At 52.6% G+C, this 42,875-nt stretch carries 35 protein-coding genes; 18 read left to right on the top strand and 17 right to left on the bottom strand.

Features of this window, described 5'->3' with window-relative positions:
• Positions 1-254: 254 nt before the first annotated feature.
• Positions 255-785, bottom strand: coding sequence for a hypothetical protein (locus tag B3P58_RS01230; protein ID WP_286715458.1), 531 nt, complete (start codon positions 783-785; stop codon positions 255-257).
• A 595-nt stretch (positions 786-1,380) separates the two neighbouring features.
• Positions 1,381-2,520 carry a PLP-dependent aminotransferase family protein gene (locus B3P58_RS01225; RefSeq protein WP_286715455.1) on the bottom strand — a complete coding sequence of 380 codons (1,140 nt, stop codon included), beginning with the start codon at positions 2,518-2,520 and terminating at the stop codon, positions 1,381-1,383.
• 123 nt (positions 2,521-2,643) lie between these two features.
• Here B3P58_RS01225 and B3P58_RS01220 point away from each other — a divergent pair, with 123 nt between their 5' ends.
• Positions 2,644-3,546 carry an AraC family transcriptional regulator gene (locus B3P58_RS01220; RefSeq protein WP_286715452.1) on the top strand — a complete coding sequence of 301 codons (903 nt, stop codon included), beginning with the start codon at positions 2,644-2,646 and terminating at the stop codon, positions 3,544-3,546.
• Between the two features lie 196 nt (positions 3,547-3,742).
• On the opposite strand, the gene B3P58_RS01215 is transcribed toward B3P58_RS01220, so the two are convergent.
• A complete protein-coding gene (locus B3P58_RS01215; RefSeq protein ID WP_286715449.1) occupies positions 3,743-4,342 on the bottom strand; it encodes a hypothetical protein in 600 nt (199 codons plus the stop codon).
• 784 nt (positions 4,343-5,126) lie between these two features.
• Here B3P58_RS01215 and B3P58_RS01210 point away from each other — a divergent pair.
• The 5 genes from B3P58_RS01210 (at position 5,127) to B3P58_RS01190 (ending at position 10,276) form a co-directional block, all read left to right on the top strand.
• A complete protein-coding gene (locus B3P58_RS01210; protein ID WP_225692389.1) occupies positions 5,127-6,986 on the top strand; it encodes a Na/Pi cotransporter family protein in 1,860 nt (619 codons plus the stop codon).
• Positions 6,983-7,246, top strand: coding sequence for a hypothetical protein (locus tag B3P58_RS01205; protein ID WP_145470672.1), 264 nt, complete (start codon positions 6,983-6,985; stop codon positions 7,244-7,246). The genes B3P58_RS01210 and B3P58_RS01205 overlap by 4 nt, the downstream gene beginning before the upstream one ends.
• A gap of 116 nt (positions 7,247-7,362) precedes the next feature.
• The gene (locus B3P58_RS01200) at positions 7,363-8,037 is read left to right on the top strand and encodes a hypothetical protein (protein ID WP_286715445.1); all 675 of its coding nucleotides are present in this window, start codon (positions 7,363-7,365) and stop codon (positions 8,035-8,037) included.
• Positions 8,038-8,039: 2 nt separating this feature from the next.
• A complete protein-coding gene (locus tag B3P58_RS01195) occupies positions 8,040-8,669 on the top strand; it encodes a hypothetical protein (protein WP_145470668.1) in 630 nt (209 codons plus the stop codon).
• 56 nt (positions 8,670-8,725) lie between these two features.
• Positions 8,726-10,276 carry a Dyp-type peroxidase gene (locus tag B3P58_RS01190; RefSeq protein ID WP_286715443.1) on the top strand — a complete coding sequence of 517 codons (1,551 nt, stop codon included), beginning with the start codon at positions 8,726-8,728 and terminating at the stop codon, positions 10,274-10,276.
• A 332-nt stretch (positions 10,277-10,608) separates the two neighbouring features.
• Here the strand turns inward: B3P58_RS01190 and B3P58_RS01185 are convergent, their stop codons facing one another.
• Both B3P58_RS01185 and B3P58_RS01180 read right to left on the bottom strand, forming a co-directional pair.
• Complete coding sequence (locus B3P58_RS01185) at positions 10,609-10,827, bottom strand: DUF6500 family protein (RefSeq protein ID WP_225692383.1); 219 nt, start codon at positions 10,825-10,827, stop codon at positions 10,609-10,611.
• Between the two features lie 19 nt (positions 10,828-10,846).
• On the bottom strand, positions 10,847-11,443 hold the full coding sequence (locus tag B3P58_RS01180) for a TetR/AcrR family transcriptional regulator (protein WP_286715439.1): 597 nt from the start codon (positions 11,441-11,443) through the stop codon (positions 10,847-10,849).
• Positions 11,444-11,590: 147 nt separating this feature from the next.
• On the opposite strand from B3P58_RS01180, the gene B3P58_RS01175 reads away from it, so the two are divergent.
• From B3P58_RS01175 to B3P58_RS01125, 11 genes are all read left to right on the top strand, one after another.
• On the top strand, positions 11,591-13,399 hold the full coding sequence (locus B3P58_RS01175) for an acyclic terpene utilization AtuA family protein (RefSeq protein ID WP_286715437.1): 1,809 nt from the start codon (positions 11,591-11,593) through the stop codon (positions 13,397-13,399).
• A gap of 9 nt (positions 13,400-13,408) precedes the next feature.
• A complete protein-coding gene (locus tag B3P58_RS01170; RefSeq protein WP_286715435.1) occupies positions 13,409-15,025 on the top strand; it encodes an acyl-CoA carboxylase subunit beta in 1,617 nt (538 codons plus the stop codon).
• A 24-nt stretch (positions 15,026-15,049) separates the two neighbouring features.
• Complete coding sequence (locus B3P58_RS01165) at positions 15,050-16,210, top strand: acyl-CoA dehydrogenase family protein (RefSeq protein ID WP_145470655.1); 1,161 nt, start codon at positions 15,050-15,052, stop codon at positions 16,208-16,210.
• Positions 16,211-16,221: 11 nt separating this feature from the next.
• Positions 16,222-17,028, top strand: a complete 807-nt coding sequence (locus tag B3P58_RS01160) for an enoyl-CoA hydratase/isomerase family protein (protein WP_286715432.1) — start codon at positions 16,222-16,224, stop codon at positions 17,026-17,028.
• Positions 17,025-18,974 (top strand): acetyl/propionyl/methylcrotonyl-CoA carboxylase subunit alpha, encoded by a 1,950-nt coding sequence (locus B3P58_RS01155; RefSeq protein ID WP_286715430.1) that lies wholly within the window; start codon positions 17,025-17,027, stop codon positions 18,972-18,974. The genes B3P58_RS01160 and B3P58_RS01155 overlap by 4 nt, the downstream gene beginning before the upstream one ends.
• 33 nt (positions 18,975-19,007) lie before the next feature.
• Positions 19,008-19,892, top strand: coding sequence for an SDR family oxidoreductase (locus B3P58_RS01150; RefSeq protein ID WP_286715428.1), 885 nt, complete (start codon positions 19,008-19,010; stop codon positions 19,890-19,892).
• A 14-nt stretch (positions 19,893-19,906) separates the two neighbouring features.
• Positions 19,907-20,626, top strand: coding sequence for an enoyl-CoA hydratase/isomerase family protein (locus B3P58_RS01145; protein ID WP_286715426.1), 720 nt, complete (start codon positions 19,907-19,909; stop codon positions 20,624-20,626).
• A gap of 242 nt (positions 20,627-20,868) precedes the next feature.
• Complete coding sequence (locus B3P58_RS01140) at positions 20,869-22,584, top strand: peptidase inhibitor family I36 protein (RefSeq protein ID WP_230330736.1); 1,716 nt, start codon at positions 20,869-20,871, stop codon at positions 22,582-22,584.
• Between the two features lie 512 nt (positions 22,585-23,096).
• A complete protein-coding gene (locus tag B3P58_RS01135; RefSeq protein ID WP_286715422.1) occupies positions 23,097-23,957 on the top strand; it encodes a CLCA_X family protein in 861 nt (286 codons plus the stop codon).
• A 172-nt stretch (positions 23,958-24,129) separates the two neighbouring features.
• Positions 24,130-25,491 carry a sensor histidine kinase gene (locus B3P58_RS01130; protein WP_286715420.1) on the top strand — a complete coding sequence of 454 codons (1,362 nt, stop codon included), beginning with the start codon at positions 24,130-24,132 and terminating at the stop codon, positions 25,489-25,491.
• On the top strand, positions 25,491-26,264 hold the full coding sequence (locus B3P58_RS01125; protein WP_286715418.1) for a response regulator transcription factor: 774 nt from the start codon (positions 25,491-25,493) through the stop codon (positions 26,262-26,264). The genes B3P58_RS01130 and B3P58_RS01125 overlap by 1 nt, the downstream gene beginning before the upstream one ends.
• A 20-nt stretch (positions 26,265-26,284) precedes the next feature.
• On the opposite strand, the gene B3P58_RS01120 is transcribed toward B3P58_RS01125, so the two are convergent.
• The 7 genes from B3P58_RS01120 to B3P58_RS01090 form a co-directional block, all read right to left on the bottom strand.
• Complete coding sequence (locus B3P58_RS01120) at positions 26,285-26,965, bottom strand: DNA-3-methyladenine glycosylase I (RefSeq protein ID WP_145470641.1); 681 nt, start codon at positions 26,963-26,965, stop codon at positions 26,285-26,287.
• Positions 26,966-27,344: 379 nt separating this feature from the next.
• The gene (locus B3P58_RS01115; protein ID WP_286715416.1) at positions 27,345-28,094 is read right to left on the bottom strand and encodes a 3'-5' exonuclease; all 750 of its coding nucleotides are present in this window, start codon (positions 28,092-28,094) and stop codon (positions 27,345-27,347) included.
• Positions 28,095-28,097: 3 nt separating this feature from the next.
• The gene (locus B3P58_RS01110; RefSeq protein ID WP_286715415.1) at positions 28,098-29,978 is read right to left on the bottom strand and encodes a DUF294 nucleotidyltransferase-like domain-containing protein; all 1,881 of its coding nucleotides are present in this window, start codon (positions 29,976-29,978) and stop codon (positions 28,098-28,100) included.
• Between the two features lie 71 nt (positions 29,979-30,049).
• Entirely contained in the window at positions 30,050-31,681 is a 1,632-nt protein-coding gene (locus B3P58_RS01105) for a BCCT family transporter (protein ID WP_286715413.1), read from the bottom strand.
• A gap of 288 nt (positions 31,682-31,969) precedes the next feature.
• Positions 31,970-32,833 (bottom strand): alpha/beta fold hydrolase, encoded by an 864-nt coding sequence (locus B3P58_RS01100; protein WP_286715411.1) that lies wholly within the window; start codon positions 32,831-32,833, stop codon positions 31,970-31,972.
• Positions 32,834-32,882: 49 nt separating this feature from the next.
• A complete protein-coding gene (locus B3P58_RS01095; RefSeq protein ID WP_286715409.1) occupies positions 32,883-34,874 on the bottom strand; it encodes a RecQ family ATP-dependent DNA helicase in 1,992 nt (663 codons plus the stop codon).
• 6 nt (positions 34,875-34,880) lie between these two features.
• On the bottom strand, positions 34,881-35,924 hold the full coding sequence (locus B3P58_RS01090; RefSeq protein WP_286715407.1) for an AraC family transcriptional regulator: 1,044 nt from the start codon (positions 35,922-35,924) through the stop codon (positions 34,881-34,883).
• Positions 35,925-36,013: 89 nt separating this feature from the next.
• Between B3P58_RS01090 and B3P58_RS01085 the strand changes: the two genes are divergently transcribed.
• A complete protein-coding gene (locus B3P58_RS01085) occupies positions 36,014-36,874 on the top strand; it encodes a sterol desaturase family protein (RefSeq protein ID WP_286715405.1) in 861 nt (286 codons plus the stop codon).
• 111 nt (positions 36,875-36,985) lie between these two features.
• Here B3P58_RS01085 and B3P58_RS01080 read toward each other — a convergent pair whose 3' ends face one another.
• From B3P58_RS01080 to argS, 5 genes are all read right to left on the bottom strand, one after another.
• Positions 36,986-38,065, bottom strand: a complete 1,080-nt coding sequence (locus B3P58_RS01080; protein ID WP_286715403.1) for a hypothetical protein — start codon at positions 38,063-38,065, stop codon at positions 36,986-36,988.
• A 371-nt stretch (positions 38,066-38,436) separates the two neighbouring features.
• Entirely contained in the window at positions 38,437-39,024 is a 588-nt protein-coding gene (locus tag B3P58_RS01075) for a hypothetical protein (RefSeq protein WP_286715401.1), read from the bottom strand.
• A gap of 228 nt (positions 39,025-39,252) precedes the next feature.
• The gene (locus B3P58_RS01070; RefSeq protein WP_286715399.1) at positions 39,253-40,062 is read right to left on the bottom strand and encodes a DUF817 domain-containing protein; all 810 of its coding nucleotides are present in this window, start codon (positions 40,060-40,062) and stop codon (positions 39,253-39,255) included.
• Positions 40,063-40,065: 3 nt separating this feature from the next.
• Positions 40,066-40,602: an SPOR domain-containing protein gene (locus tag B3P58_RS01065; RefSeq protein ID WP_145470616.1), complete on the bottom strand. Its 537-nt coding sequence runs from the start codon at positions 40,600-40,602 to the stop codon at positions 40,066-40,068.
• A gap of 229 nt (positions 40,603-40,831) precedes the next feature.
• Positions 40,832-42,517, bottom strand: coding sequence for an arginine--tRNA ligase (argS, locus tag B3P58_RS01060; RefSeq protein ID WP_286715395.1), 1,686 nt, complete (start codon positions 42,515-42,517; stop codon positions 40,832-40,834).
• Positions 42,518-42,875 lie beyond the last annotated feature (358 nt).

Genomic DNA, 42,875 nt, shown 5'->3' with positions numbered 1-42,875 from the left:
TAACCCAGATGTAACCTGACAGGCACCAGCTTAAAACGGGCGACTTTCAGATCGGGTCTGAACTACTGCACCTTAGAGCTTGCTATCAGTGAATCAAGCATTTACCGAATCACGTCCAAACGGTCGTAATTACTTACCTTTGCCTGATCCACCTTTACTGCCTTTATTGCCCTTATCGGTGCTATTACCGATTACCACACCTCTCTTGACATTAGTCGTCGTGGGAGGTGTCCCGGGTTTATTACCTTGTTCACTCATCCTAACCACCTAATCACTATGAGTATTAGTAAGATCGCTGACGCCCATGCACCGCAAACCAGCTCCTCATAGGCGAATGTAATATTGGTCGACTTCATATCAACATCTTTAATGAGTAATTCTATAGTATCCCGATAACACCTGTACATATAGTCCTCTAGATCCTCAAGAGGCGCCGACTTCATATATTCAAAAGTTACCGTTTCTCGCGCCAAGTTCGCTGAACCTGCGACTTTAATCACCAAAAGAGAGTGTCCCCAAGAGCAAGCAAGAAGAAAGAAGACTAGACAAAAGGAAATAACAATCGCCCAGTCCAGAGCACTAACTGGAGTAAAGTTGCTAGCAATTGCACTTTTCACAATAAAAACAAGAGCCCCCATGATGACCGTCAGGTAAGTCATCAAACGAGAACTTTTACCCTCAAAATGAGTAAAACGACCCAACTCTTCCTCATAACGATCCTTCATATAATCCATTACTCGCTGTTCCATCGCGTCAATATACCTCATCAATAAGACCGGGCTCATACTACCTCCCGAAAGCCTATATGGTACACTTTTGGCACACATTTCCATCAACCACGATGGTCTGAAGGGCTGCCAGCCCGCATGATGCGTGGGTTCTGTGATAGCTGTGCCCTGTCCGCCTCTGGGCACCACGAATATTAAAGAGCCCGCATAGCAATATGCGGGCTTTTTTATTGCCTGAAATCCGGCGTCATCTCAGGTTCGATTCATCAGAGCCATCTATGGCTCTACTCCTGCGGACAGTCTGCCGCTGTGCAAATCTGTTCCCGGCCGATTTGTTCACCTCTGGGCACCCCCCTTTCTAAGAGCACTTGCTAGTACGCAACTTCTTAATACCCGCCTTTCAGCTTGTCACACATATGGTACACATTTGTGACACTCTCTCTGATCTGGCTCGATTCCTTTTCTACTTCAATCGCCGATTGCACGGCAAGCGCCCCTGCTTCTCTCAGAGAGTCACAGAGAACAGGCAAACAGGACGAATAAAAAACGACTGCCGGTTTGATAGTCCGTTGGTTGATAATGATTTACTGCCGCCCATATTAGTGTGCACGATATCCTTATAATAAGATCTACGTCACTCCATCGTGAGTAGCTAAAAAACCCTTGCTAATAACTGAATTGCTGCGTTTAAATCTTCTGGCTTGCAATAGCTAAAGTTAAGTCTGATAGCCGGAAATTTAATGTCATCAGCACTATAAAAAACATCTCCTGGCACAACAGCTACGCCTTTCTCCAAAGCCTTTTTTGCAATTTCCATTGGGTCTCCCTGAGCAAGCCTCAGCCAGAGAAACATTCCACCCTCAACTTCCGCATATGATACTTCTGGCGGAAGATGCTGATTAATTGCCTGAGCCAGCGCCAGGTAACGCTGGCGATAGTGGATTCGAACATTACGGAGATGCGCTTCAAATTCAGGGTGAGTGAAAACTTCCAGCAAAACAGCCTGCATCGGTAAACTGCTATGCAAATCAGATGTCTGTTTAACTCTTATCAGGTGAGTAATCCATTCTTCGGGCCCGGTTACAGAGCCAAGCCGTAAACCCGGCGCTGATATTTTTGATGATGACCGTAACGCCATGGCATTTTCAGGGCAGAAAGATGATACGAGGGGAAGATCTTCACCTGAAAATCTAAGGTCCCGGTAAGGGGCATCTTCAATCAGCGTAACATTAAAAGCCTGACACAGATTTGCTACCTTTTTGCGAGTTTGCAATGACCAGCTGATGCCGGTTGGATTATGAAAATCCGGTACGGCATAAAACAGTTTGACTGGCCTTGATGTAAATAATTGTTCCAGCGCCATGAGATCCGGGCCATTTGGCGTCTGTACTACGGTATTGATGTTTGCCTGTGCCAGGGTAAATACCTGCAAAGCACCAAGATAACTCGGAGCTTCCAGAACAATGTGATCCCCTGGATTAATGTACGTTCTGGCAATAAGGTCTAATCCCTGCTGAGACCCGGTTGTCACCAGCGTGCCGTGCGATCCCTTCAGATCACAGGTTACCCTCAGGTGCTCCAGCAGCGGTGCATAACCCCGCGTCTCGCCATACTGAAAAACCTGTTTATTACCTGCCACCTTAATCATCGCTTCCTGCAGCAAGGCATGGGGAAATAAATCCACCGCAGGCAGGCCTCCGGCTAAAGATATAACGCCATCAGCAGTGGCCGCCCGGAGAATTTCGCGTATATAGGATGAGCGCAGTTGTTGTACGTGTTTTGCCGTCTGCATATGGCTCTCCGCCTGAATCAACTCTGTTATTAGTAATAAAAGACGGTGTTGATAATATACTTCTCAAATAATCTGAAGATTGTTGGTATAACGCACATCTATTGTCGAAACATGCGCTTTCACATGTCGATATATGATGTCGGGGGAGAGAATCTGTTGGACTATCATCAACGATCGCGGATAAATAATGCGCTGTACGCTATCCACAAAGACATCTCAGCAGAACTGACAGCTAAAGCATTGGCAGATGTTGCCTCTTATTCCGAGCAGCACTTTCATCGTATTTTTCGTCAAGTTGTCGGTGAGTCTGTTCATCAATACATCCGCCGCACACGGCTGGAACATGCCGCCAACCAACTGATGTTTGAGCACCGCAGCAGCGTTCAGGAAATTGCCGAAAAGTGTGGCTTCCATTCGGTATCCTCATTCAGCCATGCCTTTAAGCAACTGTTTTCCGTTTCACCAGGAGCCTGGCGCTCTACCGGAAGCAAAAGTACCGAACCGCCTTATCTGAACGATCCTGAAATTTCAGCCGGCTATCAGCGGGTACAAAGTCGGGAATTACCTCAGCCGGAGATTGTCACCCTGGAAAACCAGCCCGTTGCCTATGTCAGACACCAGGGCTATGGGCGAGACATTCGTCAGGCCTGGCAGACACTACAGGCCTGGGCGGCATCAGAAGGACGCGATAGCACACAACAAATCGCACTCCACCACAGCAATCCGGCCTGGGTGCCTCTGCCCAAATGCCGTTATGTTGCATGCATTGGCATTGAAAAGCCGCTCACTCGTAGCGGAGTTGTGAACAGCATGGTTATTCCGGGAGGCGTGCATGCAGCATTTCGTTTGGAAGGTTGCTATGGCGATTTATTACCTTATCTGAGTCGTATTATGGAGGAATGGCTCCCTCAGTCAGGTTTTAAAATGCAGACAACTCCAGCACTGGTCTGCTATGAAAAGAATCACTTTTTAGCCGAAGATGCTCACTTCAGGCTGGTCTTTAATTTGCCTGTTTCACTGATGTAAAGCCGTGGATAGATCAAACCGACATTGGCTGATGCTGCAACTCAGGACATTTGCCAAACACAAGGCATAAGGCCTCTTTAGCAAAACAGACCAACTCCTCTCCTGAGAAACGACCATCGAAGCCTGGCACGCTCTTACTTCAACTGACTCCTCAGCCAGGTTCGCCGGCAAAGACAAAGCAAACTCTCAGTTAGTGTCAGGATTTCCGGACATAAAAGTGGCGCCTTAGCAGCTTTACTCTGTGCCATTCTTTAGCATCCTCCAACATGTCACGGAAAAAGGCATAATCGCTGTTTGCCCGAATGAAAGCGTCAAACTCAAACGTATTAAGATCTTCTTCCTTCAGCACCCCTCCATACTTTGATATCAAGTCTGAGAAACTTGAAAAAACCGTATGGTGAGAAAGAAACTCCTCGTTCAGCAGATCTTTCAACATCACTTTCTCTGAAGGTAAAGGCAGGGCCGCACAACGAGCACAAACCCTAACAGCATCATCCCCGATCCTGAACATTATCCCCTCGGAAACTTCCAGTGAGGCTCCGCATCGAACACATGCCTCCGCTTTTCCACCAATCAACCAAGCCTGAAAGCACGGATTGCAACAGGCCTTCTCTTCCAGTTTTTCTGTTTTTGGATTGGTGACAAACAGTGTCCAGCGCAGATCACTGGCGGGAAGATATTCCCGGCATACACTGCAACGGCTCTTACTTGAGAATCTGTATACAATATAGCCAAAGAAGGCCGTTAATAAGCTGACCAGCACTGCTTCCAGAGCTGCTGTATATGCTGCATCCATCCTGTTTACCCTCCTCACGGTTCAATTAAGAGCCACACAAGCTCAGACGCAACAAATAGTCCCTGAACAGTCTGATACTCTTTCTCACTCGCTTAATGATAATTTATAGCTTTAATCTATATTCCATAAAATACACAAGCCCACAAAGCAGCCATCGAATCCAGCTGGATATTGCAGTATTAGCCAACCTCCTCGCTTCCTTCGCTCTGATTTTCATCGGACTGCAGATTGATCATTTTTTAAACAATTTAAACGGGTGTTACAAAGCGTGGGGGACAGGGGGATTTTTCTTCAACTTATACTCAAAGTTATCCACAGAATCTGTGGGTAAACCGTAACAGAATCGCCATATAAAGAGTTTTTCTGTTAAAAACAACTCTTAATTCTGCTGATTATTAAAAAAAATGACTTGCCAGCGCATTACTCTGAAAAACCTGACTACGGTGTAAAAAACACCATAAAAGCCTTGATTTTCAAGGGTTTCCGGTAAACCGGCCGATACCGGACTGGCACCATGGCAAAGCGTTGCAGGCCTGTTGCGGGCTGCAGGTAGTTATCGCCAGCTTATCCCTTAGTTATGCACAGCATTCTGTGTATAAATAAACAGGCTTTCACTGAACAACCTCTGCCAGGGTGAAATTCCGATCAGGTTATTCACACAAAAAACTGCTTTTTCAGCGACTTAGATCAACGTCTGCAGATACTGCTACAGCAATTTCCCTTGCTGAACAAAAGGCCATTGGGTTAACTGACAGCTCTGCCCGGAACTACAGGATTACCCCCGTTGGAATTGCTCAAGCGCATGCTCTTTCCGGTCATTATGCTGTTGCTGGCGTTCAGCCTGTGGAGCAGTCCCCAGCTGCAGCAGATTGCTGCCGGTGTCGCCATCTTCCTGTTCGGCATGCTGTCACTGGAGCGTGGCTTCCAGAGTTTCAGTGGCGGCCTGATCGAACGTGTCCTGCAGCGCTCCACCAATACCACCGGCAAAGCCCTCCTCTTTGGTGTGGCCGCCACCACCCTGATGCAATCCAGCTCACTGGTATCGGTGCTGAGCATCTCCTTTCTGTCGGCCGGGCTGATCAACCTCGGTGCCGGACTGGGCGTTATTTTTGGTGCAAATCTGGGCACTACCACCGGCGCCTGGCTGATTGCCGGTTTTGGTCTCGATATCAACCTTTCCCAGCTGGCGATGCCAATGCTGGTGTTTGGCGTCATGCTGCTGTTTCAGCCCAATCAGAGCCGTGCCGGTATCGGCCATATTCTGGCCGGCATGGGTTTTCTGTTTCTCGGCATTGATTACATGAAGGATGGCTTTGCCACGCTGCAGGGCAGTCTGGATCTCAGCACCATCAGCCCACAGGGCATTGCCGGGCTGCTGCTGTTCACCCTGTTCGGCATTATTGCCACGGTGGTGATGCAATCCAGCCATGCCACGCTGGTATTAACCCTGACCGCGCTGGCGGCCGGTCATGTGCAGTATATGGATGCGCTGGCACTGGCTATCGGCGCCAACGTCGGCACCACGGTTACCGCCGTGCTGGGCAGCCTTGGCGCCAATACGGCAGGCAAGCGGCTTGCTCTCGGACATTTGCTGTTTAATCTGCTGACCGGTGTGGTGGCATTGGTGTTAATGCCGGTGCTGTTGTGGCTGGTTGAACATCTCAGCGTGCTGCTGGGTATCGGCGCCGATAACTACACACTGAAGCTGGCCCTGTTCCATACCCTGTTTAACCTGCTGGGCGTCATGCTGATGGTGCCGCAGCTGCCACGTCTGCAAGGCTGGTTGTTGCGTCTGGTGCCGGAACGGGCCACCAGCCGTATGCAGCCGCAATATCTGAATCAATCGGCGATGGAATCCCCTTCTGCTGCCGTTGCGGTAACCCGCAGCGAAAGCATCCGCCTGTACGCGTTATCTACCGATCTGGTACTGCAGGGGCTGGGCTGGCAGGCCGATGAATTTCACCGCGGACAGCCGATTGCGCTGTTAAGCGACCAGAGCCACTCTGCCATTCATACCAACCTGCAACAGCTGTACGAACAACAGGTGAAGGGAATTTACTCGGCCATCATCAGCTTTATCAGCAGCGCACGGGAAAAAGCCAGCGGCCGTCAGGACGAACAGCTGCGCGAGTTGCGTGCCGCCGATCACTATCTGATTGAGGCCATCAAGGGCGTCAAACATCTGCAGCGCAACCTGCTGTTTTATATTCACAGCGAAAACCCGGATATGGCGCAGGCCTATCAGCAATTACGGCAGCAGATCGGCGACGTGCTGCGCGCCATCCAGCAGGTACGCCAGATCGATGACGTGGTGGAAAGCCGCCTCGCTCTCGACCACCAGCTGCTGCTGACCGAACGCGAGCGCGAACAGTCCGACAGCCTGATCGAAGGGTTAATCCGCACCCGTAAAATCAGCGCTGAGATGGCCACCTCACTGATGACCGATAAAGGCTACTGCCAGGAAGTCTGCCGCGCGCTGATTCAGGCTGCGCGCTATCTGTTTATTGATGAGCAGAGCCCACAGGGCGACACACCGGAAAGCCTGCAACTGGAACACGCCGACCTGTCAGCCATTAACAAGCAACTGGAACAGCAACGCAGTGATGAAGACACTGCCACCCCGCCACCGGAGCAAGGTTTATGAAATTTTCCCGACTGGTGAAAAAGCTCAATGCGCTGTTTAACCAGCAGCAAAGACACCAGCAGCGCCAGCGCAAAGAGCTGGCTGCCGCGCTGAATAAGCTCAAACACAAACAGCATGAACTGAAAGCTAAGTTACAGAATTGCGACAGCGAACTGGAACGGGCGGAACTGGAAGAAAAGATTTCCATTCTCGCCACACAACGGCGCAAAGGGCTGGAAATGCTGCGCGAACTGGACAATAACGAAGACGATAACCTTTAGCCGCGCCCCGCGCTAAAGAGGTCCGCTGCGTCCTTTACCCGCAACGCAGAAACCGCTAGAGTCTTTGCCGCTTGCATGACTGCACGATTTATCTGGCACCAGAAAAGGAATTCACTATGTCGAACGTCGCCGGCAAAGCCTATGGTATGAATGTACTCACCCCGCTGCGGTGGTGGACTGCCCTCTGGCAAAAACTGATTTTCTGGGTGGTGGTAAAAACCTTCCCCTACTTCCTCAATGGTTTACTGACCCTGTCGCTGATTCACTACGCACGCTGGACCATTATTAACCGCTGGTCATTTCCACGCTTAGACAAAAGCCAGCCGAAAGAAAAACTGACCTACAGCTATATGCTGTTTGAAAGTAATTTTAACGGCAGCTGGGATCAGTACATCGACTCCTTTTCATTTGCGATTCCCTCCGGCCTCGATATGTTCTGGCGCTGGAATATCAAGTATCCGAAATCCATCCCGCTGCACGATTTTTATAACTACATCCGTTTTAACCAGATAGAGAGTGGCCATTACTACAACGCCTATCCGCTGGCCGCGGCCAACGATGTAAAAACGGCGCAGAAATTATTCACCAATCTGAACAATTTCCAGAAAAATACCGCAAGCCTCAGCGATGAAGAATTCTTCCAGGCTTACCAGCAGTTTCTTGCCAGCAACCAGCACAACCTTGGCAGCATGGGTGAAAGCCCGCTGATGAGCGCATCGCACGAACTGGTGCAGGAACACCAGCACGCCAATCTTATGATGGCCCGCGTGGCCGGCAAGCAGGAGGCCTGAGCATGGCAAACACTTTCGGAAATTCCTACGGCCTGACCACGCTCTGTCCGCTGATCAACGGCGTCCATGACGAACAGACCTCATTCGACAAAATTACCCGCCGCCGCATTCAGCGTCTGGAAGAAGATGCCGGCAGCCCTTTTGCCCGTATTCCCAATACCTATTTTGCCCGTTTGTTTATTCTTAACGACGTGTTTTTTCAGCAGGGTAACGACGTTGCCCGCGATCATCTGAAATCCAAGTACCTGGTATTTACCAGTAACTTCCACGGTGAGCTGGAACCCTATCTGAAAGGCATGTGGGATAACGCTGAAGCCGATGTGCGCAGCCTGTGGCAATACGCCGTCGCCTTTGACAAAGTGCAGAACGCCGATGATTTCATCGCCTATATCAAAAAGTGTCAGCTCACTACGACGCTGTTTTTTAACGGCTCGACCGATGTGTCATTAAAAGAGCAACTGAAAGCCCTGTATGTAAAACAGGTTTTCAGCGAATTTGCTCTCGCTCATCAGGGGCAGGATGCCGCAGCACTGCGTACAGCTTTTAATAACTTTATGGCAGAAATCAAACTGGCCGACCTGGACCAGCCAAGCTGGGCGCCCGGTCAGACCCGTCTGCAAAACATGTACTGAATTTCCCAGGGATTTATTCAGCGCGTGCGCGGCACGCCTGGCGACAAGGACTGATTATGAACCGACCTCTCGATCTGTACGATATTCAGGGCAATATCTGTAAAGGCTATGGCCGCTTTGGTTTTCCCAAGGCGCGATACTTTTTTCTCGAATTTCACGACTACGCCGGTGGCCGCAATTTTCTGCAGCAGTTAATTCCGCTGATTACCACCGCCGAACCCTGGAGTGAGAAAAAGCACCCGGATCAATCCGATAAGCCAGCAGCCACCACCAATATTGCCTTTACCTATCACGGTCTGTGCGCACTGGGCTTACCGCGCCGCTCCCTCGACGGTTTTCCGCAGGAATTTAAAATGGGCATGAAACCCCGTGCCGCCATTCTGGGTGACAACGGCCCAAGCAGCCCACAGCACTGGGACCCGGTATGGCAGGGTGACACCGTACACGCCTGGGTTTCCATTAACGGTCAGACCCAGGAAGCGGTGGAACAACGCTTCGCCCAGATCGAAGAGCTGATGCAAAACGTACAGGGCAGCGTCAGCATCCGCCCTGGTCATAAAGGCCCGAACGGCAGCCTGCTGCCTTATCAGGATGCCTCCGCCGTTTTTGAAAACGGTAAAGCCACCCCCAAAGAACACTTTGGTTTTGTCGATGGTATCGGCAATCCTTACTTTGAAGGCTGCGGCCATGACCCGGAACGCCTGCCCGGACGCGGTAAACTGAACCGTGATGGCAAGTGGGAGCCGCTGGCGACCGGTGAATTTATTCTCGGTCATATCGATGAAGCCAAAGAATACCCGCTGGCACCGGAACCGCACCTGCTGGCACGCAACGGTACCTACATGGTGTACCGCAAGCTGCACGAAAACGTAAAAACCTTTAACGACTATGTCGAAAATATGGCCAAAGATTTTGACGGTAGCCGCGAATTATTAATGGCTAAATTTTCCGGTCGCTGGCCGGATAACGGCGCCCCGCTGGTGCTGGCACCGGATGATAAAGCCAAGGCCGAACTCGACCGGAAAATGGCAGAATTACAGAAAAAAGCCGCTGAAGGTGATGCCTGCGCTGTTGGTCAGTTAAAAGCTCTGGAAGAACAGTGGATTAATTTCACCTATAACGACGATAAGCACGGAGCAAAATGTCCGATCGGTGCTCATATCCGCCGCACCAATACCCGTGGCTCGCTGGAAACCGAAAAAGGAGCCTTTGACCGTCCGGGTGCACTGGTCGACCGCCGCCGTTTAATGCGCCGCGGACTGCCTTATGGCGGCCATGATGAGCTGACCAACGACAACAGCGAACAGGGTATTATTTTTATGTGCATCAGCGCCAGCCTCGAGCGTCAGTTCGAGTTTGTGCAGCAGCAGTGGGTGAATTACTCCAACGATTTTCATCTTGGTAACGACCGCGATGTATTAATCGGCGCCAACAACGGCAAACTGACCGACAAGCATATTGTTCAGGTTAATCCGAAAGACGGTAAAGCACCTTTTTTCTGCACGAGCCTGCCACGTATGGTGGAAACCCGCGGTGGTGATTACTTCTTTATCCCGAGCATTACCGCGTTGGATATGATCGCTCAGGGCATTATCGATCCGACCTGATTTTGCTCTGCTGCAGTAATAAAAATGCCGCTTTAACTAACGGCATTTTTATTACTGCAGTGTTCACAGCGGAATATCCAGACTATCCGGTTAATTCTCAGCCCCAGTGGCTGATGGCATTTAGGGCAACACAGCTGGCCCACCATTTCATCTGCTATAGCCATCAACAGAAGGCAACCGACAAACCAGATCTCACCGCGATAAGGGGTGCTGCTAAAAAGCACAATAAATACAAGCCAGACCAACACAGCAGCAACCATTCGCCATTTTATTCGCCGGTAACGGGCTTTTACCTTATCCATGGTCTTCCTCTTTCCTTTCCATAGCCAGCGTCAGTCGCCCGCCAGCACCATGGCCTTAATTTTTACCGCTTTTTCAAAATGATCGAGGCAATGGGTTTTAATCCACCATTCGGCCGCTTCCATCAGCAGGTCCGGATCGTCATTTTTATTGGCGAAAAACGCATAAAAGGATACGCCGACATTATCGCCCTTGGCGGCTATTTTCTTGTCGCAAACCTGCACGACCTTAGCGCGTAGACTGGCTCTCACTGTATTTCTCCGCTGTGTTTCACTGTTTTATCGCCAGGGTCAGCGCGTATTCGGCCAGTTCATCCAGCGTCATATCACCATCGGGTTTATACCAGTTGGTGGTCCAGCTCAGTGCACCGGTTAAGAAGCGGCGCAGAATAAAAGGTTCAATCGCCACCATGCCGGCAGCACGGGCTTCGGCCAGCGCATCCAGCCACAGCTGTTCATAAATATCGCGCAACTTCAGGATGTGCTGCTGGCTGTCGGGTTTGAGTGAGCGCCATTCATACACCAGCACACTCATGGCTTCGCCGGTTTCACCGAGAATGGATTGCAGCTCGCAACGGATCAGCGCCAGCACTTTATCGCGCGGGTCCTGCGCCTGCTGCAGCGCAATGCGCATCAGCGCGGTATTCAGCTGAATGGTTTCTTCCATTACCGCACGCAGAATATCTTCCTTACTGCGGTAATGGTGAAACAGACTGCCCGACTGTATGCCGATTTCAGCAGCCAGATCACGCACGGTGGTGCGTTCGTACCCCTGCTGTTTAAACAGGCGCGCGGCGGCAGCCAGCAGGCGGCCACGGGCACTGCCCGGGTCCGTAATAACCCCTTCGGCAATCAGTTGTTCTATCACGGGTTTTCCTTATCTGAAGACGTCTGTATGACGAACAGGCCTATTGTAGGGGCAATCCCGGTCAGGCCGCAAAACTAAAAACCAAGCGCTTGCTTGGTTGCGCGATGATTGATAGTCTTAGGCAAACGCTAACAACAGGATTTCACCATGCAGGATACCGTCCGCATCGGCTGCGCCTCCGCCTTCTGGGGCGATACCGGCACCGCCGCCCACCAGCTGGTACAGCAGGGTCAGCTCGATTATCTGGTGTTCGATTATCTGGCCGAAGTCACCATGTCGATCATGGCCGGTGCACGCCTGAAAAATCCAGAAGCCGGTTTTGCCCCGGATTTCGTCCAGACCCTGAAGCCACTGCTGCCGGCCATCGCCTCCCAGGGCATTAAGGTGGTCAGTAACGCCGGTGGTATCAATGTTGAAGGCTGCGCCGCGGCGTTGCGCGCGTTAATCGCCGAAGCCGGGCTGAACCTCAGCGTCGGCACCGTACAGGGCGATAACCTCAGCGCCCGTCAGGCTGATTTTGCCGGCGTAAAAGATATGTTCAGCGACGAGCCGCTGCCCGGCCGCTGCCTGAGCGTTAATGCCTACCTCGGCGCTCCGGCCATCCGCGATGTTCTGGCGGCCGGTGCCGATATTGTCATCACCGGACGCGTGGTCGACAGCGCTGTGGTGCTGGGCCCGCTGATGCATGAATTTAACTGGAGCGAATCCGATTACGATCAGCTCGCGCAGGGTTCTCTGGCCGGCCATATCATCGAATGTGGTGCGCAGTGTACCGGCGGTAATTTCACCGACTGGCAGCTGGTTGAAAGCGGCTACGCCAATATGGGCTTCCCCATTGTTGAATGCTCCGCCGACGGCAGCTTTGTGGTCAGTAAACCAGCGAAAACCGGCGGCCTGATTTCGCCTTTTACCGTGGGCGAACAGCTGTTGTATGAAATCGGCGATCCGGCCTGTTATTTATTGCCCGATGTCTGCTGCGATTTTACTCAGGTAAATATTGTCCAGAGCGGCGAGCAGCAGGTCCGCGTCAGCGGCGCCCGCGGTTATGCACCACCGGCCGACTATAAAGTCAGCGCTACCTGGATGGACGGCTTCCGCTGCACGGCAACCTTTATGATTGGCGGGCGCGATGCCGTCGCAAAAGGCCAGCGCGTGGCCGAAGCCATTCTGCAGCGCGTCAGCGTGCTGCATTCGGTACTGGGCATGGAGGCTTTTACTGCACAGGATATTGAAATTCTCGGCTCTGAAACCACCTACGGCGCCAATGCCCGCGCTGCAGACAGCCGCGAAGTGATTGTTAAAATCGCCGTACGTCACGCCGATAAAAAAGCGCTGGAAGTGTTCGCCCGCGAAATTGCTCAGGCAGCTACCGCCATGGCACCGGGCTTAACCGGTATTGTTGGTGGCCGGCCAAAACCCAGCCCGAATATCCGCTTATTTTCTTTCCTCTGGCCGAAAGCCGATGTGCCGGTACAGATTCAGCTGGATGACAATAAAACAGCCGTGGCTATCGACTGCGCTGACCATGCTCCGCACTGGCCCTCAGCCAAAATTAATGCCGCCGCTGAAACACCCGACTCTGATATCAGTGTGCCGTTAATCAAACTGGCGGTAGCGCGCAGTGGCGATAAAGGTAATCACAGCAATATTGGTGTCATGGCGCGCGATGCGGATTACCTGCCATTTATTCAGGCCGCACTGGCGCCGGAAAATATCGGCCAGTGGTTTGCCCACGTGCTGGCCGATAACAGCGATGTGGAGCTGTTCGCCCTGCCCGGCTTAAACGCTTTTAATCTTTTATTGCGCAATTCCCTCGGCGGCGGTGGCATGGCCAGCCTGCGCATCGATCCGCAGGGTAAAGCCTTTGCTCAGCAGTTACTGGATTTACCGGTTGCGGTAACACCGGACATTGCTGCCCGGGCCGATGCTGAATATCAGCAGCTGCTGAATCGTTAAGGACACATCATGACCATTCTCACCTCAGAACTCGACAGCAACAGCGAACAGTTCCGCAATAACCAGCAGGCCATGCTGGCAGCGCTGGAAGAATTCCGTGCGGTCGAAGAAAAAGTGCGCGCCAAAGAACAGGAAGCGCAGGAAAAATTTCATAAACGCGGCAAATTACTGCCACGCGAACGTTTAAGTCTGCTGCTGGATGCCGGTTCCGAATTTATCGAACTGGGCTCACTGGTTGGCCATAAAATGCACGACGATAAAGACGGCAGCGGTGCCGGTGGTGGCATTATTGCCGGTATCGGCCGGGTTGCCGGTATCCGTTGTTTAATCGTGCTGAATAACAGTGCGATTAAAGGCGGCACCATTTCTCCCGGCGGTCTGGATAAAATCCTGCGTATTCAGGAAATTGCCCGCGACAACAAACTGCCGGTAGTGACTCTGGCGGAAAGTGGCGGCGCCAACCTCAATTACGCCACCGATGTATTTATTCCCGGCGCCAAAGCCTTTGCCAATCAGGCACGTATGAGTGCTGCCGGTATTCCGCAGGTAACAGTGGTGCATGGTAACGCTACCGCCGGTGGCGCCTATCAGCCCGGTTTATCCGATGTGGTGATTGCTGTACGCGGTAAAGCGAAAATGTTTCTCGCCGGGCCGCCGCTGTTAAAAGCCGCCACCGGTGAAATTGCCACCGACGAAGAATTAGGTGGTGCCGAGCTGCACGCCTGCGATGCCGGCACCGCCGAGTATCTGGCCGAAGACGATGCCGATGGTATCCGTATTGCGCGTGATGTGATGGCTGCCCTGCCGTGGAACACCCAACTGCCCTATCAGCCAGCCGCCGAATTTAAAGAGCCGCTGTACAGCGCCGACGAATTACTCGGCGTGGTTCCGGCCGAAGCCAAACAGCCTTACGACGTGCGCGAAATTATTGCGCGTATCGCCGATGGTTCAGAATTTCAGGATTTTAAAAACGAATTTGACCAGCAAACCGTGTGTGGATTTTCCCGCATTGGTGGCTTCTCCTGCGGCATTATCGGCAATAACGGGCCGATCACCGCCAAAGGTGCAAACAAAGCGGCACAGTTTATTCAGCTGTGCGAGCAGAACAATATTGCCCTGCTGTTCCTGCATAACACCACCGGTTTTATGGTCGGTACTGAATCCGAGCGCAATGGCATTATTAAACACGGTTCAAAAATGCTGCAGGCGGTCGCCAACGCTACCGTACCTAAGCTGTCGATTGTGGTCGGCGGTTCTTATGGTGCCGGTAATTATGCGATGTGTGGCCGCGGTCTTGATCCGCGTTTTATTTTCGCCTGGCCAAACAGCAAAACCGCCGTTATGGGTGGCGCTCAGGCCGGTAAGGTATTACGCATTGTCACCGAAGAAAAACAACGCAAGATGGGTGTTGAGCCCGATGAAAAAATGCTCACGCAGTTAGAGCAGATGACCGCCGCCAAACTGGAAATGGGCTCGACCGCCCTGTTCGGTACTGCCCGTCTGTGGGATGACGGCCTGATTGACCCGCGCGACACCCGCACTCTGCTGATGCATCTGTTAAGCATCTGCTACGAAGCGCAGCAGCGGCCGTTACGACCTAACACCTTTGGCATCGCCCGTTTTTAAACAATAATTTCAGGAAATTTTCTCATGCGTCTGACTCAGGAACATAAAGAACTTAAACGTACTGTTAAAAACTTCGTCGAAAACGAGATTAATCCGCATGTCGACGAATGGGAAAAAGAAGGTATTTTTCCCGCCCATGAACTGTTCAAGAAAATGGGTAACCTCGGCCTGCTGGGTATCAGCAAACCGGAAAGTGCCGGCGGTTTAGGTCTGGATTTTTCTTATGAAATGGCCGCCGCTGAAGAAATGGGCGGCATTGCCTGTGGCGGTGTGCCTATGGCCATTGGTGTGCAGACCTGTATGGCGACGCCAGCCATTGCCCGTTTCGGCAGTGACTATTTAAAAGAGAACTTCCTCGCCCCCGCCGTTGCCGGTGATATGGTTGCCAGTATCGGTGTCAGTGAGCCCGGTGCCGGCTCCGACGTTGCCGCAGTAAAAACCACGGCGAAAAAAGACGGTGACGATTACATTATTAACGGCACCAAAATGTGGATCACCAACTCCACCCAGGCCGATTTTATCTGCCTGCTGGCCAATACCTCAGACGACAAGCCACACTCGAATAAATCCCTGATTGTGGTGCCGATGAATTCTCCCGGCATTACCCTGTCACCACGGCTGAACAAACTGGGTATGCGCTCATCCGATACCGCCCAGATCTTCTTCGATAACGTGCGCGTACCACAGCGCAACCGTATCGGTGCTGAGGGTGCTGGTTTTATGATGCAGATGCTGCAATTTCAGGAAGAGCGTATGTACGCCGCCGCCATGTCACTGGTCGGTATGGAAACCTGTATTAACCAGACCATTGATTACTGCCGTGAGCGCCATACCTTTGGTCAGCCACTGATTGATAATCAGGTGATTCATTTCCGCATGGCCGAATTGCAGACCGAAGTCGAAGCACTGCGCGCCATGGTATATCAGGCCTGTGAAGGTTATCTGAACGGCGAAGATATGACCCGTCTGGCGTCGATGGCGAAATTAAAATCCGGCCGCCTGACCCGTGAAGTTTCCGACAGCTGTCTCCAGTACTGGGGGGGTATGGGCTTTATGTGGGATAACCAGGTTGCCCGTTTCTACCGCGATAACCGTCTTGGTTCTATTGGCGGTGGCGCTGACGAAATTATGCTCGGCATTATCTGCAAATACATGGGCATTCTGCCTAAGCGTAAAAAATCCTGAGCGGAGGCGGTATGGAATTTACAACCCTGCAACTTGAGCAGCAGCCCGCCGTCTGGCGTGTACGCCTTAACCGTCCGCAACTCGCCAACGCCATGAGCCTGACCATGGTGGAAGAACTGCTGGCGCTGATGAACAGCGCCCAACAGGCCGACTGCCGTGTACTGGTGATTGAAGGTAATGGCGATCATTTCTGTGCCGGTGGCGATATTAAAGATATGCAGGCGGCCGGTGGCGACAGCGCCCGTCTGGCCGAATTTAATCGCGCCTTTGGTCATATGATTGAAACCGCCAACCGCTTACCGGCGGTGGTTATCTGCGCGTTAAAAGGCGCGGTGATGGGCGGTGGTTTTGGTCTGGCCTGTGTCAGCGATCTGGCCATCGCCAGCAGCACTGCCCGCTTTGCCTTGCCGGAAACCTCGCTGGGTATTTTACCGGCGCAGATTGCTCCTTTTGTGGTGCAGCGCATTGGTCTGACTCAGGCGCGCCGTCTGGCATTATTCGGCAACCGTATAAATGCTGAAGAAGCTCTGCGTTTAGGCATTGTTCATCAGTTGTGTGCCGACAACGACAGTCTTGAAGCTGAAGTAAATAACGCCATTCAGCAGGCATTAAAATGCGCACCAGCCGCCACCGCCAAAACCAAGGCACTGCTGCATGCGGTCGCCGATGCTGAACAACCGCTGGCGCAATTACTGGATCAGGCCGCACAGAATTTTGCCGCCGCCGTCATGGGCGAAGGACGGGAAGGCGCAATGGCCTTTATGCAGAAGCGTCCGGCCGCCTGGGCTCAGGCCGCTGTGCAGGAGGAAAAGGCATGAATAAAATTCTGGTCGCTAACCGTGGCGAAATTGCCGTACGCGTATTAAGCAGCGCCAAAGCAGCCGGTTACGAAACCGTTGCCGTTTACTCCGAAGCCGACCGCAACGCACCCCATGTACAACTGGCCGATCAGGCGGTGTGCATTGGTGCCGCCGCCGTTGGCGACAGCTATTTAAATGCCGCACGGATTATTGCCGCAGCACAACAGACCGGTGCCGATGCCATTCATCCGGGTTATGGTTTTTTATCTGAAAATGCCACCTTTGCCCGCAGCTGCGAGCAGGCCGGTATTATTTTTATCGGCCCGTCCGCCAGCGCCATTGAATTAATGGGCAGCAAACGTTTATCGAAAATTGCCATGATCGAAGCCGGTGTGCCCTGCATTCCCGGTTACGAAGGGGCAGATCAGAGTGACGAAGCCCTGCACAGCGCAGCGTTAGCCATTGGTTTACCGGTGATGCTGAAAGCCTCTGCCGGTGGTGGTGGCCGGGGTATGCGTCTGGTGAGTGATGCTGCAACCTTAAATGAACATATCCGTTCGGCCCGCTCCGAAGCACAGAATGCTTTTGGCAGTGGCGAATTAATTATTGAAAAAGCGGTGCTGCAACCACGCCATATCGAAATTCAGGTATTCGGCGATCAGCACGGCAATGTGGTGTATCTGGGCGAGCGCGACTGTTCGGTACAGCGCCGTCATCAGAAAGTAGTGGAAGAAGCACCATCGCCGTTTGTGAATGACAACCTGCGCCGTGCGATGGGCGAAGCTGCTGTCGCTGCGGCAAAAAGCTGCGGTTATTACGGTGCCGGTACGGTGGAATTTCTGGTCGATGCTGAGCAGAATTTTTATTTTCTGGAAATGAATACCCGTCTGCAGGTCGAGCATCCGGTGACTGAACTGGTTACCGGACTTGATCTGGTTGCGCTGCAATTACAGGTTGCACAGGGTGAGACGCTGGGCTTCACGCAACAGGATATTACCCTGCAGGGCCATGCCATTGAGGTGCGTTTATACGCCGAAGATCCGGCCAATAATTTCACCCCGCAAACCGGAAAACTATTACTCTGGCAGGCCGCCGATCAGCACAGCATTAACGATGGTATCCGTATCGACTCCGGTATTCAGCAGGGCCAAAGCGTTACCCCGCATTATGATCCGATGCTGGCCAAGCTGATTGCCTTTGGCCGCAACCGCGAAGAAGCACGGCGGCGTTTATTGCGCACCCTGCGTGAATCGCATTTGCTGGGCATTGCCGATAACCGCGCCTTTTTAGCCGCGATTCTGGCTCACCCGGCCTTTATTAACGGTGAGGCAACCACCGCATTTATCAGCGAGCACCTGAGCGACCACGCCAGCATGCAACCGCTGCAGCCTGAACTTAATGATCTGGCACTGGCGGCGGCATTAATCGCTGCGCCTCAGGGTTTTACCAGCAGTCACAGCGCGGCACGGCCGCTGAAATTAAAACAGGGTGAAACGGTATTTACCCTCAGCATCCGCCGTGACGGCCAGCAATTGCTGGTTAACCATAACGGCGAAGAGTGCGCCCTGCGCCTGCTGGAAAAAACCTCAGACCTGCTGCGTTATGAAATTGATAATGTGCAGCAAAGCATCGCCTGGGCGGAAGATAACGGCCAGCTCTGGCTGGACACGCCGCGTGGTAACCTGTGCTTCAGCGATGTCACGCTGGTCAGCAGCCGCACCCAGAGCGCCGGTTCCGATCAGGTGCGCGCGGCGATGGACGGTGCCATTGTTACCGTACTCACTGAAGCCGGCGAGCGCGTAACGAAAGGCCAGACACTGGCGGTACTGGAAGCCATGAAAATGGAACATCCGTTAAAAGCCGGTGTAGATGGCGTGGTGCAGGACATTCTGGTGCAGGCCGGTGATCAGGTAAAAGGCCGCCAGCTGCTGATCCAACTGCAGGCAGATGAAAGCGCCGAATAATTCTTACATATTAATAAAAATCAGGAGCTGAGCATGGCCAGCCTCAACAATAAAACCATTATTATTACCGGTGCCAGCCGTGGCATCGGGCGCGAAATTGCACTGGCCTGTGCCCGTGACGGCGCCAATATTGTGATTGCCGCCAAGTCCGACGAGCCGAACCCGAAACTCGAAGGCACCATTCATTCCGTTGCGCGCGAAGTGGAAGAAGCCGGCGGTCAGGCGCTGGCGATTAAAGTGGATGTGCGCAGCGAAGAAGACGTCGATAATCTGATTGCAAAAACCGTTGAGCGTTTTGGCGGCATCGATGCCATCATCAATAATGCCGGTGCCATCGCGCTGGCCGGTGTGGAAAGCACGCCACTGAAAAAACTCGATCTGATGATGCAGGTAAACTTCCGCGCGGTGTTTCTGCTCAGCCAGAAAGCGTTGCCACATCTGAAAAAATCCGACAATCCGCATATTTTAAGCCTGTGTCCGCCACTGGATATGGACCGTCGCTGGCTGCGTAACCATTCGCCTTACACCCTGACCAAGTACGGCATGTCGATGCTGACACTGGGTATGTCGGACGAATTCAAACGCTATGGCATCAGCGTTAATGCATTATGGCCACGTACCGTTATTCACACTGCGGCAACCTCGTTTGGCGGCAAGCAGTCTTTTGACCGCGCACGTAATCCGCTGATTATGGCCGACGCCGCTCACACGTTGCTGCAAACCAGCGCACGTGAAATCACCGGCCAGTTGCTGATTGATGAAGATTTTCTGCGCAGCCGTGGTGAAACCAATTTCGATCAGTACCGTGCCAACCCGGACAGCGATAAAACCGATTTAATGCCGGATTTATTTGTCCAGGCGCCGGACGCCTATGTGTATGGCGCACAGCCACCACTGGGCGGTTTAAGCGAAGAATAAGGCAGGAATTAGCAATGAGTCTGATCAGTCTGCGCAGTGATGACAGCGGTAAGGTTGCCATTATCTCTTTCGATAACGGTGCCAACACTCACAATCTGCAGTTTGCCCGGGAGTTTGAGCAACACCTGCAGACGGTGGAAGATAATATCGATTTTAAAGCGCTGGTAATTACCTCATCCGATGAAAAAAGCTGGAGCCAGGGTCTGGATGTGCCCTGGCTGATGGGTTCCATTCAGGGTGGCCAGCATGATGATGTGAAAGAATTTATGCACACCATGGATCGTTGTCATGCGCGGCTGATGCAGCTTCCTGTGCCGGCGATTGCCGCCATTAACGGCCATACTTTTGGCAATGGCTGTGTGATTGCCTGTGCCTGTGATTTCCGCGTTATGCGCAGTGATCGTGGTTACTTCTGTTTTCCGGAAGTGGATATGAGCATTCCCTTTGTACCGGGTTTAATTGATGTGGTACTGAAGAGTCTGCCGGCGTATCGCTACAACGATATGTTGCTGACCGGCCGCCGGGTCGGCGCGGCGGAATTACTCGCCGATCATTTCCTTACCGCTATTTTTGAAGGTAAAGACGCAGTACTGGAAGGTGCGCTGACCTTTGCCCGCACCTTTAATAAAAAGCGCACTATTTTTGCCGAGCATAAAAAGCGCTTTCACAAGCCGGTACTGGATGCTTTGCGCGAGAAAAACCCGCCGTTTATTGATGCCATGAAACTGCTCTGAGCAGAGCGCTGAACCGCTGACGCGAACGCCTGGCCAGCCGCTCTCTGCGGCTGGTTTCTTCTGACAATTTCATCAGTTTAAATTCTGCCAAAAAAACAAGACCATCGTCTCATATTGTCATACTCCCTTCACAACCACAGGTCTAAGATAGTTCCTGCATGGAAGCTTATCTCCGTTGAGTGATCTCACGCCGCCACCGGAGAGCAATAAAAATAACTCTCCACTCTCTCTGTGAGGTCGGTATGAAAAAACCTTCTGTGCGCGCGCTGACCGCCGCATTATTGCTGTCAGGCACTGCGCTGGCAGTCCAGGCCGAAGACAAAGTCTGTCTGTATGAACATGCAGAATATCAGGGCGCCGAATGGTGTTATGGCGTTGGTGATAACAGCTGGATCGGCTCTTCCCGCAACGACAAAGTGTCGTCCATTAAACTGTACGGCAACAGCTATATCGAAATTTTCGAGCACAGCAATTACGGCGGTAAACACAGCCGGGTGATGGCCAATACCTACAAAATGGGCAATATGAATGACGGCATCAGCTCGTTTAAAGTGCGTAACCGTAACAGCAATGATTTTGCCTGTTTATTCGAGCATCCGGGCTTTCGCGGTACACCACACTGCTTGCAGGCCGGTGAAGGTGAATCCGATCTGAATAATGTATTACTGGGCCGTAACAAAGCCTCTTCGCTGCTGGTTGCCGGTAAAGCCAATGTCGAGATTTTTAATTACCCCGGCTTTAACTACAGCAAAGAAAACCGCATCCTGACGCGCAGCACGTCCAATCTGGAAGAACGTCCCGCCGGTTGGGTTGAAGATAATATCGACTCTTTTCGCGTGACTTCACGCGCACCTACCGCTCAGGAAGCTGCGATCGATATTACCGAAGCCGCCGGTTACCGCAGCCCTATCCGCGAAACCAATGCTCTGGCAGCCCACAACGCGTTTAACAGCACCGCGTATTTTGGCGGTCAGCTGATTCCCGGACCAAACCATCGTCGTGCGCTGATCGAACAGTTACAGCTGGGCGTGCGTTTCTTTGAACTGGATGTCAGTAAAGGTGGCAGCTACACCAAGGTCTGTCACTCGGTTGATTGCGGCACCACCTTTACCACCACGCTGCGCCGCATGCTGGGTGAAGTGGACAGCTGGCTGAAAGGGGCCGACGCCAATGACGTGGTGTTCTTCTACCTGCAGGACGATATCAACGGTGACAGCAGTGGCTATCAACAGCTGCAGAACGACGTCGCCTGGCTGGGCGATATCGTCTACACCGCCGGCAGTTGTCAGACCCTTCCCTACGACCTGACCTTCGAGCAAATCCGCCAACAGGGAAAACGGGTCTTTATTTATAAAGATGACGGCAGCACCGGCTGTGATATTGCCAAAAGTGTTGCTGTTAACTTTGAGCAAAACAAAGGCGTCAGTGGCCTGAACGTCTACGAAAATCACTTTAACAGCAGCCGCTATGTTCGCTCACAGGAATGCATTAACTATTTCTGTAACGACAACGTCAGCGCTGCAGATGCATTAACCGGCCTGCAGAACGGTATCAACGCTTTTGGTCTGGATATGATTGATGAAGGCGATATGGATAACAGCGGTGACCGCCTGAACAACCAGCTTTGGGCAGTCGGACCGGAAGGTGCAGGCTCAGCCTACAGCAATGGCCGCATTGCCCGTTTCCACGCCAGTGGCAATCGTTTTATGAGCGTTGCTGCCGACAACAGCCTGAACTATGCCTGCCGTAACAACAGCGGCCAGTGGGCCATCACTCAGGCGATGGGTAATGCCGCCAACGGTACCGCTGCATGTGCCGCTGAATATCCGGGCTATAGCTATACAACCCCGGCCAGTGCCTATGAAGCCCGCCTGCTGCGTAATGCCATCACCTCCGGCAGCGACGTGCATGTGAACTTTGCGGTAAGCAATGGTCAGTGGTTGCCGGATCGCTGGTAACAGCGTCTGCCGCTCGGCTCTGACCTTAAAATCCCGCGCCTGCGCGGGATTTTTTATTTCCGCTTCCTCGTTCCTACGCTCTGCGTGGGAATGCAACTGTGCCAGCAAGGGCTACCATGCAGAGCGTGGGAGCCAGGTGAAACAATAATGTCCGTTTTGAAAAGCCGCTTAGCGGGATAATCAATGCGCCTGCAGGACGCCGAAATGAAGAGCACTGAGTCGGTACGTCTCTGCATGGATGCAGAGCGAGCGGATAGGGCCATGGATGGCCCATTATCCGCGTTACCGTGACCGAGGTGGTCTGCATGAAGGAAAAAGGCCTGCACAGCGCGAAGCTGGGGTCGGCCCGCCGGCAAGGGGATAAGTTCCCCTGCGAGGCACTGGGCGTTTCAAAATGATTTAAAACGTTAAGTTAACAGCATTACGCGCCTGCGCGGGATTTTTTATTTCCGCTACAGCACAGAAAACTCTGCAGGCATAATGCTGTTTCCAAAGACAGCAGCCAACATCCGATGCGCAAATCAGGCAAGCCGACCACCGCATTAACTGAGCGCAGTTTTTATCGCGCCGGCCCCGACCATCGCAGCGTACTGGGTGGCGTCATTCCGGATTTTCTCACTATCCGTCAGCTGTTTGATTTTCGCGGTGTCGAAATTGGTCGCTGGGTAACACAGGATGAGCAGGAACATGCCGCGGCCTGTTTCTACGATGCATTGTGTGATTTAGCCCAGATTCTTGCCGGCCAGCCATTACCCACTGCAAAAGCCCTGCGCCTGCGGCGCGAGCTGATCTCGTTACGCGGCACGCTGGCATTGCAATATGGCCGTGGTGGCCGCCCTGGCGTATCGGCCCATTATTCGCCGCTGCAACGCAGTTTTGCTTTAGCCAAAAATGCCGGTCCCGGCAGCATTGCTCACGAATGGTTTCATGCCTTCGACCACTATATGGCCACCAAAGCTTTTACCGGCGCACCGGCTATGAGTTTTGCCTCGTCCCTCTGGCTACAGAATAAAAGCGCGACAGAGCATCCGCTGAATACCTTATTGGGCGACTGCTTTAAAGCCATTCTGCTCAGCGCTGATGGCAACGACCCCAGCCCGTTGTTTATTGCTTCGGCCGCGCAGGATAAAGCGCTGAATATCCACTACTACAGTCAGCCGGAAGAACTCTGCGCCCGCGCTTTTGAGGCCTTTATTCAGGACGCCAGTATCAAAAATGTTTTTCTGGTAAAAGGCAGTAAAGCATCGGCGGAAGCGCAATCAGGCCTGTATCCACAAGATGAACAGCGCCGCACTATCAATCTGGCTTTCAGCCGCTACTTCTCCGCCCTGTGTCAGGCATTGCTGCGCCAGCCCACAGAATTCAACCGTTGACCTGAAGCATTTATAAAGCCATTTCTTGTAATCTGGCTGTTGTTGTCCGGTAAGATAAGCCTCAGGATATACGTCAGGCAGTGCACTGTCCGGCAATCCTCAAATGTAACGAGTTGAAAAATATTGTCTTTGGCGCTGGAACTTCTGCCAGAGCTGAGGCAAAGGTTACCCCATGTTATTCGATATCCGCACCCTGGTTGCCGTAATGGCAATCACCACCCTGGTCAGTGCCATCACCCTGTTTTTATTCTGGCGCCTGCTGCCGGAAGAGCGCGGCTTACGCCCTGCTGTATTTGGTGCTGCCTGCCAGTCGCTGGCCACCATACTGATTCTGCTTCGTGGTCAGATTGCCGATGTTTTATCCATCTTTGCGTCGAACATATTATTACTGCTGTCATACGCATTGCTGTATCAGACGATGCGTATTTTTTGCGGTAAGCCCACCGAGTGGCGCTTGCCTGCAATCATTATTATTGCTCTTGCCCCGGTTTTCTTATTTTTTCCCGGCAATGAATATCTCGGCATGCGGGTAATCGCCAGCGCGATTGGTATTGGCTCGCTGTGTTTTCTGATTGCGCTTGTTCTCTACCGTGAACGACAGCAGCAATTACCAGCCCGCCGCGGTGTCGCCATTGCCTTTGCCGGAGCGTCGGTCTGCAGCCTGATCCGCATTGTTGTGACACTGAAGTACCCGCCCGGTGATATTCATTTTCTCGATAAAAGCGACGATTCCCTGATTTTTATCTGGGGCATTATCCTGGCATTTATTTATGCGTTTTCCATCATCATGATGACGTCAGAGAGGCTGCGGGAATCACTGAAACAAAAACTTAATGATGAGCAGAAAGCACACCAGGTTGCCGAGCGGGCTCTGCAGGAACAGCGGGCTTTTGTCACTATGCTGTCACACGAATTCCGCACACCACTGGCTATTATCCGCGCCAATACCGACGCCATAACCCTGCTGTCTGATCATCAGAACAATGATATTGATACCTCGGTGGAACGGATCAATCGTGCCAATTTACGCCTTACCACGCTGGTTAATAGTTGTCTGAACAACGACCGTGTACAGAATCTTCTGACCGACAGCCAGGAAACCTTCAGTGACGTCAACCTGACCTGTGTGTTGCAGGAAGTTGCCGATGAATATGACGTGCAGCTGCAGGGTGATAACAGATCACCGATCATCGTACAGGGTGACCGTGATCTGCTATTTATTCTTTTTTCTAACCTGATCAATAACGCGATCAAGCATTCAACCGATCGCAGAAATATTGAATTTTCCTGGTACCTGGATGCTCAAGCCGTACATATCGATGTCGCCGATGACGGCCCGGGCATTGCTGCAGAAGCCCGTGAAAAAATATTTGAAAAATACTTCCGCATTAACGCCGACAAGCGCACTCCCGGTACCGGTTTAGGATTGTATTTTGTGCGCGTTATCGCCGGACAACATCATGGAAAAGCAAGGCTGGTCGACGGGGACAGCACCCGTTTCCGCATCAGCCTGCCGTTAAAGGAGAACACATAATGAGCGACATCCGCGTATTGCTTGTGGATGATGAAGACGACTTCCGTGCACCGATCGCCATGATTCTGGCCAGTCAGGGCATGGATGTGTGCCAGGCAGATTCTGCCGAAGCGATGGACTATGTACTGCAGAGTTATCAGCCTGATGTCATCGTACTGGATGTAAACCTGCCCGGAGAGAATGGCTTTGAAGCAGCCCGGCGCCTGAAACAAAAGAACAGCAGTAAAATTATTATGCTGACCGCTTACGGCGCGCTGGAAGATCGCCTTCAAGGTCTGAGCTCTGGTATCGATTATTACCTGCCCAAACCGGTCGACAGCCGCGAATTGCTGTTAATTATCAGGAACCTGGCCGGCAGACAACAACAGAGTATTCAGCTGCCACCAGAGGTTCCGGTTCTGCACCAGGAGGCTCCGCTGACAATCCCGGCCGGTGAACAGGTCTGGCAACTTAATCTGCCGGAGTGGCAAATCATTCTGCCGCAGAAAACCACACAGAATCTGAATTTGTCGGAATTAAAATTATTGCTGAAGCTGGCCAAAACGCCGGGGACAGCAATCTCACGCAAAGAACTGTATGCCGCCCTCGGTTTTAAACAATATGCACCGGAAACCCGCAGTCTGGATGTGATGGTGTCGCGCCTGCGTCGTCGCTGCAAAGCCGATGGCCAGGAAATGCCGATTAAAACCGTTCACAGTATCGGCTATTCCTTTAATGGTGCGATTGAGATTATCGGCAGCTCAGCCCTGGCCGAAGAAGTTGAGGGCATGTAGACCGCTACCGGCAAGCGGCCTCAGTTTCCGCCGGCAACCGACAGTGCCAGCAACTGGCTGATTTCATTCAGCGAGCGTCCACTGTCGGCACGCCACTGATCAAACGCCTGCTGCACTGTCGCCCGCGCTTTGGCAGAACCCGGCATGCTGTTGGTAACACCTTCAAGCTTCAGTGCGGCCAATACATCGTTGGAATAGATCGGCATATCCACCCCCATACGCCGCAGCCACAGCTGTCCGGTTTTGCCACCAAGACGGGCACCGGATTTTTGCAGGGTGGCGATATTAGCGCAGATATCTTCCGGCTGCCAGGCGGCAAAGAATGCGGCAACCGAGCCGTACTGTGCTTCCAGTCCGGCCAGATAATCGGCGTTACTCTGAATAGAACGGGTCTTGCTCCAGTGTTTGATCAGCCCGTCTTCCTTCATCATGGCTTCGAGCTGCTCGTCCGATAACTGACGGCAGTAGGCGAGATTAAATCCGCCAAATACCTGTTCAAAGCGCGGCCATTTATCGTCCACCACCTGCCAGCGGAAACCTGACTGAAACACCGCGCGCGAGGCTTCCGACAACCACTGTGGCGCCGGAATCTGCAACAGCTCTGCCGTGCTTTTGGGCTTCGTCAGGCGCGCTTTGACACTGGCTTCAGAATGGCGCGACAGCGCACGTTGTTCGATTTCACTGAAATGGCGGAAAGACATAGCACCCCTCGTAACTGCGGTCAGAAAACCCGTTCAGACTACCAGCATCCGCCACCGTGCGCGCACAAAAAAGCCCGCACAGTGGCGGGCTGAAGCAGATGCAGGAGGAATTCACATGCTCAGGTAGGCAATAGCAAACAGTAATACCGAGCTGACCAAAGTCGCCCACATATGCACATGCAACATTTCATGCTCGCTGAGCTCATGCTCAAAGGTTTCGGTGTCGTCCACGACAATAACCTCAATTGGCCGTCTGTGACCATTATTCTAGATCAGCTGTGAACAGGTGTTCTGCAATTTGCCGGGATTTTCGTAACCATCCTGTACTGTTTTGTAATCCGGCCACGTAAACGGCTCATTACACGCCCGGTACAGCCACTCAACACCATAAATCGCTTACTGGCGTCTGCGGGCTGAAGTGATGTGCAATCTGCGCCTGCAGCAGCTCAGCGCAGGCCAGGGCATCGGTCTGCGCATGATGCGGACGATAAAACGGCAGATGGTAACGGCGACGACAATCGGCCAGCCGTACCGAGTCGGGTTTGCGGCCACGTAAACGCTGCCAGAACCCCGGCTCACGGCGAAAACGGTATGCCAGCGCCATGGTATCGATCACCGGAAATTCGATTCCCTCCCCCAGCCGGGTCAGCAGTGCATTATTAAGAAAACGCCGCTCGATACTGCGGTGATGCGCCACCACCACGCGCCCGGCCAGCTGGGCCAGCAGGTCGTCCAGCACCTTGCTGAGATCCGGAGCTGCGGCAATATCGCTGTGGGTAATACCGTGCACCACGATGGATTCACTGGATAAGCGTGCCCGCGGCCGCACAATCCAGTGCACAGCACCGGCGCAGGAGATCCGTGCCAGCGTCATGGGCACCAGCCCGATGCTGACAATACCGCCCTGCTGCGGATCAAGACCGGTGGTTTCAAAGTCCATGGCCACCATAGGCACATCGGCAATGGCCGTGCTGCCGGCGGGTACGCCGGCCTGGTAATACTGTTGCAGAGCCGGGTGACGGGCAGCGGCGGCCAGTTCACGGAAACGGGCCGGCCAGTCTACCGCCGACAAATCTTCTCCGCTGAGACTGGATTCATTCTGCAACTGACTGCGGGGCAGATAAAACACGGCTTATACCGCCCGTCCGGGCTGATAACGGAACTTCAGAAACTTCTGCGCATTGCTGAGAATCTGGAAAGCGTCTTTCAGGTTTTTACGCTCAAAATCCGACAGATTTTCCGGCTCGATATTATTATCCGGCTCGGTTCCGGATTGCAGATCCAGCGCCTGATGCCGGATGCGCACCATGGCAATTAATTCCAGCGCGTCGCGTAAATCCGGGCCGTTACCCGGCGGTAAAATACCGGCTTCGATGATATCTTCCAGGCGTTCAAACGAATTATGCGCAGCAGAGCCAACCGCCAGCGCATGCACACGGATCAGATCGGCCAGCGGCGCCGTGCCACGTCTTTTCATATTGATGGAATTGGTATGCTTGCCATCGGTCTCCATCACAAAGCCTTTAAAAAATCCCAGTGGCGGCGTGCGCATTAATGCAGCGCGTGCCATACAGGCAAGAAAGCGCGAATTACTGCGTGCCTTACGCCGGATAAGGTCGTTCAGCATGTCGCTCCATTGGGTTTCGCCCCATACCCCTTCAAGATCAAAAAAGATGGCGCTGTTAAGCAGGAATTCCGGTGAGGGGCGTTCAATCCATTCGCTGAAATATTGTTCCCACACTTTTAATGGCTGGCGCCACTGGCGATTGGTGGCCATCACCTTACCTTTGCAATAGGTATAACCACAGGCCGCCAGCCCATCACACACAAAGGTCGCGAGATTGGAAAAATATTCATCGTGTAATTGCGGATCAAAGCGGTTATCCAGAATCAGGGCATTATCCTGATCGGTAACAATTAACTGCTCTTCCCGTGCCATGGAACCCAGCGCCAGAAAACAATAAGGCACCGGTGGCGGGCCGAATTTTTCTTCCGCCATTTCCAGCAGGCGTTGTTTAAAGCTGCGGCCAATCACCGCCATGGAGCCGCCAATCATGCGTGAATTAGCGTCCTCGGCCACCAGCCGGCTGAAGCAGGCGCGTACATCGCTGGCCAGTGCCGTCAGCTCTTCCACCGTTTGTGCATTAAAAATACTGCGCACCACAAACAGACTGTTCTGCGATTCATAACGGATAACATCCGCCAGCGCGATCACTCCCAGCGGTAATCCCTGTTTAATGACCGGCAGATGATGCACGTTATACCGCAGCATTAATAAGATGGCTTCGAACACAAACTGATTGTGCTCTACCTTGGTTAATTCGGCGGTCATGATATCGGTTACCGGCGTATCGAATGGCAACCCCGGCGTCACCAGCCGGTCGCGGATATCGCGGTCAGTCACAATGCCCACCAGACGTGACGCGGCCATCGGCTGATCATCCGAGGTGGTCACCACCAATAACGAGGAAACACCTTCTTCGGTCATACGGATAGCCGCTTCACGCGCCGTAGCACCGGCCGGTAAGAGTACCGGTTCGCGACTGACCAGCGTTTCAATGCGGGCCGTCATCAGCTCGTTAGCGTCTTCGCGCCGGGCAACGGCCTGACGCAGGCGGGTGCGGTCTTCCACCTCAACCTGATCGGCAAATTCTTCGTTATTATCAAATAATTCGGTAAATAAAGGCTCCGGAATCATATACACCAGCGTGTCTTCCAGCGCATAAACCGGAAAGCGCACACGCTTATTACGCAGCAAACCGAACTCGGCAAAAAAGCCGCCTTCGCTTAAGCGGTTATAAAGTTCGCCATTACGCCGGAATACCTCAACCGCGCCACTGCGGATCACATACCAGTCATTAATTTCGGCGCCGAATTCCAGAATCTGCTGTCCGGCTTTGAAATAGGCAATGCTGATCTGTACAGCGACCTGCTGCAAAACTTCATCACTCAGGCCGGTAAAGGGCTGGTGCTGACGCAGGAAATCAACAATTTCGATATGTTCTGCTTGCATGGCAATTCCGTAAAAAAACAACAGCACAGGAACCCCTGTGCTGTTGTTACTTATAGCCGCTTCAGGCCGCTTTAAGCCGGTTTAGGCTCAGAAGACAAACCTTTAATAATGGAAAAGGTCGCTACCAGTAAAACGATGGTAAAGGGTAATCCGCTCGACACCGCCATCGCCTGCAAAGCCACCAGCCCACCGCCAAGAATCAGGGCAATGGCCACCAGCCCTTCAAAGGTACACCAGAATACCCGTTGCGGGGTTGGCGCATCGACCTTGCCACCGGCAGAAATCACATCAATAACCAGTGAGCCGGAATCCGATGAGGTAACAAAAAACACGATCACCAGAATAATACCGATAAAGGACGTGATCTGCGCTAACGGCAATGCATCCAGCATGGCAAATAACTGCAGCGGCAGTGCCGATTCTGCGGCGGTTTTGTAGCCGTCCTGAACGTACTGTTCAATTGCGGTGCCGCCAAATACCGTCATCCATAAAACACAGGCGGCCGATGGCACCAGCAATACCGACACCATAAATTCACGCACCGAACGGCCACGGGAAACACGGGCGATAAACATACCGACAAATGGCGACCAGGAAATCCACCAGGCCCAGTAAAAGGCTGTCCAGCCGGAGGTGAAATTCGCATCCTCCCGCCCAACCGGATTGGACAGCGCCGGTAGGTTCTGGAAATAGGCCAGCATATTGTCAAAAAAGCCGGTCACAATCGCCAGTGTCGGGCCAACGATAATGACAAACAGCAGCAACAGAATGGCCAGTATCATATTGATTTCAGAAAGACGCTTAACCCCGGCGTCCAGACCGGCAACCACCGACATCATGGCAATAGCGGTAATACCAATCACCAGTACAACCTGCGTGGTATTGCCTTCCGGCAGGCCAAATAAATAATGCAGACCGGAGGCTGCCTGAGAAGCCCCCAGACCCAGCGATGTGGCCAGACCAAACAGCGTTGCCAGTACCGCGATAATATCAATGATATGCCCTGGCCAGCCCCAGACACGCTCGCCCAGCACCGGGTAAAACACCGAGCGGATAGTCAGGGGTAAACCTTTATTAAACGAAAATAACGCCAGCCCCAGCGCCATAATTGCGTAAATAGCCCAGGGGTGAAGTGCCCAGTGATAAATGGTTGCCGCCATACCCAGACGGGCCGCCGCTTCGGCGTCACCCGCCGCAGCTCCCAGCGGAGCCCAATCGGTGCGTACGCCATTTTCTGTACTGATACCGGCAAAGGAACTGCCGAAGTGTGAAAGCGGCTCAGATACGCCGTAGAACATCAGGCCGATCCCCATACCAGCGGCAAACAGCATGGAGAACCAGGCGGTATAGCTGTAATCGGGGGTGGCTTCGGTGCCGCCTAAGCGAATGCGCCCCAGCGGCGAAACAATCAAACCAAGACAGACAATCACAAAAATATTACCGGCACTGAGGAAGAACCAGCTCAGGTTGGTGGTCAGCCAGCTGCGGATGCTGCCGAACAGTGGTTCAACCTGATTGTGAAACAGCAGAGTCAGCAGCACAAAAGCGATAACTGTCAGACCCGACACCGCAAACACGCGGTTGTGGATATCGAGCCCAAAAGGGCCAACATTGACAATGATGTTGTCCTGACCGACCTGATAATCAGTGTCGATCGGATTCACATCGCCATCGGGGATCATAGGATCATTTTTTTCAGCCATTGCGGCCAGCCTCCCGTGGTTTATTCAGACCTGCTTATTGCTTACGCGCAGGCTCGGATTTCAGGCGCCGATACAGGATCGGGCAAGTGCATACCAGACTGCTTCACCGGGAAGAAATGCCTGCCAGGGCATCAGTCTGATACAGAAAATGGCCTGAACAGCCTAGCAAAAAGGAAGGTGTTGGGCAAAAAACGCCCCTGAACTTTCAATAACCACGGCCATTCCAGCCGAAGTGAGGGCTAACAAATACGGGGGAGAGAGCAACAGCAGACAGTCAGAAAGGCAACCTCAGCGCGTCAGAAAATTCTGCACCGCGGTGATCTGATCACGTGCCATCAGCATCGGTGCATGGCCGATTCCGGGAAACTCAACCAGCTGGGTATCGTTATGCTGCAGCATGCTGCGCGCCGTTTCGGCCAGCAGTAAATCGGATTCGGCACCACGGATCACCAGCACCGGGCAGTGCACCGCACTCCAGACTGCCGACAAATCCACATCCCCGGTCACCGCGGCAAAGCCATCGGCAATGGCCGGGTCGTAACGCAGGCATAATCCATCGTCACAGCTCTCAGTGCCATGCAGCGCCAGATGCGCCCATTGCTCATCGGTCAGCGGGCCGAAAGGCTGTGCTACCTGACGCAAATACTGTTCGGCTTCGCCAACATGAGCAAAATGCGGCGCTTTGCCCACATACTGCCCCAGCCGTGCCAGCGCACTGTAGGGAATAAAGGGCCCGACATCATTCAGCACCAGCTTGCCGATGGTGTCACCGGGAGCAGCGGCCAGCATCATGCCGATCAGTCCGCCCATCGAGGTGCCTACCCAGTCACAACGGCTGACAGCAAATTCGCTGAACAGATGGGCCAGCAGCTGCTGCATCTGTGCGATATACAGCGGATAACCGTACAGCGCCGGCTGTTGCAGCCAGTCGCTGTCACCACGCCCCAATACATCCGGGCAGATCACACGGTAATGTTCAGCCAGTTTTTCGGCCAGCGAATCGAAGTCGCGGCTGTTACGGGTCAGGCCATGAACACAGAGCAGCAAGGGCTGTTGTTCGTGCAGGCTGTTATGCCAATGCATATAGGCCATGCTGCGCGTCCCTTCCGGGGTCTGAATGTCCAGCCGGTGTTGGCTGTGCAGAATGCTCATAATCTCTCCCTGCCTGAAATAGCGGCAAATACCGCAAGCGCTGTCTGTGTCAGCTCAGGTTTTGTGTTAACCACTGCTGTACCTGGGCGTAGGGCTGTTGTTCGAGCCTGCCCATGGCTCCCAGCGAGCGGGCTTTTATCTTGCTCAGCCAGGGCACATAAATACCACATAAATAGCGGGTTAACAGCTCGATGGAGGCCGGCTGGCCGAATTGCGCCTGAATAGCCTGCTGCACCGGAGCACAGAGCGCACACGCATCCAGTCCGCTGAAATTACCCTGCGTATTGCGTACCGGCCACGGCTGATGTTCACCACGACATACCGAGCAGCGACCGCAATCTTCACTCAGGTTATCGCTGAAATAACCGGCCAGTGTACGGCTTATACAACGCGGCTGACGGAACAGCTCCAGCATATGCTGTATACGCTGAATTTCGCTCTGCTGTTTGGCGGCAAAATGCTGATATAAATCGTTGGCCAATGCCGGCTGCAATAATGCAGTATTTACCCGGTAAACATCAGTCATCTGTTTGCTTTCCAGCTGCAGCCAGCCTTTTTCCTGACAGTATTCCAGCGCCCGCAGTGCGCGCAGCCGCGGCGGTACATCGCTGCCTGTCTGAGTCTGAGCCAGCGCTTGCTCCAGTGCCGGAATATTCAGTGTGTACCAGCTGCGGCCTTTATCGCTGCTGTTGAATACCGTACGCAGAAACTGCTGCGGCTCCGGCTGAAAATGCGCCAGCAATTCTTCTTCGTTACTGTTAAGGCGGTATTTATATTCGGCAAAATAGCTGTATTGCGAGGTTAATACGCCGCGCATTTCCAGATTAACCAGCAGGGTTTTTAACGGTAATAAACGGATATTGCTGGCCGCCGACAGCGGTGTCATCAGCACTTCCCACTGACCATTCTGGGTTTGTGCACTGATCGTCTGCAGCACCTGCTGAATACTGCTCTGCTCCGGCGTATCACCGTAGACAAAGTTCTCCAGCACCGTCAGGCCCGATTCATCACCGAGCATAATGCAGTCCGAGGCTTTGCCGTCGCGTCCGGCACGGCCGATTTCCTGACTGTAATTTTCGATGGATTTTGGCAGGTCGTAATGAATCACCTGGCGGATATTGCTTTTATCCACGCCCATACCAAAGGCAATGGTGGCCACAATCACCGGAGTATTGCCGCGCATAAAACGCTGCTGAATCGCATCGCGCTCTTCGTGACCAATACCGGCATGATAGGCTTCAACGGCAAAAGGCAACTGAGCGTTCAAGGCGGCGGCGACTTCCTCGGCGGTATTCTGCAGGGTGACATAAATAACCGCGGCAAAATCCTCGTGTTTTTCTGCACTCTTTTTCGCCAGATAATTCAGCCAGGTGGCGCACTTGGCAACGCGCTCATGCTCTGCCGTTGGCTGTGCCAGTAAGCGTAAATTCGGCCGGTAAAAGCCGGTGCAGACCACATGCTCAGGTTTAATAGCAAAATGCTTTTGCATATCGGCAATCACAGCGGTGGTTGCCGTAGCCGTTAACAGCAACACCTGTGGAATAGCAAATTCACGGCAGTAATCGGGTAGTTTTAAATAATCCGGGCGGAAATTATGCCCCCACTCAGAAATACAGTGCGCCTCATCGACCACCAGCAACGAGATGGGAATCTGCTGAATAAACTGGCGGAAGCGTTCATTTTTAAGGCGTTCAACCGACACCATTAAAATTTTAATGCTGCCGCTGCGCACGCCGTTCATCACTTCCTGTGCTTCGTCGCGGCTCTGGGTAGAATCAATGGTCGCTGCGGCAATACCCTTGCTGCGTAAAAACTGCACCTGATCCTGCATTAATGCCAGCAGAGGCGAAATCACCAGCGTTAAATTTGGCAGTAATAAGGCCGGCAGCTGATAGCAGAGCGATTTACCGGAACCGGTCGGAAAAATAGCTGCGGCCGAATGCCCGGCCAGTAACGCCTCAACCACCGGCTGCTGACCGGGACGCAACGCTGAAAAGCCAAAGTGTTGCTGCAGTGCGGCCTGCCAGTTCATATTTGTCATCGTTAATTAATCCTTATGATCAGACGCATTTTTGTGCGTTTGATGCTTGCGGTAAGTCAGCGGGCTGCAGTTTTGCCAGCGTTTAAAAGCCCGTGAAAAAGTGCCCTGATTGCGGTAACCCAGCAGCATGGACACTTCCAGCAGACTAAGGCGGTTATCGGCCAGATACTGGCAGGCTAATTGTTCACGGGTGCGATCCAGTAACGCTTTCCAGCTCAGATTTTTTTCATCCAGCCGCCGCTGTAAGGTTCTTACCGAGCAATACAGGCGCGGCGCCAGCGATTCGATCGTCGCTTCTCCTTCCGGCAGCAAACGCACCACTTCCGCCTGCAGCTGGCGCAGAAATTCATCCGGCTCCGGCACCGCACGCAACATCGACAGCGCCTGCTCTTCCAGCAGATGCCGTAATCCCGGCTCACCGCGCATTAATGGCAGGCTCAGAACATCAACGCTGAATACCAGACGGATGCGGTCGCTTTCCATCAGCACCGGACAGGCAAAAAAATCTTCCAGCGCCTGCAGCTGCTGCGGGTTACAGCGATGACTGAAGTGCACCTGCTGCAGGGCAACATCACGCACCAGATTCTGCCGGGTAATATGCACCAGCGCGGCAATGGCTGTTTCGTCCACCAGCGCCATCCCCGGTAACGGCTGCCAGGCGATTTCCACACACTGAGTGCTATCCACGCTGCGGCTGTGAATCTGCGCCACCGAAGCACCATAAAATAAACGCTCAAAGCGCTGATAACTCAGCAGCGCCTGACCGAGATTGTCGCAGGCCGCCGCGAGATAACCCAATACGCCGGTATGCTGAAGCGTCACCAGGCGTGCTAACGCCAGCGAGGCGGCCTGATCCTGCGGACGCAGGGCAAAAGCCGCTTCCAGCATCTGCGCCCAGTCGTTAATCGGCACATTGTCGGTCGGCCCGTAGGCTGCAACCGCTGCGCGCAATGCCGGGGCATCCAGCCCGTTCTGATCAAGCCAGTCGGTAAGCAGCCGGATCCAGCTGCCGGTGACACGGACAATACCTGCATTCTGTGGAGTTGGCATGAAATGCTAAAAACCTGGCACGAGAAAGTCATCTTGCTTTTCAGTTTCCCGGTAGATTGGCCAGCATGTCAAACCCAGCGGAGAAAAAGATGGAAGACTTCTTACACGCCCTTGTGTTTATCGTTCTGGCCGGCCCGGTATTTTTTGCCGTGATGTTTGCCGAACGCGCCTGGCTGATACGTCAGGGAAAAACCGATGCCTACGACCTGAAAGAATCGGCGGCCAATATCGGCACCGGCCTGATTTATAAAGTGCTTGATGCGCTGTCGATTATTTTTATTGGTTCCGTGATTTATCTGGCCGTACAGAGCTATGGCTTTCAGTGGCAGTCATCATCACCGCTGCTGAATTTTATTCTGCTGATGGTGCTGGTCGATTTTAATTTCTACTGGGTGCACCGCTTTATGCATAAAGTACGTTACGGCTGGGCCGGCCATTGGGTACACCACAGTTCTGAGCGTTTTAATTTTTCCACCGCACTGCGACAAACCCCGGTTGTGTCTTTTAACGGTATTATGCTGGTTGCTATGCTGCCTGCGGCGGTGATTGGCTTCAGTCTCGAACAGGCGGTGATTGCTCTCGAACTTAACCTGTTCTTCCAGTTTTTTGTCCATACCGAAGTAGTACGCAAACTGCCATACTGGTTTGAATTTGTATTTAATACACCGTCGCACCACCGAGTGCATCATGGCAGTAACCCAAAGCAGATCGATACCAATTTCGCCGGTGTGCTGATTATCTGGGATCGTTTATTCGGCACCTTTGTCGATGAAAAATACGCCGGCGAAATCCGTTATGGCGTCGATTTCCGCCCAGCTAACAGTCTGAATCCGTTTCGGTTAGTGATCGCCGAGTTTGTCAGTATGTGGCGCGATATTCTGCACTACCGCGATATCCGCATTCTGTGGAAGCACCCATCCTGGGTAGAAGAGCATTACGGCCGCAGATAAGGCATTTAAGAGAAGGACTTGAAGAGAAGAACTTGAAGATAATTATTCAAGACTCCGGGTTCAATACGCTGACTTACAGCGTATTGAACAACGCCGGAATAACTCCGCAGGCTATTGCGCCGAAGTCATCCCTTTCACCATAGACAACAGGCTTTCAGGATGAGCGTTGGATACTAATGTGTAACTGATTCCCTTATGGTTAAAGGCTAAATGCGCAAAGAGCGGAAACTGGCTGAGCAGCACCGGTGTATTGCCAATGGTCAGCGGCACGGCGGGTACGGTTACCGGCTGGCTTCCCTCTGGTGTGGCAATCGCAAGCAGAAAGAATTTATCGCCATAGTAATAAGCCGCACTGCTGTTGCTTTGCTGATAAAACTTACGCTGAGAGAAACCCCAGGTATTATTTTTATCCTCCGGCCAGACAATGTTGTTAGCAGTCTTTTTACTCAGCTCTTTCTGCGACAGAGCTTTCTTACTTAAATCCAAAACCCTTACCTGAGTACTCTGCGGCAAGTTAATCTCCGGCAGTGTCAGGCCTTCTTTATTAAATTCGATGCTGTTGTTTCTGATGGTCGATTCAACACCATTGTTAAATACAAAGCGGGCCTGCATAAACAGGGAGTGATGATAATCGACAAAGGCTTCTATCTTTCTGATTTCATCGCTTTCATCCCTGGCGACAAAGTCGATACCGACCGCCAGACGCTCAGCAACGTGAATAGAGGGCGTAAAGGTCTGCTCGTAGTGCTCTTTGTTGAACAGATAGATATCTTTGATTGTCTCCAGAGAACCACCCGCCTGATAAGCCTCAAGCCCTCTGACGATGAATGCCCGCTGGTTCGGTTTATCATACAGGGTGATGACCCCGACATGCTGGCTCACTTCAATACCGCTGAGAGAATCTGGCTGCAGCACCTGCTGATAAAAGCCATCCGTTTTTTTGAACAGCACATCACTGATAACCGCAGCACCAGCGCCCGCCTGCGTCTGCTCTGTTTGCGCCTGATAGTTATCAAACTTGGCCAGATTATCGTGGGTGCGGTTGATCCAGAAGCGGTCTTCACTGTTTGTACCGGCATTAATATCCGCCAGACTGGCAGGGCTTAAGACAGCAGCACCAAGACAGAACGCCAGCCCGCTGTTGGTAACAAAGCGAGTAATAAAACGAGAGATCAAAGAACGAACATCCATATTCCAGCCCTTAAGTGATTATCCGGATGCTCACCCTAGCATGATTTGTGGAGCGGAGAACACAGCAACGTAATCAGGTTTTTACCTCAGTCTCAATACGCCGATGGACTGCTTATACTAGCGGAAATGTATTATCAGAGAGCGCCTTAATCCAGCGTTCTGCCTGTATATCGGCCATAGCCAGCAAGCATCTTCGTTATCATCAAGCATCGCCTACTGCCATTTGGGTGTAGCGTTTTAGAGTGGGTGTCCTGCTAATTTCTCTGAAGTTTTCGCCATTTATGCGCCTTATCTGATTTTTTATTACATAATGCCTGCGTATTTTGGTGGTGGAAGATCATTCTACGTTAACGTTAATCACGCGATTTATATTATCGCCACTCGTCTCTTTCAAATCGCTCAAGCACCTCAGCCGGACAGAGTTTGCTGGCCGTTATTTGCAAACCAGTAATTTCAGACAAATCATCCATGGCATCAAAGAACTCCCTTCTGTTGGAAAATTCATCCAGGCCCAGATTGCCTAACAGCGAATAATAATTGTCGCCATAATGGGCAATGCCCTGACGATTCAGAACCAACACTGGGTAAACCATAAAGGTGGTTTGGTTACCGGCACTGGTTGCGGTTGCTATTCTGAACATCAGACAGATTTTATTCACATCATCAAAACGGATTTCAGTGATGCTTTCTTTATAAAGACGGACCTTATGCTCCACCAGACGGTCTTTCTCAATAAGAATATGAAGCCTGTAACGTAACATCAGAAAACCCGGAATAAGAAATATAGCAACCGCAATAAAAACCATCCCCCACATCGACGGGGACGATAGTGGTTCGAATGCACTCGCCAGCAGGAATGCCAGCCCAATACCGATAAGCACCTTACCCCAGAGATGAACACTCTTGGCAAATGGCGAGTCTATTTCAATGAATCCCTGATCTTTATTTATGCTGATCATAAATACCTTCCCTATACTTAAATCCTAAGAGCTATTCATAGCCAAAGACACTTACCAGATCCCCCCTATCACGTCAGCAGGGCAATCTTTTGAGAATATATCTAGGCCTGCTAATCGCAACGAGACGGACATAAAATCGCACACCTAAAAGCTCGCCAGCAGAAAACAGCCGCGACAATCAATATGAATTACCGATCTGACGTGCATCGTAAATAAGTAACGGCAACCCTAATCTGTGGAAATACTCTTCGATGTCGGTATCTCAATCCTGTTAATTAACGACACCAGCACAAAGCTCAGCAGCATCAGTAAATACCAGGAAGACAGCTTGGCCAGCGGCACCATTTGCCAGCCATTCTGCTGATTGGGGTAAATCCAGATATTGGTGTAGGTGGCGATATTTTCTGCCAGCCAGATAAACAGGGCTACCAGCAGCCAGCCAACCAGTAACGGCATATGGCGGTGCTCGCGGTGCATACGGAAATAAATATGGGTGCGGGCAAATAAAACGATGGTTGCGCCCAGCAGCAGCCAGCGCAGATCCACAATAAAATGATGACTGAAGAAATTCAGGTAAATCAGAACCACCAGAATAATGGTCCAGCGGCGGCGCGGGTAATACGAATAACGGAAATCGAATATCCGCCATACGCGGGCAATATAGCTGCCCACCGCGCTGTACATAAAGCCGGTAAACAGCGGTACATTGCCGATGCCAAATACATAATCTTCGGGGTAAACCCAGGAGCCGATGGCGTCTGAGGTTTTGAATAATTCCATCACGGTGGCCACCAGATGGAATACAACAATCACCCAGGCTTCGCGCAGGGTTTCCAGCTTAAAGGCCAGTAAAAGCAGCTGAAAGGCGATAGCCGCGAGAAAGATAAAATCGTAACGGTGTAGGGATTCAAGCGGGTACCAGTAACGGGTAACGATCATTACCAGTAATAGGAATCCGCCGAACAGGCAGGCATAGGCCTGCTTCAGACCAAATAACCAGAATTCGTGCAGCCAGTCCCTGGCGCGATGATAGTGCACGGTTTATTTCTTAACCGGTTCTTTCAGCGCTAACGGACTGATATTACGGCTGACCAGCAAATCCTGTGCTTTGTTCATCTTTGAGCGGTCAGTAAAGGGGCCGACAAATACACGGTGCCAGGTGCTGCCATTAACGGTCGATTCCTGACGGTAGGCATTCAGGCCTTCGAGCAGCAGGCTGGCGCGCAGGCGCTCGGCATCGTCAGCAGAGCGGAAAGAACCGGCCTGTAAACGATAGGTGTAACTGACTTCGGCATCTTTGGGTGTCGATTTATACACATCGACTTTAGGTACTTCGACGGTCTGCTTTTCCAACAACTGGTAAAATTCATAGCTGGGTTTGGCGACTTCTTTTGCCGCTTCTTCTTTGGCTTTTTCCACGCCCAGTTTCAGCGCTTTTTTGGCATCGCCTTTTACGGCTTCCAGTTCATCGCCGGCGGGAATAGTCGCCAGATACAGAATAAATCCGATAAAGGCGACTGCCAGTGTTGGCGTGGTTACCCACACCCACTTGGGAATACGACTTGCGCTGTCCGACATTTCGTTGTCCTGTTATGTAGTGCCCATTAACACTTATTAAAGGCGCTGATTTCTGGTGTAGCGTACGCCGTTAAGACAAGGCGAAGTCGGGCGAGAAAGCGGAGCCTACATATTCGTAAGTATTCGCTTCGCTCCCCCTCCGGGCCGTCTGTCCAGACGTTCTGGTAAACCAGTGAGCATTTCGAGCACGACTTCAACGCCGTATTAACAAGTACGGTAGCCAGAGCAGTTACATTTCCTGCGGCGCAGAAACACCTAATAACCCCAAACCATTGCTGATCACCTGACGCACGGCTTCCGCCAGTGCCAGACGGGCGTTACGCACATCGGCATCGTCCACCAGGGTTTTTTCTGAGTTGTAGTAGGTGTGGAAATCACCGGCCAGATCACGCAGGTAATTCGCCACGCTGTGCGGCTCGTGATTATTGGCAGCCACTTTAACGATTTCCGGGAAACGGCCCAGTTTTACAATCAGGTCTTTTTCGCTTTCCAGTTCCAGTTTTGGCAGTGCCGCCAGGCCTTCAGCCAGCGTCCAGCTCTGACCCGCTTCCGCCAGTTTACGGAAAATAGAGCATACACGGGCATGGGCGTACTGGATGTAGTAAACCGGGTTATCGGACGACTGTGAACGCGCCAGGTCGATATCGAAGGTTAACTGGCTGTCGGCTTTACGCGCGGCCAGGAAGTAACGGGTAGCATCGCGGCCCACTTCGTCGATCAGATCGCGCAGAGTCACATAGCTGCCGGCACGCTTGGAAATTTTCACTTCTTCGCCGCCACGCATTACCGTCACCATCTGGTGCAGCACGTAGTCTGGCCAGCCTTTTGGAATACCGGCATTCAGCGCCTGCAGACCGGCGCGCACACGGGTAATGGTGCTGTGGTGGTCGGCGCCCTGCTCGTTCACCACACGCTCAAAACCACGCTGCCATTTGTCGAGGTGGTAGGCTACGTCCGGAACAAAGTAGGTGTAACCGCCGTCTTTTTTGCGCATTACGCGGTCTTTGTCATCACCGAAATCGGTGGTGCGCAGCCACAGTGCGCCGCCGTCTTCGTAGGTGTAGCCATTGTCGATCAGGGTTTTTACTGCGGCTTCGACTTTGCCTTCGCTGTACAGGGAAGACTCGAGGAAATACACATCGAAATCGACGGCAAAGGCTTTTAAATCCAGATCCTGTTCGCGACGCAGATAAGCCACGGCAAAGTGACGAATGGCTTCCAGATCGTCGGCGTCTTTGGCTCCGGTAAAGCTCTGGTCGGCAGATTCAACGGTATCGCCGTTCATATAGCTGTTGGCCAGTTCGACGATGTAATCGCCACGGTAGCCGTCTTCCGGCCAGCTGGCATCGTCCGGGGTCAGGCCTTTGCAGCGCGCCTGTACCGACAGCGCCAGATTGTTAATCTGCGCACCGGCATCGTTGTAATAAAATTCACGCGTTACATCCCAGCCAGAGGCATCGAGCAGACGGCAGATACAATCGCCAACGGCAGCACCACGGCCGTGGCCGATATGCAGCGGTCCGGTCGGGTTAGCCGACACAAATTCCACCTGCACTTTGCGCCCGGCGCCATCGTTGTTGCGGCCGTAGGCTTCTTTCTGTTCCAGCACGGCTTTTACCAGACTGGCGGTCGAGGCATCGCTCAGATAGAAGTTAATAAAACCCGGACCGGCAATTTCAACTTTTTCTACCAGCGTGTTGGCCGGCAGGGCATCCACCAGCAGCTGCGCCAGTTCGCGCGGATTTTTACCAGCAGGCTTGGCCAGCATCATCGCCAGGTTAGTGGCCAGATCGCCGTGGGCTTTGTCGCGGGTGTTGTCGATCTGGATGCGCGGTTCGAGATCAGTGGGAAGGGTTCCCTGGGCCTTAAGAGAGGCGACGGCAGCGGACAAAAGCTCAGCAATTTGCGGTTTCATAGAGGAAATCTGGCCTGATTAATTTGTGTTCAGAAGATGTTTTCAGAAAAGGGCGCGATTATCGCAAAAATGCCGGTTTGGGTGAAGGGCGCCGGGGAGATTTAACCAGTAAGGGCCTGTTAACACTAAGTTAACCCAGCCTGCTGAGATCCCGCTCTTCTCAGAGCAAGGAAAGAGAGTTGATATTGTCAGGAACATTCATACTCCTGATCCTGCAGGCTCAGAACAGATGGGTAGCAGGCCAATGAAAGACGATCGACGAGACTTATTGGAAAAGCGGTCCTCAGCCCGAAGGGTTATGGCTAAAAATCCCTCATCCTGCGTTGCTGTTCGTTTGCTTAACCCGTTAGGCCACACT

The sequence above is a fragment of the Thalassolituus sp. UBA2009 genome (genome assembly GCF_002335285.1).
Taxonomy (GTDB): Bacteria; Pseudomonadota; Gammaproteobacteria; order Pseudomonadales; family Oceanobacteraceae; genus Venatoribacter; species Venatoribacter alkanivorans.
Note: the sequence above shows the minus strand (reverse complement) of the source record. Positions and strands in the feature narration are given on the sequence as shown.

Bases quoted from the DNA above. Each gene is read 5' to 3' on its own strand.
- B3P58_RS01230 (WP_286715458.1), bottom strand. From the start codon at position 785: ATGAGCCCGGTCTTATTGATGAGGTATATTGACGCGATGGAACAGCGA.
- B3P58_RS01225 (WP_286715455.1), bottom strand. From the start codon at position 2,520: ATGCAGACGGCAAAACACGTACAACAACTGCGCTCATCCTATATACGC.
- B3P58_RS01220 (WP_286715452.1), top strand. From the start codon at position 2,644: ATGTCGATATATGATGTCGGGGGAGAGAATCTGTTGGACTATCATCAA.
- B3P58_RS01215 (WP_286715449.1), bottom strand. From the start codon at position 4,342: ATGGATGCAGCATATACAGCAGCTCTGGAAGCAGTGCTGGTCAGCTTA.
- B3P58_RS01205 (WP_145470672.1), top strand. From the start codon at position 6,983: ATGAAATTTTCCCGACTGGTGAAAAAGCTCAATGCGCTGTTTAACCAG.
- B3P58_RS01200 (WP_286715445.1), top strand. From the start codon at position 7,363: ATGTCGAACGTCGCCGGCAAAGCCTATGGTATGAATGTACTCACCCCG.
- B3P58_RS01195 (WP_145470668.1), top strand. From the start codon at position 8,040: ATGGCAAACACTTTCGGAAATTCCTACGGCCTGACCACGCTCTGTCCG.
- B3P58_RS01190 (WP_286715443.1), top strand. From the start codon at position 8,726: ATGAACCGACCTCTCGATCTGTACGATATTCAGGGCAATATCTGTAAA.
- B3P58_RS01175 (WP_286715437.1), top strand. From the start codon at position 11,591: ATGCAGGATACCGTCCGCATCGGCTGCGCCTCCGCCTTCTGGGGCGAT.
- B3P58_RS01170 (WP_286715435.1), top strand. From the start codon at position 13,409: ATGACCATTCTCACCTCAGAACTCGACAGCAACAGCGAACAGTTCCGC.
- B3P58_RS01165 (WP_145470655.1), top strand. From the start codon at position 15,050: ATGCGTCTGACTCAGGAACATAAAGAACTTAAACGTACTGTTAAAAAC.
- B3P58_RS01160 (WP_286715432.1), top strand. From the start codon at position 16,222: ATGGAATTTACAACCCTGCAACTTGAGCAGCAGCCCGCCGTCTGGCGT.
- B3P58_RS01155 (WP_286715430.1), top strand. From the start codon at position 17,025: ATGAATAAAATTCTGGTCGCTAACCGTGGCGAAATTGCCGTACGCGTA.
- B3P58_RS01150 (WP_286715428.1), top strand. From the start codon at position 19,008: ATGGCCAGCCTCAACAATAAAACCATTATTATTACCGGTGCCAGCCGT.
- B3P58_RS01145 (WP_286715426.1), top strand. From the start codon at position 19,907: ATGAGTCTGATCAGTCTGCGCAGTGATGACAGCGGTAAGGTTGCCATT.
- B3P58_RS01140 (WP_230330736.1), top strand. From the start codon at position 20,869: ATGAAAAAACCTTCTGTGCGCGCGCTGACCGCCGCATTATTGCTGTCA.
- B3P58_RS01135 (WP_286715422.1), top strand. From the start codon at position 23,097: ATGCGCAAATCAGGCAAGCCGACCACCGCATTAACTGAGCGCAGTTTT.
- B3P58_RS01130 (WP_286715420.1), top strand. From the start codon at position 24,130: ATGTTATTCGATATCCGCACCCTGGTTGCCGTAATGGCAATCACCACC.
- B3P58_RS01125 (WP_286715418.1), top strand. From the start codon at position 25,491: ATGAGCGACATCCGCGTATTGCTTGTGGATGATGAAGACGACTTCCGT.
- B3P58_RS01120 (WP_145470641.1), bottom strand. From the start codon at position 26,965: ATGTCTTTCCGCCATTTCAGTGAAATCGAACAACGTGCGCTGTCGCGC.
- B3P58_RS01110 (WP_286715415.1), bottom strand. From the start codon at position 29,978: ATGCAAGCAGAACATATCGAAATTGTTGATTTCCTGCGTCAGCACCAG.
- B3P58_RS01105 (WP_286715413.1), bottom strand. From the start codon at position 31,681: ATGGCTGAAAAAAATGATCCTATGATCCCCGATGGCGATGTGAATCCG.
- B3P58_RS01100 (WP_286715411.1), bottom strand. From the start codon at position 32,833: ATGAGCATTCTGCACAGCCAACACCGGCTGGACATTCAGACCCCGGAA.
- B3P58_RS01095 (WP_286715409.1), bottom strand. From the start codon at position 34,874: ATGACAAATATGAACTGGCAGGCCGCACTGCAGCAACACTTTGGCTTT.
- B3P58_RS01090 (WP_286715407.1), bottom strand. From the start codon at position 35,924: ATGCCAACTCCACAGAATGCAGGTATTGTCCGTGTCACCGGCAGCTGG.
- B3P58_RS01085 (WP_286715405.1), top strand. From the start codon at position 36,014: ATGGAAGACTTCTTACACGCCCTTGTGTTTATCGTTCTGGCCGGCCCG.
- B3P58_RS01080 (WP_286715403.1), bottom strand. From the start codon at position 38,065: ATGGATGTTCGTTCTTTGATCTCTCGTTTTATTACTCGCTTTGTTACC.
- B3P58_RS01075 (WP_286715401.1), bottom strand. From the start codon at position 39,024: ATGATCAGCATAAATAAAGATCAGGGATTCATTGAAATAGACTCGCCA.
- B3P58_RS01065 (WP_145470616.1), bottom strand. From the start codon at position 40,602: ATGTCGGACAGCGCAAGTCGTATTCCCAAGTGGGTGTGGGTAACCACG.
- argS (WP_286715395.1), bottom strand. From the start codon at position 42,517: ATGAAACCGCAAATTGCTGAGCTTTTGTCCGCTGCCGTCGCCTCTCTT.